Here is a 57671-nt window from a genome sequence, read left to right as displayed (position 1 = left end):
CGTCGGGCGCCTCGGCGAAGCGGCCGCCGACGCCGATGACGGCGACCGGGGCCGAGTGCACGGCGAGTTCCGACATGCCTGTCCTCCGTCAGCCGAAAGTGAGCGCGATCTTGACGACGTCGTCCTGCCGGGTGTGCGCGAGGTCGAAGGCGTCCGCGACGTTCTTGATGTCGAAGGTGTGGGTGATGTGGTCGTCGACCTTGATCGAGCCGTCCCCGATCAGTTCCAGGGCGGTCCGGAAGGACGGGAGCCCCGGTTCCAGCTGGGCGCCGCCGACCGCGGTGATCAACTGCGCCTGGCGGACGAAGAGATGGGCGTACGGGATGCGCATGTCGTAGTCCTCGGGCATGCCGAAGAAGCCCAGCCGGCCGTGCTGGCCGACCATCCGCATGGCGTGCGCGCGCGCCCCGTCGGTGCCGGCCGCTTCGACGACCAGGTCGGCGCCCTTGCCGCCGGTCGCCTCCATGACGACCTCCTCGGCGCTCTGCCCGGGCACGTGCACGGTGGCGTCCGCGCCCAGGGAACGGGCCACCGCCAGCCGTCCCGGCTCCAGGTCGACGGCGACGACCTTCTCGAACCCGCGGTGCTTGAGCAGCTGCTGGAAGAGCAGGCCCGCCGAACCGACGCCGACGACGGCGGCCGTGGACCCCTCCGGCACCGGCTCCGGCCAGAACCGATTCAGCGCGAAGACGACCGTCCCCAGCTGCTGCGCCATCAGCTGGACGGTCGGCGCCCCGGTGCCCGTCACCGGCAGCAGGAACCGGTCGGCGATGGTCTGGTAGCGGGCGAACGACGCCATGTAGGCGTGGTTGGGCACGGTGAGCACCAGGTCACCGGGCGAGAAACGGGCCGACCGGCTCTCCACGACCTCGCCGACCCCCTCGTGCCCCGGGTATCCGGCCGGGCAGGGGTAGGGGTGGTCGCGCATGTCCCGGAAGAAGGGGGACTCGGCGCGCACCCGGTGCACATCGCTGCCGCAGATGGCGGCCACGGTGTTGCGGACGAGGACCTCGCCCTCGGCCGGCTCCCGGAAGGCGACCTCCGCCACCTCCAGACGCCCGGGTTCGACGAGAACGGCGGCTTCGCCACGTACGTGCGGCATGCGGACCTTCCTTCAGGACTGTGCGGGGAGCGGGTACGCGGAGGGCGACGGGAGCGCCCAGGACAGGGGGTGGCCGGGCAGCCGCAGCCGGCGGGCCGGGCCCGGCGGTGTCAGCCGGACCTCGGCGCCTTGGCACCACAGGCCGGCGACGGCCGCCAGCAGGGCCCGTTCGTCGGGGTCCGCGGCCGAGATGCCGAGGACGGCCACCTCGCCGAGCCGGTCACCGGCCGCCCGGAGCAGCTTGGCGGGCTCGGCCTCGGCCGACAGATGCTGTTCCTGCGGGGCCGGTCCGTCGGGGAGCAGCGGACCCAGTGCGGTGGACCACAGCAGGGTGGGGCGGCGGGGGACGGGGACCCGCGCGGCGGCTCCGTCGGCCGCCAGCCGTTCGCCCTCCTCGGCCGTGAGCGCGCCGCTCACCACCGCGGCCGCGAACCGTCCCGTCCCCACGCCGTACACCGCCGCCGGGGTCACGCCCCGTTCGGCGAACCGGGCGGTCGAGCGCAGTTGGCGGGTGAGCGGTCCGGTGTCCCGGTCGGCGCCGTCCGGCGGGGCGTCCGCGAAGGCGAACACCACGGCCGGGGGCGAACCGGGGGCGGCGGGCGTCGTGGTGTGCGGGGCCCGCAGGGCGCGTACCGCCTCGGCCGGGTCGGACGCCACGACGGCGCATCGGTGGCCGAAGTGCCGGCGGCCCGTCGCCAGCGTGTGGGCCACGTCGGCCAGGGCCAGGTGCGGGTTCGCCTCCAGATGGGCGGCCAGCCGTTCGCGGGCGACGGCGAGTGCTTCGGCGGTGGCGGCGGACAGGGCGACGATCCGCGGCCCGGGAGCCGGCACCGGCGCCGTGCCGGCCGCCACCGGCGGTGTGCGGTCGAGCGGCTTTCGGGGCACGACACCGGCCGGGGCCGCCGTCCCGTCCGCGGGCCGGTGAGCCGTGGCGATCAGGCGGGCCTGGTCGCGCACCGTGACATGGCGCAGCAGGTCGATGACCGGTACGTCGGCGCCGGTGGTCAGCCGCAGATGCTCCCGCAACGCGACCAGCAGCAGTGAATGGCCGCCGGCGTCGAAGAAGTTGCGGTCGGGCCCGAATCCGTCGTGCTCGAGCACCGCCCGCCAGGCCGCCCGCACCCCTTCCGTCACGGAGGGCACGGACACGTCGGAGGGCGCGGACGCCGCGGAAGGCGGTTGTGGTGCGCGGGCCGGGGCGGCGACCGCAGCGGGGTCGGGCCGAGCGGCCGGGGGCGTTCCCTCCGGGTCCGGCAGCCGGCGCCGGTCGATCTTGCCGGTCGGGGTGAGCGGCAGCTCTCCGACCAGCAGAAGATGGCTGGGCACGGCGAACGCGGGCAGCCGCATCCGGGCGTGCCGGACGAGCTCGTCGGCGTCCGTGCCGGGCGCGGCCACCGCGTAGGCCACGATCTCCTTCTCGTCGCGCCGGTTGACACGCGTCGTGACGAAGACCGACTCGACGGCCGGATGCGCGTCCAGCACCGCCTCCACCTCGCCGAGTTCGACGCGCTGGCTGCGGATCTTCACCTGGTTGTCGTTGCGGCCGATGAACTCCAGCAGGCCGTCCGGGCGCCAGCGCACCCGGTCGCCGGTCCGGTAGAGGCGCGTCGTGCCGTCGGTGACGAACCGGTCCGCCGTCATCCCGGGCGCGTTCAGATAGCCGTCGGCCAACCCCGCGCCACCGAGCAGGAGTTCACCCGGAACCCCGCGCGGCACCGGGCGGGTGCCGCCCTCCTGCACCACCCGTACCTCGGTGCCGGGCACCGGTCGGCCGATCGGGACCGTCCTGGCGTCCGGCGCGAGGTCGGTGATCGGGAACCAGGTGGAGGTGAAGGAGTTCTCGGTGGGGCCGTAGCTGTGCAGCAGCACGCCCGGCCGGGACCAGCGCAGCGCACGGCGCATGTGCCGTACGGAGATGAGTTCGCCGCCGAAGTACACCCGCCGCAGCGACTGGAGCAGGTCCGGGGCGTCCTCGATGATCCGGTTGAGCAGCGGTGTCGTCACCAGCAGTGTGGTCACCCCGCGCTGACGGACCACCGTGCGCATCTCGCGGGGGCTGAGCACCAGGTGCTTGTCGAGGACGACCAGCTGCGCGCCGTGCGTGAGGGCGCCCCAGATCTCGTAGCTGGCGCCGTCGAAGTTGAGCGGGCACAGCTGCGCGACGACGTCCGTCTCGTCCAGCGGGAGGAAATCGGGCCGGACGAAGAGCCGGGCCAGCCCGCGGTGCGGCAGGACGACCCCCTTGGGCCGGCCGGTGGTGCCGGAGGTGTAGAGGACGCAGAGGGTCGCGGTGTCGTCGTACGCGATCTCGGGCGCGGACCGGCCGCGGGCCCGCGCGAGCGCCTCGCCCACCGGTACGGCGGTGCCCTCCGGCACGTCGAGGGCCTGTCCGCAGTCCGGGTCGGCGACGAGGACCGCGGGACGGGCGTCGTCCACGATCAGCTGGAGCTGGGCCCGCGGATAGGCGGGGTCCAGGGGGAGATAGGCGGCGCCGGCCAGGGCGGACGCCAGCCAGAACACCGGCGTCTCGAGGCCGGGGGCGAGCAGCAGCGCCACGGTGTCGCCGGGCCCGACGCCCCGGTCGCGCAGCCATCCGGCCACCTCGCCCGCGCGGGCGGCCAGTTCGCCGTAGCCGAGGGTGCGCTCGCCATGGCGTACGGCGACGGCGTCCGGGCGGGCGGCGGCGTGCCGCAGGACCAGCTCCGGGATGCCCGGAGCCGGCGACGCGACGGGCGCGCCGTGCGCGGCGACCTCCGACAGGCCCGGGTCGCAGGCCGCGAGGAGGTCCCCGCAGGTGCTGTCGGGGGCGGCCACGGCGCGGGCCAGCAACTCGCGCAGCTCCTCGGCGAACAGCTGCGCGGTGGCGGGCAGGTAGCGGGCGGTGTCGTAGTAGACGCACAGCCGGGTACCGGAGGAGCCCTCCAGCACGTTGACCGAGAACTCGTACTTCGTCGTCTCGTCGGGGTGGTCGAAGCGGCGGACGGTCACCTCGCCGGCCCGCCACTCGTCCTCGTAGGCGGGGGTGTACATGAAGACCGTCCGCTCGACGCCCGGCCCGTCCGCCTGCTCGCTGCGGATCGCCCGCAGCCGCCGCACGGGCAGGTGGGCGTGTTCCATGGCGTCGAGCATCTGCTCGCGCAGGCGGCCCGCCACCTCCACGAAGCGGTCGTCGGGGGAGGTCCGGTCGCGCATCGGCAGCGCACGGCTGAACAGGTCGACGCGCTCGGCGTCGGCGTACCGGCGGCCGGCGAAGACCATGCCGAAGGTGCCCTCCGGCTCCCCGGCCCACGCGTGCAGCAGCACGGACCAGGCGGCGAGCAGGACGACGGCGGGGGAGCCGCGTTCGGCGGCGGCCAGCGCCTGGACCCCCGCGTGCAGCTCGGCGGGCAGAGGCACCTCGACGCGGCCGGAGGGACCGGGGAAGCCGTCCTGCGGCACCAGGTCGTGCGGGGGCGCGAGCGAGGCGGGAGCGTCGCGCAGGACGGAGGTCCAGTACGCCTCGGCCTCGGCGTCCGCGTCCGGATCGGTGTCCGCGTCCGCGGCGGCACCGGAATCCCCGGTGGCATCGATGTCGCGGCGGCCGGCACGGGTGCCGGTGCCGAGGCCGTCAGCGGTGCCGGCACCGGACGATGTGGCCGGGGCCGGGTCGCTCGACGTCCGGGTGCGGTACGCCGCCACCAGGTCCTCGGCGAGGATCCGGCTGGACCAGCCGTCGGAGACGATGTGATGCATGGTCACGGCGAGCAGCCCGCCACCCTCCCCGGCCACCAGCGTCGCCCGCAGCAGCGGCGCCGTGGCCAGGTCGAAGGGCGCGCGGCCGGCCACGACCGCGCGGGCGAGGGCCTGCGCGCGGTCGTAGTGGCCGGGAAGCCGGTCGGTGACGAACGCCATCGGCGGGTCGGCCTCGGCGGTGCGCCACAGCTCGCCGCCCTCGGTGACGAAGGCACAGCGCAGCGCCGGATGGGCGGCCAGCACGTCGGCCAGCGCGGCACGCAGCGCCGGTACGTCGACGGCCGGGGTGAACTCCAGGTCGACGGTGACGTTGTAGCGGTCGGACTCCGGTTCGCGCTGGCAGGCGAGCCAGACGTCCAACTGCTCGGAGGAGGCCCGTTCTCTCACTGCGGGACCGCCAGGTGCTCGCCGGAGGCGCCCGTACGCAGGGTGCGCACGAGATCGGCGACCGTGCGCACCGAGTGGAAGTGCAGCGGGGTGAACTCGGCGTCCGTGATGGCGACGCCGAAGCGCTGCTCGCACTGGGCGCGCAGCTCCACGAAGCCGAGGGAGTCCAGTCCCAGCACGTCCTGGAGGCCGTCGTCGTCCCCGATGCGTTCGGTGGGCACGTCCAGGAAGAGGTCCTCGACGAGGATCTCCTTGAGGATCGCTTCGAGGGTGTCGTCCCGTGTCTCGCCCGAACCGGCTGTCATGACGTTTCTCCCTTGCGATGGATGGATCGGTGCGGTGCGGGAGGCTCCACCCGCCGCTCCTGTTCGGCGGCCCTGCGCGCCAGTTCGGCCAGCGCGGGTACGGACACGCTGTGGTCACGGGCGCGGCGCAGCACCGGTTCGGTGAGCGCGGCGAGTTCGGTCGGCCTGACCCCGGCGGTGACGTCCCGGTGCAGGGAGGTGTCGGTCCGGCCGGGCAGGGTGTCCAGGGTGTGCAGCAGGTTCCGGTCGTCGACGACGACGGTGTCCGCCGCGGCGACGGCGCAGGCCTCCCGGGCGGCGTCGCGCAGCAGGGCGGCCAGTTCGGGACGTCGGCGGACGATGCCGAGGGGGCCGTCGGCCGCGGTGGTGGCCAGCGCCAGCGGCAGCAGGAGGACCAGCTTGTGCCACAGGACGCTCGCCGGATCCCGCCGCGGGGTGCAGCCGAGGCCGGCGCCGGCGAGAAGCCCGGCAAGCCGGGCAAGCCGCCGTTCACCGTCCCTTGCCTCGGTTGCCTCTCCGGAACCCGCGACGGTCCGGGCGTCCGTGCCCGTGCCCGCCGCTGTGGTCGCGAGGCTGATGTCGGCGTACAGGGAGTTCCAGGTGACCCGGCCGGGCGCGGTGCGTTCCGCCTCGATGAGGATCGCACCGACGAGCTGGCGGGCCCCGAACCTTTCCCGCAGCGCCCGCGGATGGTCGAGCCCGTTGAGCAGGGGGACGACCGAGTCCGGGGTCAGTCGCGGGGCGACCCGGGCCAGGGCGGCGGGCAGCGCGGGTGCCTTCACCGTGACCCACAGGACGTCGACCGGCTCGTCGAGCCGCTCCACCGCCCGTGCCTCGGCGGAGAGGTCGCCGTGCAGTGCGCTGTGGACGTCGATCACGCCGCGGTAGCGGGTCCGTGAGGACTCCCGCATCACCAGCACGACCTCGTGGCCCGCGCGGGCCAGCGCCGCTCCGAGGGCGAGACCGACTCCCCCGGCACCCAGAATCGCATGCCTCAACGCGCTTCCCTGATGCATCTCGTGACGGACACCGCTGCCCCGTGCGCCGCTCCGCGCACAGGTGTGCGCCGTGCGGCGGGCAGCGGAAAGACAACGCCGTGTGAATGATGGAAAGGCCGGCCTGGGCCTTTTGAAAGATCGGGCGGCCACACAACAGGTGGTCGCCGATCCGAGATTCGTCAGAGATCGAAAAAGGCTCTGACGCAATAAGGAACCGGTTGGTCGACCGGTTCTTCCTTCCCCGTTGCGGCGTACATCATTCCCCCTGTCACGCCGGTTGACGTCCGACTCGAACGCAACCCTTGAAATACTGCGTTCACAATCGACTCATCGACGGTAGAGGTGCCAAGTTTCGGCCGTCAACCCGCTTTTCGGCCAACCGGATGGCCGATGCATGCGAATCTCGGGGCGGAATCGCCGCGCGGAGCCGAAGCGCTGGCCAGGGGTTATCCGGCGCAGGGTGGCCGACATTCGCCCCTTGACTGGCTCGATGGCCGCTGCCTACTCTCCGATATCGGCAATCTGCCGCCAGGGTGAGCAATCACCTCAGGGACCGGACCGGTTTGACTTACCGGTGGAGCGTCCGTTTCTACGGGGGAAACAATTGAAGCTTCACTCAGCCACGCCCATGGGCGTGGCCCTTCCACTGCTGCCCCGCATCCGGGGCGATCGGCCGTGATCCGCCATGACACGGGGGAATTCTCTTGAGCGACGACGGCGTGAAAACACCTCCGGATCCGTATGCCGGACCGTCTTCCGGACTGCCTTCCCGGCCGGCTGCCGGGACGGCTTCGAGACGGGCTTCCGGGCCGCTTCGCGGACCGGCTTCCGGGCCACCCGTGACGACGCCGGTGCCGGCCATGGAGGATCAGGTCAGAGCCGCATGGGTCGAGGTGCTCGGGCATGACGACTTCGACGACGACACCCCCTTTCTCGAGGCGGGCGGCCACTCCCTGAAGGCCACACAGGTACTGATGCGGCTGCGTCGGCGGTACGGCGTCCGGCTGCCCAACCGGCTGTTCTTCGACCACCCCACCGTGCGCGAACTGGCGGTGGCGGTGGAACGGATCGCCGCCACCTCGCCCCGCCTGTAACCGGTCGCCGCCGCGTCGAACGCCGGCATCGGACCGGCTTCGGCCCGACGGCGGCCGGACTCGACTCCGTGCCGCTCCATGTCCTGCCCACGCCCGTCACCGTGCCCGGATGCCCGCCCGGATCCATGCCGAGTCCATGCCGAGTCCAAGGGGCGTCCGCGTGGACTCCGGGCCGGCTCGATTTCCGCTCGGGGCGGCTCGGCAATGCGGGCGCGGTGTCGGCCCGGCGTGGGCCCGCCCGGACCGGATCCCGGCATTCGACCGAAACAAGGAAGGCACTTCCCGTGACAGCTCCCCTTTCCCGCGACGGCCTGCGAGCGTTGGATGAAAGCGTTTTCCGTCCCGCCGAATGGCAGGGCGCCGCGCGCACCCCGCTCGATGCCGACACCGCGTTCAACGGATTCATCTCCACGCATGTCGTTTTCGCCCTGGAGCAATTGGGGCTGTTCGCCTGGTTCGACGAGACCGACCGGCTCGATGTACCCCAGTACTGTTGGCGCCGGAAGCTGGACGAAAGGGTTTTCCGCCAGTTGGTGTCCGCGGCGGAGGCCTTCGGATACCTCGACATCGACGACGACCGGGTGACACCCACGCCGGCCTGGGGTGAACTCCGCCGGAAAATAGGGTTCTTCACCTGGGGCGTGGGCGGATACCACAATGTCTTCGCCAACGCCGCGTCCATCGCGCGAGGGGAACGCGCTTTCGGCGAGGACGTGTTGCGGGACGAGGCCATGGTGGCGCTCGGTTCGGCCCAGGCCGACATGGCGCTGATGCGGAATCTGCTCGACGAACAGATCGCCGAGCTCGACTTCTCCGTCATCGCCGACCTCGGCAGCGGGATCAGTGAGCGCGTGTCCCGCCTCGTCAAGTCCCGTCCCGGCGCCCGCGGACTGGGCCTGGACATCAGCGCCTCGGCCACCGCACTCGCGGCCGGGACCGTCGAGCGCCACGGGCTGACCGACCGGGTCCGGCCGATCTGCGCCGACGTCCTCGACATCCTCTTCCACGGCCGCCGCATCGAGGGCGCCGACCAGGTGGACGTCGCGATGAGCTTCATGTTCCTGCACGACCTGCTCGTCGACCCCACCACCCGCACGGACGTCATCCCGGCGCTGCGCAAGGCGTTCCCGCGCGCGCACACCTTCCTGCTCGCCGACACCACCGTCCGGCCGCGCGACGAGAAGGACACGCTGCCCGTCTTCTCCAGCGGCTTCGAGCTCGCCCACGCGCTGATGGGCGTCCCGATCTACACGCGCGAGGAGTACGAGAACCTCTTCCACGAGGGCGGTCTCCACCTGCGCCGCACGGTCCCCTTCGGCGCCCCGCACACCTACCTGTTCGTCCTGGAGGCCCAGTGACGACCGAGCGATGTCCCGCCGACCCCGAGATCGTGGAGGGTCTGCCCATCCCCCTGGCCGTGGCCGGACACCACCAGCCCGCGCCCTTCTACCTCACCGCGGACATGTTCGGCGGCCTGCCCGTGCAGCTCGCCGGCGGTGAACTCAGCACCCTGGTCGGCAAACCGGTCGCCGCGCCGCACACCCACCCGGTCGACGAGCTCTACCTGCTGGTCTCCCCGAACAAGGGCGGCGCCCGCATCGAGGTCCAACTCGACGGCAGACGCCATGAACTGCTCTCACCGGCCGTCATGCGGATCCCGGCCGGCAGCGAACACTGCTTCCTCACCCTCGAGGCCGAGGTCGGCAGCTACTGCTTCGGCATCCTCCTGGGGGACCGGCTGTGACCCCGGCCGCGGGCAGTGCGTTCAACACGAGTGTCGCCGGGGCCGACGACCTGATCCGGCTGCATCTGAGCGAGAGTCCGCACGGGGCCAGCAAGGCCGCGCTCCAGGCGGCCGAGCGGGAACTGGCGCGGGTCAACGTCTACCCGGACCCCGAACGGCAGGAACTGGTGCGGGCGCTGGCCACGCACTGGGGTGTCGGCCCCGAGCACATCGCCGTCGCCAACGGCAGTGACGAACTCGTCCTGGCCACCGCCCTGACCCTCGGCGACCGGAACCTTCCCGGCCTCGTCACCGACGGTACGTTCCCCGGCTACCGGGCCTGCCTGGAACTGCTCGGGCGCGGCTGCGCCGCCGTACCGGCGGCCGGCACGGCCGTCGACGTCGCCGGGTTCGCCGCGCGGCTGCCCGGACACGGGATCGGCTATCTGTGCAACCCGCACAACCCCAGCGGGGCGGCCCTCACCCGGCAGGAGCTCGGCGCGCTGGTCGACGTCTGCGGCCGCAGCGGGGTCCCGCTGGTGTTCGACGAGGCGTACATGGAGTTCGCCGGCCCGGACGTCCCGCAGACCCGCGACCTGACGGCCGCCGGGGACGCGCCGGTCGTCGCGCTGCGCACCTTCTCCAAGGCCTACGGCCTGGCCGCGCTGCGCGTCGGCTACGCCGTCGGCCGGCCCGATCTGATCGCCGGGCTGCGGGGGACCCTGCGCGCCCTGCCCTTCAGTGTGAACCGGCTCGCGCAGGCGGCCGCGATCGCCGCCCTCGGCGACCCGGACTTCGTCGACGGGGTGCGCCGCTCCACCGCCGAGCGGCGGCGCTGGTTCGTCGGCGAGCTGGACCGCCGGGGCCGCGCCCATCTGCCCTCCGTGACCAACTTCGTCGCCGTCGCGGCCCGGGACTGCGCCCGTGCTCAGGATCGTCTCGCCGCCGATTTCGGCATTCTCGTTCGCAATGCAGGGCTGTTCGGATTCCCCGGATATCTGCGTACGTCGCTCGGCGAGAAAGAGGACCTGGAGCGGTTCCTCGACGCCCTCGACGAGATCGAACAGAACCCCTGAATTCGCACCGGAACCCCCGGCGAACGACCGACCGAACGAGACGACTGGAGGCTTTTGGTGTTCCGCCAAGACCCGTTGAACACGATCCTCGCCCTGGGCTCCGGGTTCACCCCCACCGCCGTGCGGGTGACCGCGACCCTCCGCCTGCCCGACCTGGTCGAGCAGGGGCACCGGACCGCGGCCGCCCTGGCCGCCGAGACCGGCACCGACGAGCAGTCCCTGGGCCGCGTCCTGCACTACGTCAGCCTCCTCGGCCTCTTCGAGGAGACGATGGACACCGCGTCGCGGCAGCGGACGTACGAGCTCACCGACGTGGGCCGGGTACTGCTCGGCGACCACCCGAGCAACCTGCGCCGCTGGCTGGACTACGAGGACCCCAGCCGGCCCATGGAGGCCCGCTTCGAACCGGCCGTCGGCCGGCTCATGGACGCCGTACGCACCGGTCTGCCGGTGTACGAGCAGGCGCACGGGCGGCCCTTCTGGAAAGACCTCGAGGCGCACCCCGACATCGAGAAGTCCTTCAACACGGGCATCGCCCGCATCGCGGACCGGCTGGTGCCCGAACTGGCGCGGATCTACGACTGGGCGTCGGTGGGGCATGTCGTGGACGTCGGCGGCGGCAACGGCTCCCTGCTGCTGAAGCTGCTCACCGAGCACCCCGCGCTGCGCGGCACCCTGCTGGAGCTGCCGAGCGTCATCGACGAGGCCGCCGGGATCACCGCCCCGGTCGCCGACCGCTGCGAGCTGGTCGCGGGCAGCTTCTTCGAGCCGGTTCCCACCGGCGGCGACGTCTACCTGATCGCCAACACCCTGCACAACTGGAGCGACCGGGACGCGGCCCGCATCCTCGGCCGCTGCTCGGCGGCGCTCGCGCCCGGCGGGCGGGTCGTGGTCGTCGAGCGGCTGCTGGACAGCGGCAAGGACCCTGTGATGGCGAGCTACGCCGACCTGCTGATGCTGGTGCTGCTCGGCGGCCGTGAGCGCAGCATGGACGACCTGCGCGACATCGGCGCCGGTGTCGGGCTCACCCTCACGGACGCCAGGAAGTTCGAGCTGCCCGGCCACTGGCTGGTCGAGTACACCAAAGAGGAGACCCGGTGAAGCGCTCGCTGAACCCGGACGAACCCAACGCCCTGCTCTCCTACGACTTCGACCGGGGCAGCAACTACGAGAACGTCCTGCATCTCACCGACGCCCTCGGCGCGCTGGTCCCGGAGAGCGAGACGGAACACCCCGACCAGCGGTTCTTCCAGGTCACCCACCTCATCACCGAGTACGCCTGGGTACAGGTCCACTACGAGCTGCGCCGGGCGATCGGCCATCTCGACGAGGACCGGTACCACCAGGCGGTCCGCATGTTCGACCGGGCCACCGGGCTCAGCGAGGTCACCGTCCAGGCGGTGCGGCTGCTCACCGATCACCTGCCGCAGCACAGCCTGCTGATGATGCGCAACGCGCTGCCCGAGGACGCCACCGGCCTGGACTCGCCCGGCTACCGCAATCTGCGGCGGGTGGCCCGCCCGGTCTGGAAAGCCTACGAGCAGGCGGTGGAGCGTGCCGGGCTGTCCCTCCAGGACGTGATCGCCCAGCAGGACGACGGCTACGACGGCCCGCGCTCGGCCGGGTCCCAGTCGCTGGCCCTGGTGCGCGAGGCGATGCTGCGGCTGGACGGCAGTGTCCTCGGCTGGAAACAGCACCACCTGATCATGGTCTGGTCGCAGCTGGGCGGCCAGCCCGGGCTGCGCAAGGCCAACGAGGAGAGCGACGACGGGCTCGAGCTGCCGCAGAGCCTGGGCGGCCGGTCCCTCGCGACGCTGGAGGCCCGTTCGCAGCTGGCGCTCTTCCCGGAGCTGTGGCGGGCGGCGGAGGACGCGTACTGGCTGCTCGGCACCCGGCACGACACCGACGCCCCGGTGCGCGGCGGCGGGAACGGCTGCCCGGTGCAGCACTGACACCGCCACCGCCGTCCCTGCGGCTTCACCCCTTCAGGCACCGCCCTGCGGCGAGCGGGCCGCCGACCGGTCCCGGTCAGCGGCCCGCTCGCCGCTGTGCGGCCAGTTCCAGCAGGCGGCCCGTGACCTCCCCGAGGCGTTCGTGGAGGAAGAAGTGGCCGCCGGCGAAGGCCTCGGGGCCTTGGGCGCGCCGGGCGTAGTGCCGCCAGCCGGACATCACCCCGGGAGGGGTGTCCGCGTCACCGTCGCCGTACCAGGTGACGAGATCGCTCGGGAGGGGCCGCGGCTCGGGATCGGGGCGGTGGCCGGCGAGCAGCGCGAGGTCGCCGCGGACGACCGGCACGAACTGGTGCCGCATCGGTGACCGGCGTACCTGCGCCGGGATCCGGCCGTTCTCCGCGAGTGCGTCCAGCAGGGCGTCGTCGCCCAGGCCGAGCAGGGGGCCGTAGGAGGAGCTGCCGAGCAGATGGGGCGGCCGGGCGGCGGCGACCACCACGAACTCGGGTGCGGGACGGCCCAGGTCGTGCAGGGCGAGCGCCGTCTCGTAGGCGAGCAGCGCGCCCATGCTGTGCCCGAGGAGTGCGTACCGGCCGGGCGGGTCCAGCCGGACGGCGAGGTCCGTGGCGGCCGCCCGCAGGGTCGCCGCCCGCGGCTCACGGGAACGCAGGCCCTTGCCCGCGATCTCCAGCGGCCTGACGCACAGCTCCGCCGGCTGCTCCCGCCGCCAGCGCACGAAGCTGCGCGCGGAGCCACCGGCGTGCGGGACGCAGAACAGGGTGAGCGGTTCCGGGCCCGTCACTTGTGGTGCTCGCCCGCGCGCAGCGGCTGGATCCGGACCGTCACCGGCAGCTCGTTACGGGTCAGCAGCGACCGCAGATGCCGGCGCATCTCCGCTTCGGAGGGCGGTACGGCGTCGTCGACGAAGACGTCGAGCTCCAGGACGGCGGAGTCGTCGTCGACGACGGCGATCCTGGTCGCGGCACGGACCACACCGGGCAGTGACTCGGCGGCCCGGCGCACCGTCGCCGTCGACACCTTCTCGCCGCGCACCGTCGCGAAGTCCGACGAACGGCCGTGCACGTACACGTACCCGTCGTCGTCGACGTGCCCGATGTCGCCGGTGGCCAGCAGGCCGGGCTCGATCAGGTCGCCGCGCTTGGACGGCGCGGGTTCGCCGACCCGCCTGCGGTAGACGGTGTCGGAGCGCACGAGCAGTTCGCGCTCGCCGGTGTCGGTGGACCGGGTGAGCACTTCGACGCCGTCCAGCGGGACCCCCACCGAACCGTGCCGGTGCGGGGGCTCCCGGTGGGCGGCGAGGGTGGACACCCGCGGGCCGGCCTCGGTCAGCCCGTAGGTGATGTACAGCCCGAGCTCGGGGTTGAGTTTCAGCAGGCGGGAGACGTACGACGGGTCGAGCGCCTGTCCGCCCACGGTCAGTGTGCGCAGTGGCGCGGGCAGTTCGCCGCCCGCGGTGACGACGGACTTGACCAGGCTCGGCGTGAGCGAGGAGAGGGTGACGCCCCGGCCGGCGACCGTGGCCAGGTAGTCGGACACCGAGAACGGCGGGCCGGCCATGACCAGCCGCGAGCCGTGCACGAGGCCGCCGAGGACCTGGGCGACCAGCGCGTAGGAGTAGTAGACGGGCAGGCTGACCAGGGTGGTGTCGGTGGGGCCCTGGCCGAGGGAACGGCCGTGGCGGCGGGCGTTGCGCAGCAGGGCGTCGAGGCCGTGCAGGCAGCCGGTGGCCATGCCGGAGGTGCCCGAACTCATCAGGATCACGTGGCCGGGCCCGTGGTGCAGATACGGTCGGCCGGTGAAGAGGCCGAGGTCGGCGCCGCCGGTGCGGCTGACGTCGGTGACGCCGTACGCGTCGGCCCGGATCGCCGCCCGGACCAGTGCGCAGGCGCCCAGCTCGCGGGCCACCTCGCGGACCCGGGACACCGGGGTGGACGGGGAGAGGAGCACCGGGGTGTGCCCGGCCAGCGCGACGGCGAAGAAGAACCGCAGCGCCCGGATGCCGTTCGGCAGCGCGATGACGACGACGGCTCCGGGCGGGGCCGGCAGCGCCGCGAACCGGTCGACCAGGGCGGGCAGCCCGGCCGGGCTGCCCGGATCCTCGGTGGGGGACAGATCCTCGACGCGGCCCAGGAAGTCGCCGACGACGCCGGGGTCGAGAAGCGGATCGTCCAGTTCCGCGGACGGCGGGCGCGCTGACGCCGTGCTCGCTGACGTCGTGTTCCTCTGGGTGGTGTTCCTCGGAGTGGTGTTCTGCGGGGTGGTGTTCTGCGAGGTCATGTTCTCCGGGGCCTCCGCGTGGGCGTCGGCCCACTGACGACCAGGCAGTGCGCCCGGTGCTTGCCTTCGTCGTCCACTTCGTGGGTGACGACCAGGACGTGTGCGGCGCTCGGCGGGTCGCCGAGCAGCCAGTCCCCGCACAGGGCTCTGGTGAGCGGTGCGGCCGGGGCGAGGGGCATGGGCAGCATCGACACCGGCCCGTGGAAGCCGAACGCCGAGCAGACGACGCCGACGAGCGAGCCCGCTCCGGCGCCCGCGAACCGCATGGGGGAGACCCGGCCGCGCGGGACGGACGCGGCGACCGCGCGCAGGGTGTGGCGCGTGGCCCGTTCGCTCACCCCGACCACCCCGACCTCCGCGGGGCGGCCCGGCGCGGCTTCGCCGCAGTTCTCGAGGGCGTCCGCCACGGCCGCGGCCATCAGCCAGGCCACCGGATCGGCGTACACCCCGGGGATCCGGCGCCCGACCGTGCCCGGGTCGTCGGCCTCGACCAGGGCGGAGCCGGTGATCACGGCTCCCGCGGGGCACCACTGGGCCGGGTTCACGCGGCGCCCCCGACCGCGCTCCGCGGTTCGTCGGCGGTCAGCAGCAGACAGGTGTTGAAGCCGCCGAAGCCGAGGGTGAGGCTGATGCCCAGGGAGCCGGTGAACTCCCGGGGGCGGTCCGTGGCCAGGGCCAGGGCCAGTTCCGGCATGACGCTGCGGGTGTGCGGGAGCGGGGGCACGGTGCCGTGCCGCAGCGCGAGGAGCAGGGCGATGGCTTCCAGGGCGCCGGTGGCGCCGAGGGTGTGGCCGAGGGCCGGCTTGGTGGCGAACACGAGGGCCCGCGACTGCGGGCCGAAGACGGTGCCGTAACAGGCCGCCTCCGCGGTGTCGTTGGCGCGGGTGCCGGTCCCGTGGGCGTTGATCACCGCGATGTCCTGGGTGTCGGCCCCGCCCCTGGCCAGGGCGCGCCGGACGGCGAGGACCGCTCCGGCGCCGGTCTCGTCGGGGGCGGTCGGGCCGGTGCCGTCGTTGGACGCGCCCCAGCCGCGCAACTCGCCCAGGATCCGGGCGCCGCGGGCCGTGGCCGCCGCCCGGGTCTCCAGCAGCAGGAAGCCGGCGCCCTCGCCGAAGAGGGTGCCGTCGCGGTCGGTGTCGAAGGGGCGGACGGTGCCGGACGCCGCGAGGGTGCCGAGCGCCCGGTGCCCGAGGAGCTTGCTTTCGGTGAGCAGGTCGATGCCGCCGCACAGACAGCGCTGCGCCTCGCCGCCGGTGAGCAGGGCCGCGCCGGCCGCGAGGGCGTCGGCGCCGGACGAGCAGGCGGTGCTCACCGAGACGGCGCCGGGGACGCCCAGCTGTGCGGCGACGGCGGACGTCAGGTCGTGCGGCGAGATCTCGGCGGCGTCGTCCAGGTGCGGGCCGAGGCTGCTGCCGAGCACCAGGGTGTCCACGTCCCCGGCCGGGCAGCCGGCGTCGCGCAGGGCGGCGGTCGCGGTGGTCACGGCGAGGGCGATCTGCCGCTCGGACGGAGGCCCGGCCGGGCCGTCGTCGGTCAGGAGGGCGGCGGGCGGACGCCCGTCACCCGTCGACTCCCGGATGCCGACGCGGCCGTCCGTCAGCCGCTGCCACACCTCGTCGAGGCCGTCACCCAGTGCTGTGGTCCAGCCCATTCCGGTGATGCACACGGCTCGATCACGGTCGGCCCTGCGGAAACCCCCCAATTGAATCCCCCCGGTGTTCCGATAAACGTTCTGGGCGAAGCTCTGTGTGGCCCGCTCGACCCGGATTTGCCGATCGAAATTCTATTTGCATACAGCAATCGTATTTTAACGAAGGAGTTCTGGAGTGGCAAGGGACGCAGGCTTCGCGCATTTCGAGCCCGGGGCCGGCGCCCGCGGCGGTGTGCGGGGGAGGGGCGGCAGGCCGCTCGCGGGGGCCGGGGGCCGGGCTCAGGCGCCCAGGGGGTCCAGGGTCAGCGGCTCGATCTTGCCCTCCAGCATGGCGCCCAGGCCCTGGGCGGCGCAGATGTCGGGGCGTTCGGCGATGTGCACCGGCATGCCGGTCGCCTGACGCAGCATCTGGTCGAAGCCCGGCAGCAGGGCGGAGCCGCCCACCATCATGATCCCGCGGTCGGCGAGGTCGGCGACCAGGTCGGGCGGGCACTCGCGCAGCACCCTGCCGATGCCGTCGAGCACGGCGGTCAGCGGGGTCTCGATGGCGTCCCGCACGGCCGCGGTGTCGACCTGCACGGAGCGGGCGAGGCCGGTGGCGACGTCGCGTCCGTGGATCTCCGTGGAGGCGGGGCCCTGCGGGGTGAGGCCGTTGCCGGAGAGGGCCACCTGCAAGGGGCGCACGGACTGGCTCGGCAGCATCAGCTCGTGCTCGTGACGCAGGTGCTGGACGATCGCGTGGTCCACGGCCTCGCCGCCCACGGGGATGCGCTCGGCGGTCACGATCGAGCCGAGGGAGAGGACGGCGACCTGGGTGGCGGCCGCCCCGCACACCATGATCATGGTCGCCTCGGGGCGTTCGACGGGCAGCCCGCAGCCGACGGCGGCCGCGATCAGGGTGTCGACGAGTTCCACCCGGCGGGCGCCGAGCCCCACCAGCGTCTCGATCGCGGCGCGCTGGGCGAGCGGGTCGGCGTCGTGCGGTGTGCAGGCGGCAGCCCGCAGGAACGGCTTGCGGCGCAGCTGGCGGCGGATCTTGTCGCCGAGGAGATGGCGCAGCATGCGTTGCGCCATCTCGATGTCGACGACCGTGCCGCCGGAGACCGGGCGCACGACACGGATGTAGTGCGGAGTGCGCCCGGTCATCTTCTCGGCGAACTCGCCGACCGCGATCAGCGCGCCCGTGCGGGTGTTCACGGCGGCGGCGGACGGCTGGTCGACGACGAGCCCGGCCCCCTTGACGTAGACCCGCGTCCGCGCCGCCCCCAGGTCGACGGCGAAGTGGCAGCGGCGCAGCTGCTCCAGACTGGCGGTCATGGCAGGTCCTCCCGAGAGCACAGACCGTGGGGGCGCGCCGGGCCGGCGGGCCTCTCGTGTGGGGCCGCCGGGCGGTCGGCCTCCCTCGCATCCTGCGGGGACGCGGAGCGGGCCGCCTTCTCAAGGGGGCCGGGCGGGGCGCCGCCGAATGGGGGTTTTATCCCAGATCCCGGAACCGGGCAACAGCTGGGAGCCGCCGCACGGTCGGCGGCGCCGCGCGACGCGATGGCCCCCGCTCACCGACCCCACCTGGGCCGCACCGACCCCACCTGGGCCGCACCGACCCCACCTGGGCCGCACCGACCCCACCTGGGCCGCACCGACCCCACCTGGGCCGCGCCCGGCCACCGAGGCTGCCCCGCGCCACCGCGGCGGGGTCCGTGTGGTCGGGGTGGGTCAGTGGAGGGTGCGGGTTGCTTCCAGCAGGGGGGTCAGTGAGGGGATCACCGCGTCGCTGCCCGCGTCCAGGAGGGCCTGTTCGACGGTGGGGTTGCGGGCGAGGCCGACGAAACGCAGGCCCGCGGCCCGGGCGGCGGCCAGCTCGGCGGGCGTGGAGCCGATCAGGACGGCGCCTGCGGCGGGCGTGCCGAGCGGCCGCAGGGCCCGCAGCAGCCGCCGGGGGTCCGGGGTGAGGCGGCCGAGATCGTCGTCGCGGCCGTGGACACCCGCCGTGAGCGGAAGCCGGTAGGACTCCAGACAGCGGTCGACGGCCGCGGCGCAGACGTCCGTCACGACGCCGACCCGGCGCCCGGTCTCGTGGAGGGTGCGCACGACGACGATCGAGTGGTGCGTCCGGGGTGCGTCCGGTACGGCGTCCAGCTCCAGCCGGTCGAGCCGGTCCCGCAGCACGGGGCCCAGCCGGTCGCGCGCGAACGCCCGCAGCACGTCCAGCGGGTGCACGAACAGCTCCCGCCCCGTCGGCCCCGGGTCGCCGGCCGGGCGCCCGGCCAGGGCGTCCTCGGGACGGCGGTGCTCGGCGACGATCGCGAGCAGGTCGAGAGCGGCCTTGCGGGCGGTCGTCGCGGTGAACAGGCGGACCAGCGGGCCGTCGAACCCGAAGAGCACGGTGTCGGCGGCGGCGATCAGTTCAGGGAGCGGACGGGCGGAGGGGCCTGTCGGCCGCGGCACCTCGGGGGGCGGGGCGTACTCCGGCGCGAGCGTGACCGTGCAGCTCACCGCGAGACCCGGTACCGGCCACCGGCCGAGCTGGGCGTTGACGGCCCGCTGGGCGCCCGCCGCACGGCGGACGGAGTGGTGGACGGTGACCCGCGGTGCCGCCTCGCCCAGGTGGGCGAGGAGCCGCTCGCGGACACCGGCGGCCTCCGCCCGGACGAACGCCACCGGGTCGGCCACCCGCCAGGTCAGCTCCACGGCGGCGGTGAAGGTGCCCTTGCCCGAACTCGGCAGGGACATCCGGTGGACGGCGTGCCGGGGGGTGAGGTCGACCTCGTAGCAGGTCGCCGGACGCGGCGGGCCGCCGTCGTAGGGCGAGACCGGGTCGAGGAGGGTCAGGGGGCGGTCGGGGCCGGTGTGCACGATCGCGGTGCGGCCGGGCGCCGGTATGCCCAGCTGGCGCAGGTCGCGGGTGAGGAACGGGCCGCGTACCAGGTCACGGGCGTCCGCCGGGTCGTCCGGCCGGCCCGTCCCGGCGCCCTCGTACGGCGGCAGCGGGCAGTACCAGGCGAGCGGCGGGGCGTCCGGGTCGTCGCCGAACAGGGGCCGGAAGCGGTGCGGGCCCGCCGCGGCGGAACTGCCGGCGAAGGACGCGTAGAGAGCCGGGGGGACGGTCAGCACGACGGTGGCGGAGTCCGGTGCGGGGGGCGGGGGCGGTGCGGGGGCGCCGGGTCCGTCCTGGAAGGTCACGCGCAGGAGCGGCTGTCCGGGCAGCTCGGCGAGCGGGCCGGGGAGCCCCCGCAGGGCGGCGGCGAGCACCGGCAGCAGGTACGCCCCGGGCCGCAGCCGTACGGCGTATCCGTTCGGGCGGACCCGGACCTCGTACTGCTGGGGGGAGAGGGCGCCTCGGGAGAGGACCTCGTGGACGACGTATTCGAGGGTGATGCGGCTCTCGGGCCGGGCGGAGAGATCGGCGCCGGTCTCGAACAGGAGGACGGGCTCCGTCCCGGCGTCGGGGCCGGGGGACTCCGGCGCCGGCGGTGCGGCCGCCGCCCGCTCGGGCGAAAGCCCTCGGGCCGGGGCAGTCGGGCCGGTCGGGGCGGCGGTGGACTGCGGGGGCGAGGGCGGTCGCACCGGGGTCCCGCCCAGCCGGAGTACCGTCTCCTCGCTCACCGTCGCGAAGACCGGAGCGGCGCCGTCCGTCCGGTCCGGGTCGTCGCCGGCCCGTGCGCGGAAGTCGCCGGAAGCGAGGCCCGCCCGTTCGTCGATCGATCCGCCGATCCTGTCCAGGAGTTCACGGGTGCGGCCGCGCGCCGTGCGGGGCAGGGTGCGCAGCAGCAGATCGCGCACGCCCGGGCGGAACGCGTAGGAGCCGGGCGGGCCGGGAGCGGTGATCAGCAGGCCGCTGAGGATCACCTCTGCCAGATGCTGGGGGCGCGGGTCGCGGTCTACGGCGCGCTGCACGAGACGCATCACCGGGACCGAGGGGACGGCCAGCGCCAGATGCCCGGCCAGCCGGAAGGCTTCCCGGGAGGCGGTGGCCCGGAAGCGCAGCACCAGATCCTGGGGGGACGGCGTGCCCGGCCCGTGCACCGGCGGGTCGTCGGACGGGACGGGAACGGGCACGGACGACAGCCAGGCCGCAGCGCCGGGGATGCGGGCGCCGCCCGGATCCGCCACCAGCGCCGCCCAGTTGGCCAGCCAGGGGGCTCCCGGTTCCAGGACGGGAAGCGGCACGGCTCCGTCGGGCCGGGGCGCGGCCGCGGGGTCGTAGGGGGTGAAGGAGAGGGCGCGGAGCGGGCCCGCGCGGGTGGCGCTGGAGAGCAGACCCGGCTCGGCGGGAAGGGCGGTCGTGGGCCAGAGGTGCTCCGGGAGCGGTTGTACGACGGCCAGCGGCATCCGGGCCGCCCAGTGCCCCAGGGTCCGGTACCAGCGCTCGCCCGCGCCGCCCGGCCGCCACTGCGGGCCCGTGCAGTCGCTCAGGACGAGGGCGACCGTGCGGCCGTCCGCCCCGTCGGGGACCTGCCGTGCCTCGCCGTCGGGCGTGGCCGCGTGCAGGGTGACGGTGCGGAAGACGCCCGACTGCGCCAGCACGGTGTGCAGTTCCCGCACGAGCGGCCGCCACACCGGCATCGTCGGGCCGGTGTCGTGGACCAGGGCGAGCCGCAGCCAGCGGTCGCGCGCGGGACGCAGCACCGGGAGCCAGACGTCGGGGTGGGCGCCCAGCCGGGCGATGCGGTCGGCGGTCGCCCGTTCGTCGAGGAGACGGGCGCGCACCGAGGGGACGGTGCGCTTCAGCGGGCGCAGGCTCCGCTGGAGGGCGAGCGGCCGGGGCAGCATCGGCGGCGCGGGCGCGAGGACGTGCCCCGGCCCGCCGGAGCCGGATCCGGAGCCGTCCCCGGACGCGGACGCGGGCACGGGCGCCGGGAGGCGGAGCGGGACGCGGGCGGCGGCGACGCCGGGCGCCGGTCCCGGCGATCCGCCGCCGTCGGCGCCCTCTGCCGCCTTCGCGTCCGTGCGGTCCGGTGTGCCGCCGTCCGTACCGGCCGCCGCGGTGCCGGTGTCACTTCCGGGCGGCTCGGTGCGCCCGTCCGCCGGGAGCGCCGCGCCCGGGTCCGGCGCGGGGCTCGACAGCCGGGCCAGCCAGAGCAGTTCGGCCAGCTCGCGGGGGGTGGGCGAGGTGTCCGCCGCCGCCGTCAGGACCGCGGTCAGCCGCTCCAGGGCGGTCCCGTGGTCCCTCGCCGGGGCGGATTCCCCCGCCGGGCCGTCGTCCCGGCCGTTCCTTCCCTCAGAAGCCATCGCCGTCCGCCGTGGCGCTGAGGTACGGCATCAGCCGTTCCGCGAGTCCGTCGCGGGAGTCGGCGTCCAGGCCGGCCACTCCGGTGAGGTAGAGGGCGTTCAGCAGCTGGTCGGTGGCGAGTTCGCCGTCGGCGGCACGGGTCAGGAAGCGGTCGATGAGGTGTTCCGCCTCGCCCGGCGGGGTGTCGAGGTGGGCCCGGACGATCTCGGTGAGCTGTTCGCGGCCCGGGCGGCGCAGCTTCAGCCGGACGCAGCGCCGCAGGAACGCGGGCGGGAACTCGCGCTCGCCGTTGCTGGTCAGGACGACGAACGGGAAGGCGCGGCAGCGGATCCGGCCGCGGGTGACCCGCACGGGGGCGTCGGAGCCGTCGGCGAGGACCTCGGCGGTGACGTCCCCGGCGGAGTGCCGGGCCGCGGGCATCAGTTCGGGGATCTCGAACTGGCCCTCCTCCAGGACGTTCAGCAGGTCGTTGGGCAGGTCGAGGTCGCTCTTGTCGATCTCGTCGACGAGCAGCACCCGCGGACGTCCGTAGGGCAGCAGGGCCGTGCCGAGAGGGCCGAGACGCAGATGGTCCTCCACCCCGCCGCCCGGGTCGCCGCCCCCGGGCCCGCCGCCCCGCTCGCGCCAGGCCGCATGCCGGGCCGCGTACAGCCGGGACAGCGGGTCGTACTGGTAGAGGCCGTCGGCCAGCGTGGAGCGGCTCGTGATGTTCCAGCGCAGTACCGGGCCGAGCCGCAGCTCCCGTGCCACCGCGTACGCCAGGGAGGACTTGCCGGTGCCGGGCGGACCGGCGACGAGCAGGGGGCGGCGCAGCACGAGCGCCGCGTTGACGAGTTCGACGCTCTCCGGGGTGGCGACGTAGGAGCGGGCGCGGTGGACCCGGTCGGGGGAGACGGCCGCCTCGTCGTCGGCGTCCCGGGGCGGCGGCACGAGGGGCTCGCCGTCGAAGGCCCGCCAGGGCGGTGGCGCGGGCAGCCGGGAGATGCCGTCGTGGGGTTCGCTGTTCCCGGTGTAGACGGACCAGTGCGGCATGGTTCTCCGAAACTCGGGGTGACCCGGTGCGGCGTGTACGGTTCGCGCGGCCGGGTCGTGGGGCGGTCGGGGCTCAGGTCACGGGGGAGTGGGGGTGGGGGGCCGGGTCGCCGTGCGGGTCGGCGAAGAGGCGAGGGTCGTCCCACAGCAGCTGGATGTCGTGCGCCCAGTGGCCCTCCTCCGCGTCGGCCTCCTCGCGCAACGCCAGTACACGGCGCGGGAGTTCGGCGGGCGGTACGCCGGAGACGCAGCTGTCGAGCTCGTCGAGGAACGTCTTGCCCGCACAGCCGTCCCCGCCCGCGCAGGCCTCGTCCGGCCCGTCGTGACAGCCCTCGCGCGACCAGACGACCATCGGGGCGGGCGCGTTGAGCGAGGTGTCGAAGTGCGGGCGGGTGCGGGACGCGGCCGGGGCGGTCGCGAAGCCGGCCAGGCAGGCGTCGTCCCGGCGCAGCCGCATCCGCAGCCTGCGGGGCTCCTCGGGGCTGCCGCACTCGACCCGGTGCACCCGGGCGCCGGGAGCCGCGTCGAGCCGGTTCCACACCCGGGTCAGCTGGTGCCGGACACCGGCCCTGCGGCGCGCCTGATCGGTGACGACGAGGGGGTACACGCAGCCGAGCGGGGTGTCGTCGTCGGGGGTGCTCGCCCAGCGGTCCACGGGCAGGTCGATCCAGTCGCGGGGCAGCGCGAACGCGAGCAACTCGTCGCAGCCGGGCGTCAGATACCGGAAGGCCGCCTCGATCCGGTCCTGCACGTAGGCGCGCAGCCCGGCCTGCGGGACCGTGTCCGAGCCGACCGGGTGCCGGCGGCCCCCGCTGTACGCCGACACCTCCACGCGCACGTGCCCGTCGCCCGCGCCGCTGTGCTGGAGGTCGACGAGGATGGGCGACCAGTCGGGTGCGGCGCCCGGCTCGGCGGCCCCGTCCGCGGGGGCCCGGAAGAGGGCCTCCACCTGGGCGGTGAAGCGGGCGACGCTGGCCGCCGCGTCGTCGCCGTCGACCTCGCACAGCACGAACAGGGCCGCCGCCCACAGCGAGTCGAACCCCTCCTCGGGCGCGTCCGGGTCCAGCGGGCCCCTGGCGGACTCGTAGAGCCGTACCCGGCGCCCGGGATCGCCGTCCAGGCCCTCGCGCACGGCGCGCTCGACGAGTTCGCGCAACCGGGCCCGGTCGGCGGTGCGGTGGTCCGAGGTGGGCACCAGGCCCTCCAGGTCGGGCCAGTAGCGGGCCATGACCTCGGTGGGCATCATCCGCCCGTTGTGCACGCCCCGGTCGCCGGCCGCCGCGGTGACCATGCCGACGACCTCGCCGGTGTCGGCCAGGGTGACCGCCGCGCCGCTGAACCCGGGCGCCAGGGGCTGGCCGCCGGGCTGCCACGCCTCCAGCTGGATCCACTCGCGGTTGAGCAACTGCGTGGCGGTGATGCGGTATTCGGCGAGGGTGCCCTCGTCGAAGCCGAGCGGGAAGCCGTAGACGACGAGTTTGCGGGGCCGTCCGGGCCGCCGGTCGTGGGCGGCGTCCACGGGCGCCAGCGCGGCGGGTGCGATCGGGGCGTCGTACGCCAGCTCCAGCACCGCCAGGTCGCCGGGGTCGGCGGTGCCGCCGCCCCAGCCGCCGTCGGCGATCACCCTGGCCGGCACGGCGGGCAGTCCGGGGCGCTCGGTGAACGTCACCGTCAGGGCCTGCGGGTCGGCCTCGTGCACGACGTGCGCGCAGGTCAGCACCCTGCGCGGGGTGACGAGGAAGCCCGCTCCCGCCACCCGGCCGGCGCTCTCGACCCGGGCGTGCCAGTCGGCGCTGTTCATGAGGCGGGGGTGGGCGACCAGGTCAGCCGTACGACGAGATGGCCCTCGGCCGTGCCCTTGGCGATGATCGCGCCGGTCTCCGCCGCCAGCTTCACCCCGAACTCGATCTCCACCCCGTCGGGCCGTAACGTCCCGTCGCGGAAGACCCGCAGCGCGGACTCGGCGGCCGCCCGCACGCCCTCCAGGGCGCCCTCGAAGGTGCGGGTGGCCTGGACCGTCCCGTCCCCCCGGGCCACGAGCCGCGAACCCGGCCTCGCCTCCGTGACCGCCTCGACGGCGACCACGGCACCGTCGTCGGTCCTGAACTCCACCAGTCCGTCCACGAAGCCCCCGTAACCCCTTCCCGGCACTCCCGCGGCCGCGTGCACCCGCGCACTCCTGCGGCTCTGCGCTCATCCATTGTCACGGACGGTGCCGGAGATTGTCCCGCGTTCAGGGAGCCCGCGTGATCCGGATCACCCCCAGCTCGGCCAAGTCCTGTGGGCGGACGCGCAGTTGCTCCGCCGTCGCCTCGACCTCCCCGGCCGGCCGCTTGAGGATCGCCGCCGCCGACTCGGGCGCGATCACCGAGAAGTAGCTGTCCGGGGTGGCCCAGGTGCGGCCGGGCGCGGCCAGCGCGAGCGCGCCTCCCGAGCCGCCCTCGCCGATGACCAGCGTGGTGAGCGGGGTGCGGGCGGTGGCGACGACCCCGAACAGCTCCGCGACGGCCGCGCCCACGCCCTGCCGTTCCGCCTCGGCGTCGTTGGCCGCGCCGGGCGTGTCCACCAGGGTCAGCACCGGGATGCCGAGCCGGTCCGCGAGGCGGATCAGCCGGGCCGCCGTCCGGTACCCGGCGGGCCGGGTCGCCGTCCCGGTCTGGGCCGCGTAGGCGACCGTGCGGCCCTCGTGGACGCCGAACCCGCACAGCATCCCCTCGGGGTCGACGCCGCCGCACCGGTCGCCGAAGATCGCGAGCCGCCGGGCGAAGTAGGCGTCCAGGTAGGCGCCGGCCCGCGGCCGTCCGGCCGCCCTCGCGCGCCGCACCGCCTCCCACCCGGTGCGGGGCGGCTCCGTGCGGCCGAGGGCGGCGGGCACGGGCGCGGGTGCGCACGGTGCGTCCGGCGTCCCGCCGGTCAGCAGGCGCAGCCAGAGGCCCAGGACGTCCGCGAGCTCCGCCGGGGGCACCACCGCGTCCGCCGCTCCCGCCGCGACCTGGGCCGCGGCCGTGTAGGCGGCCGGGTCGGCGCCGGGCGGGCGGACCCGGGAGCCTGCGAAGCCGATCTGGGCGTCCGGCAGTGCCAGCGCGACGTCGGCGCCCGCGCCCAGGGTGGCCCAGCCGCCGCCGGTCGTCGGGTCGCGCAGGACCGCCACCTGGGGCAGTCCGGCCTCCCGGGTGAGCGCGGACTGCCTCGCCACTCGCTGGAGCTGGGTCAGGGCGAGCATGCCCTCCTGCATCCGGCTGCCGCCCGTGGCGACCAACGGCACGACCGGGAGCCGGTGTTCACGGGCGTACGTGTAGGCCGCCTCCAGCCGGTCACCGGTGCGTTCGCCCAGCGAACCGCCCAGGAAGCCGAACTCGAAGGCGATCAGCACGGCCCGGGTGCCCCGCACGCTCGCCGTACCGCAGACGACGGACTCGGACTCACCGGTGCGCCGGGCGGCCCGCTCGCGTGCGGCGCCGTAGCCGGGCCAGCCGAGGGGGCCGTCGGCGGCGGACCTCCCGGCGCCGGGGGAGCCGGACGCGGCGCTCCGGCCTGCCGGGGGCGGGTCGGGGAAGGGGACGAAGTCGTCGGCGACGAGGGCGACGGCCTCCCGTGCGCTCGTGCGCCCCGCCGTCATGACGGCAGCGCCCGCTTCATGATCTTCCCCATGTCGTTGCGGGGCAGCGCGTCGAGGTGGCGCACCACCCGGGGCCGCTTGTGCGGCGCGAGCCGGCGGGCCACGTGGTCGGCCAGTTCGCCCTCGGCGGGCGGCGACGCGGGGTCCACCGGGACGATCCAGGCGACGATCCGCTCCCCGAGGTCCGCGTCCGGCTCCCCGGTCACCGCCGCCTCGCGCACCCCCGGATGCTCCAGGAGCGCGTTCTCGATCTCACCGGCCCCGATCTTGTAGCCGCCGCTCTTGATGAGATCGGTCGCCTTGCGCCCCACGATGCGGACCCAGCCGTCGGGGTCGCGCACGGCCACGTCCCCCGTCCGGAACCAGCCGTCGGGGGTGAAGGCGGCGGCCGTCGCGTCGGGGCGGTTGAGGTACTCCGTGAACAGGTTCGGCCCGCGCACCTGGATCTCGCCGACGCTCTCCCCGTCGTACGCCTCGACGGCCGACCCGTCCTCGTCGACGAGCCGCAGCTCCACGCCGGGCAGCGGGACGCCGACGGTGCCGGGCCGCGGTTCCGCGTCCGCGCGGACGCTGGTGTTCATCAGCGTCTCCGTCATCCCGTACCGCTCGATCACCCGCCGCCCGGTCGCGGCCGCGATCCGCTCGTGGTCGTGCACGGGCAGCGCCGCCGACCCGGACACCAGCAGCCGCGCCCCGGCGAGCGCCCCGGCCAGCGCGGGGTCGCCGGGCAGCGCCTCGGCGATGCGGTGGTACATCGTCGGCACCCCGAACAGCATGCTCGCGCCGCCGCCCAGTTCCCGCGTCACCCCCTGCGTGTCGAACCGCCCGAGGTGCACCACGGCCCCGCCCCGCCGCAGCGGCCCGAGGATCCCCAGCACCAGCCCGTGCACATGGAACAGCGGCAGCCCGTGCACGAGGACGTCGTCCGCGGTCCACTGCCAGGCGTCGGCGAGCGCGTCCAGGGTGGTGGCGATCGCGCGGCGCGGGACGACCGCGCCCTTGGGCGGCCCGGTCGTCCCCGAGGTGTAGACGACGAGGGCGGGATCCTCCTCGCCCGGCCGCGCACCGGCGACCGGCGCCGCGGCACCAGGCCCCCCACGGCCCGCCCCGGTCCCGACGTCGATCCGGGACAACCCGTCGAGCGCGCCGGGCAGTTCGTCGCCGGGGGCCGCCAGCACCGCGCCCGGCGCGCTGTCGCCCAGGATGTGCGCCAGCTCCTTGTCGCCCGACTTCGGGTTCAGCGGCACGGCGGCCACCCCGGCGAGCAGGACGCCCACCACCGCGACGGCGGTCTCCAGCGAGGGGGTCGCCCACACGGCGACCCGTTCCTCGCCCCGCACCCGCGCGCCGACGTCACCGGCGGCCGAGGCGAGCTCCGCGTAGGTCAGGGAACGCTCGCCGAACCGCAGGGCGGGGCGGCCGGACGGATCGTCCGTGAGGGCCGGGAAGAGAGAGGACACGGGACGGACTCCTTGGACGACGGCGCGACACGACGACATCGTCCTACCCCACTCGCCCCGCCCCCACCTGTCGGGCGGCCCCTCCCACCCCCCCTGCCCGGCCCTAGGGGGGAGGGCCGAACCCGTTGCCCTGCTCACCGGGGCGGCGGATAGCCTGCCCCGGTACGAAACGGAAAATGCAGCAGACGTACGACGCACGGACGTGCGGACGCCCGGACGGACAGCGGACGTCGGGGACGCCCCGCCGGACGCGGCACGTACGAGAACGGAGTCCCGCCGTGCCCCGCGTCGCCCTCGTCACCTACGACCCCCGCCCCCGGCCGAGCAAGGACCGCGACCTCCCCGTGCTGCACACGGCGCTGGAGGCGGCCGGCGCCGAGGCGGACGTCGTGTGCTGGGACGACGCCGGCATCGACTGGGCCTCCTACGACCTCGCCGTCATCCGCTCGACCTGGGACTACAGCTGGCGCGCCGCCGAGTTCACGGCGTGGGCGCAGCGCTGCGGCAAGCTGACCCGGCTGGCGAACCCGGCCGCCGTCGTGCGCTGGAACACCGACAAGCGCTACCTCGGCGAGCTCGCGGCGGCCGGGGTGCCCACGGTCCCCACCCGCTATCTCGCCCCGGGCGACGCCGACGCCGCCGCCGGTCTGCCCGGCGACCACGAGTACGTCGTCAAGCCCACCTCGGGTGCCGGGGCGCGCTACGCCGCCCGCTACACCCCCGACCGGCGCGAGGAGGCCGCGGCGCACCTCGCGCGGATGCACGCCGAGGGCCTGACGGCGATGGTGCAGCCGTACATGCGGAGCATCGACGAAGGCGGTGAACGGGCCCTCCAGTTCTTCGGCGGACGGCTGCTGCACGCCAGCCGCAAGCGGGCCGTACTGGCCCCGGGTACCGCGTTCGACGCGGACAAGGTCGCCCATCCCGGCCTGGAGGTCTGGACCCCGACCCCGGCCGAACTCGCCGTCGCGCGCCGCGCCCTGGCCGCCGTCCCGGAGGCGCCGGAGCTGCTCTACGCCCGCGTCGACCTGGTGGACGGCGACGACGGGGAGCCGCGCGTGATGGAACTGGAGCTCGTCGAGCCGAACCTCTTCCTGTTCCTGCACCCGGACTCGGTGGCGGCCGTCGTGACCGCGATCCTGACGGCGGCCACCACCCCCTGACGTCGGCCGGGGCCCCTACCGGACGACCGCGGTCCGTTGCAGCAGGCCCCAGGTGAACTCGGCGACGACCTCCCGCCGCACGCCCAGCGCGTCGGGCGCGGTGAAGGCCAGCCCCCAGCGTGTCGGGGCGGTGCCCTCCAGGGGGCGGGCCGGGGCGAAGGCGCGGGCGGCCTCGTCGACCGTGCAGGACCAGGGCGTGAGGTCCTCCAGCGTGGTCAGGCGCGGCGGTTCGGCGCCCGGGGCGCGCACCAGCCACTCGTTCCAGACGCCGCCCTCGGGGGAGACCAGCACCTCGAAGCGCAGGGCGGGCCAGTAGGGCATCGGCCAGAGCCAGGCCTCGCAGTCGAGGTCCCCGACGCGGCGGGGGATCCGGGACTCCGGTTCGCCGAGGACGGAGCGGTACCGCGACAGCGCGCCGCGGGCGTGCGGTGAGTGGAGCATCGCCTGCCAGCGCTTGTTGGCCTCCCGCATCTGCGCGAGGGAGAGGCCCATGCCATGGCGGGCGTCCTCCACCAGATCCGGGTTGTGGTCGGCCATGCGACGCAGCAGGACCTGTTGGAAATCGAGCGCCGTGAACGAGCCGGCGAGGCGTTTCTGGGTCGGCATGCCTACCATCCTGGCCCACCGGGCGCCCCTCTTCGGGCCACTGTGCGTTTCCCGACCATTGCCCGGCGCAACGCCGTATGACAGCCTGTGTTCGTCATGCCGATCGCCTGTTGAAATCTCGAACGCAGGCACTGAGACGATCAACTAAGGGAGGGGGCCGGTTGTGGGACGCCTCGTACCTGCTGTGACCCGAGCACTCGACATCCTCGAGCTCTTCCTCGACGGGGACGGTTCGCTCTCCGCCCCCGACATCGTGCGCAAGCTGCAGCTTCCGCGTACCACCGTGCACGAGCTGGTGACCACGCTCTCGGCGCGGTCGTACATCGTCGGCGTTCCGGGACAACCCGGACGGTACCGCCTCGGTGTGCGTCCGTACCAGCTCGGGAGCCGCTACGCCGAGCAGCTCGACCTCGCCGCCGAGGGTCAGCAGGTCGCGCGCTCCGTCGCCGAGACGTGTGACGAGACGGTCCACGTGGCGATCCTCGAGGGCACCGACGTCATCTACATCGCCAAGGTCGACTCCACGCACGCCGTCCGGATGGTCTCGGCCGCCGGCCGCCGGCTGCCGGCCCACTGCACCTCCGTCGGCAAGATGCTGCTGGCCTCGCTCTCCGAGCCGGAGCTCGACGCGCGCATCCCCGACGACGCGGACCTGGTCCGGATGACCCCGAACAGCATCACCGAGCCCGGCGCCCTGCGCGAGGCGCTGGCGGAGATCCGGGAGCGGGGCGTCGCGGTCGAGAGCCGTGAGTCCAACCCGGACGTCAGCTGTGTCGCGGCTCCGGTGCGCGACCGCACGGGACAGGTCGTCGCCGCGCTGTCCATCTCCGTGCCGATGATCCGGTGGAGCGACGAGCGCCGCGCCGAACTGGAGCAGCTCGCCGCGAAGGGCGCCGCCGAGCTGTCCGAACTCCTGGGCTACCGGAGCGTGTCGTGACGGCGCCCGGCACGGTCCACGAGGTGGCGGTGCGGGCCGAGGCGGTCCTCGGCGAGGGACCGACCTGGGACCCGGCCGCCGGCCGCCTGCTCTGGCTCGACATCCTCGGCTCCCGCCTGCACGGCTACGAGCCGTCGACCGGCCGCCGTACGGTGCGCACGACCCACCAGCACGTCGGCGCGGCCAAGCCCCGCGCCGGGGGCGGTCTGGTGCTCAATCTGCGGGACGGCGTCGGACTGCTCGACCCGGACGGCGGCTTCCGCTGGCTGCGCCACGAGCCGGTGCCCGGCCGCCGCGCCAACGACGCAGCCGTCGCCCCCGACGGCTCCCTGTGGGCCGGCACCATGCGCTACGACGAGGCGCCGGGCGGCGGCACCCTCTCCCGTCTCACCGCCGACGGCGGCTGCGAGGTGGTCCTCGACGACGTCGCGGTCAGCAACGGGACGGGCTGGAGCCCGGACGGCACGCTGATGTACTACATCGACTCGCCGACCCGCCGGATCGACGTCCTCGACCACGCGCCCGACGGGCGGGTGAGCGGCCGCCGCCCCTTCGTCACGATCGAGGACGGCGCCGGCTTCCCCGACGGCCTCACCGTCGACGCGGACGGCTGTGTGTGGGTGGCGCTCTGGGACGGGGGAGCGGTACGCCGCTACACCCCGGCCGGTGAACTGGACCTGGTCGTGCGGCTGCCCGTCCCCAGGGTCACGGCCTGCGCGTTCGGCGGCGCCGACCTGACCGACCTGTACATCACCACCGCCCGGGTGGGCCTGGCCTCGCCGCACCCGCTGGCGGGCTCACTGCTGGTGATACCGGGAGCGGGCAAGGGCCTGCCCCAGCCGGCCTTCGAAGGCTGACCGCGCCGGACACGCCGGTCACGCCGGTCCCACTCCACCTGCCCGGCGCCACGCGGCCCGGGCGGCCCGCGTGACCGGCCGACCTGCGTGACCGGCCGACCTGCGTGACCGGGCGGCCTGTGCGACCGGGCCGGAGGGGCCGCCGGGCGCCCGGGCCCGGGACTACTCCAGTCCGGCGCGCTTCAGCTCGTCCCCGGTCAGGGGCGGCCCGGTCAGCGCCGGTCGCAGCGGCCCCCGCAGCGCGGCGAGCAGCACCGCAGGAGTCAGCAGCACCCCGGGGCCGCGCTCCAGCGACGTCACGTCCGTCACGCGCCGGGCGATCCGTCCGTTGCCGGTCGCCGTCAGCATCAGGCGTCCCACGTAGGCGGCCACCAGCCGGTCGCGGAGCGTGGGCCCGTCCTCCGTCGCGCCCTCGCAGAACACGTCCTGGCCGACGGCCAGGTCCCACGCGGTGCCGACCGGCCGGGCCACCGCCTTCTGGACCCGGCGGGCCAGCCCGGCGGTGCCCCATCCCCGGCGGCGCACCGTGTCCCGCAGGATCACGGCGCTCTGCGCGGCGACGGCGAGACCGTGCCCGTAGAGCGGGTTGTACGCGGCGAGGGCGTCACCGAGGACGACGAAGTTCTCCGGCCAGGCCGGCATCCGCTCGTAGAAGTGACGGCGGTTGACGGTGGCACGGGTGTACGACACACCGGACACCGGCTCGGCCCGCTCCAGCAGCTCCCCGATGACGGGGTGCCGCAGCTCCTCGCGGGCGAAGCGGACGAAGTCGTCGTCGGAAGGGGAGGGCTCGCCGCCCCGGGTGCCGTTGAGGGTGACGATCCAGTGGCCGTCCTCGATGGGCAGCAGGAACCCGGCCCGGCCCGGCGTGCCGTCGCCCGGGTCGGGCTGCACGTTGACGATCGGGTACCCGGAGCGGGCCTGCTCGGGCGCCCGGTACAGGCGGCTCGCGTACGCCAGCCCGGAGTCGACCTCCCGCCGTTCCACCGCGGGCAGCCCGAGATCCTCCAGCCACCGACCGGCCCGGGACCCCCGGCCGGTCGCGTCGACCACCAGCCCGGCCGGAATCACCCACTCGGTGCCCGGCTCCGGTGCCGCCGCGTCGTCCCGTGCCACCCCGCCGCGGGCCCGCACCCGTACGCCCGTGACCGCGCCCGCGTCGCCCTGCGGGCCCAGTACCTCGACACCGCCGAGGAGTTCGATCCGCTCGTCGCGGAGGACCTGCTCGCGGATCGTCGCGTCCAGCAGGTCACGGCCGGCCAGGATCACGTGGTGGGACTCGGGCCAGCGGCGGAACCAGCCCCGCGCGCCCATGACGACCATGTCCGTGGTGACCGGCGTCCGGCGGGCACCGGCGGCGCGCAGGGCCCCGGTCACGCCCGGGATCAGTTCCTCCACCGCCTGTACCCCGCCGGACCACAGCATGTGGGCGTGCCGTGCCTGCGGCAGGCCCTTGCGGGGCGCGGGGCCGTCGGGCAGGACGTCCCGTTCGACGACGACGACCCGGTCGGCGAGGCCGGCCAGCGCCCGGGCCGCGAGCATGCCCGTATGGGATCCCCCCAGGACTACGGCGGTTCTGGCGGGGTTGGAGGGCTCACTCATGCGTGGACATGCTCTCTGCCGGGGCGACCGCGTGGGCGCGGACCGCCTGTATGTCGTCGGGACGTCGCAGGACCCGGGACACGGCCCGGATCTCCCGCAGAAGGTAGGTCGTATCGCCCCGCCCCACCCCACCCCCGGAACCGGAAGCCCCGCCGGCCGGGGCGGCGTCGCCCCCACCCGGGGCCTGCCCGGCCCCGCGGCCGCCCGCGCCGACCGCCCCGCTCGTGGGGCCCGTGAGGGGGCGGGGGGAACCTGTGGTGCGGGGGGAGACGGTGGTGCGGGCCGCCCGGGCGGCGCCCGGGGCGCCGATCGCGCCCGCCGCGCCGATCGCGCCCGCGTCCGCCGCGGGGGCCGGGTCGCCGAGGGTCCGCCGGCGGGTCTCGACCGCGTCGAGGAGGGTCACGGCGGCGGCGAGGGCCTGGGCCCGGCCGCGCTCGAAGCCGAGGGTCACCCCGGCCTCGTAGGAGCGCGCCCGCAGGTCGTCGTCGAGGTGCCGGGCGAGCTGGAGCAGCGCGTCGCGGATGAACGTCTCACGGCGGATCAGGCGCAGTTCGGGCGTGGCCCGCAGGTCGAACGGCTCGCGGGCGCCGGTGACCCCGCGCATCAGCCGGGCGAGGGGCTTCAGGCTCCGGTACCGGCGGCGGATCCGCCACCGCTCCTGGAGGTACTGGCCGGCGTGCGGCACGATGAAGCCGATCGCGACCAGCGTGGCGGCGATGCAGGCCGCCGACGGGGCGATGCCGGTGTTGAGCCAGTCCAGGTCGTGCCCGGTCCAGCGTGCCCCGACCGCGGTCAGCTTGGCCGCGCTGAACAGCAGGTTCGTCACGTAACCGGCCCCGAGGAAGCGCAGTCCCCAGCGCAGCCACGCGTCGAGGCCCTCGGTGCGGCTCCAGTTCCACACGAGCCGCGCCGTGACCGAACAGGCCACCGTGTGCGCGAGCAGGTAGAGCAGGATCTCCTCGCGCATGAAGGGCGTGTTGGCGTAGTACGTGTCCAGGTCCCGGATCTGCTCCACGGGCACGTCGGCGAGGGCGAAGAGGACCCACAGCGCGACGACGACCCCGGCGTAGACGGAGACCACCCAGCGGGTCGCGCGCCGGGTCTGCGCGGAGCGCTCGCTGCGGCCGTTGCGCCAGGCGATGATCAGCAGCAGCCACGACGCGGAGAGCGCGGTGAGCAGCGAGTACACCCAGGGCGCCGCGATGTTGGGCACGCCGGTGACCCGGTTGGTCCAGGCGATGGTCTTCGGGGCGGCGAAGACGAACACCGCGCAGGCGAAGATCAGCAGGCCACCGACGGCGCGCAGCAGCGGATCGCGCCACAGCTTGAGGATGCTGGGAAGTTTGATGGCGAGGGCCGCGCCGAGCACCACGGTGGGCAGCCAGAAGGAGACGTACATCCCGTGGCTCACCGCGCGGTGCCCCCGCGTCCGCGGTAGCCCAGCGTCCGCTGCACCGCGGCCGTCTCCGCGCCGGCGCCGGGGGCGGCCGGTCCGGGGTCGGCGAGATAGCGCCGGAACCGGGCGGCCAGCCGGTGGCCGAAGTCGTCCGCCTCGGCCTCGTCGTCCGCGCGGGAGCCGTTGCGGGCGGCCACGGTCAGCGCGAGGGAGTCCCAGCCGGACCGTGCGGCGAGGACCCCGGCCGCCACCGTGCCGACGCCGTGGTGGTGCCGGTGCCCGGCGTGCAGGTGCCACAACTCGTGCCCGAGTATGACCAGTTGCTGCACGGCCTCGGCCCGTTCCTCGACGATGACCAGGTCGAAGTCATGGAACTCCACCCACAGTCCGGTCACCTCGATCTCGTCGGGGAACCGCTCGAACCGCACCTCGACGGGCCGCCCGCCGCGCCGCGCGGACATCTCCTCGCACAGCACCCGGCACACGTCCCGCACACCGGCCGGCCGGCCGGGACGCGCCCGCACGGCGGCGGAGAGATCGCCGGTCAGCTCGCGCATGGCCGGTCCGGTCCTCGTGCGCCGCAGCGCCGAGCCGATCCGGGCCGCGCCGCGCAGCGCGCCCGCGATGTCCATCGACTCCCCCTTCTCGACCGCCCTGCGGCAGCCCGTTCGAGCCTACGCGGCCGGTTGTGCTCACGTCACGAGAAGTTTTCACGGGGCGGCGAGGGCGGTCGGGGACCCGCGGTAGAAAGCGCTGTCATGGATCTCGTCGAAACCATTGACGGGCGGGCACATCGATTTTACGGTCCCGTTCGAAGTTACGAGCGCAATTCGAAATGTCGAACCCCGTGACGACAGTGCACGGACGACCCGCCGGCCCCGTGCCTCCCCGCCCCCCACTCCCGACTCCCGCCCCCCGACGGACAGGTTCCCCCTCCTCGAAAGGCGTTCATGCGCACCGCACGTCTCACCCTCGACCCCGCCTTCACCATCGGCGAAGTCAACCCCCGTCTCTTCGGCAGCTTCGTGGAGCATCTGGGCCGGTGCGTCTACACCGGTCTGTACGAGCCCGGCCACCCGTCCGCCGACGAGGCGGGGCTGCGGACCGACGTCCTGGACCTGGTCCGCGAACTCGGCGTCACCGCCGTCCGCTACCCGGGCGGCAACTTCGTCTCGGGTTACAAGTGGGAGGACTCGGTCGGCCCCGCCGAGGACCGTCCGCGCCGCCTGGACCTGGCCTGGCGCTCGACGGAGACCAACCGTTTCGGTCTCTCCGAGTACATCGCCTTCCTGCGCAAGATCGGCCCGCAGGCCGAGCCGATGATGGCGATCAACCTCGGCACCCGGGGCGTCGCCGAGGCCCTGGAGCTCCAGGAGTACGCCAACCACCCGTCCGGCACGGCCCTTTCGGACCTGCGGGCCGACCACGGGGACAAGGACCCCTTCGGCATCAGGGTCTGGTGCCTGGGCAACGAGATGGACGGCCCCTGGCAGACCGGCCACAAGACCGCCGGGGAGTACGGCCGGCTCGCCGCCGAGACCGCTCGCGCCATGCGCCAGATGGACCCGTCCGTGGAACTGGTCGCCTGCGGCTCGTCCAGCCAGTCCATGCCGACCTTCGCCGAGTGGGAGGCGACGGTCCTCGCGGAGACGTACGAACTGGTCGACTACATCTCCCTGCACGCCTACTACGAGCCGCAGGACGGCGACGTCGACTCCTTCCTGGCCTCGGCCGTGGACATGGAGTCGTTCATCGAGAACGTCGTCGCCACCTGCGACCACGTCGGCGCGAAGCTCAAGTCGAAGAAGAAGATCAACCTCTCCTTCGACGAGTGGAACGTCTGGTACATGTCGGGGTGGCACGCGATCGAGGACTCCGCCACGCGGGACTGGGCCGAGGCCCCCCGCCTGCTGGAGGACAACTACAGCGTCATGGACGCCGTCGTCTTCGGCTCGCTCCTCATCGCGCTGCTGCGGCACGCGGACCGGGTGACGGTCGCCTGTCTCGCCCAGCTCGTCAACGTCATCGCGCCCATCCTCACCGAGCCGGGCGGTCCGGCCTGGCGGCAGACGACGTTCTTCCCGTTCGCGCAGGCGTCGAAGCACGGGCGCGGCACGGTCCTCGACGTGCGCGTGGACTCACCGACGTACGAGACGGCCCGGTACGGCGAGGCGGACCTGCTGCACGCCACCGCGGTGCGCGCCGACGACGGCTCGGTCACCGTGTTCGCCGTCAACCGCAGCCGTACCGGGGCGCTGCCCCTGCACGTCGCCCTGACCGGCCTCGGCCTGACCTCGGTCGTCGAACACAGCGTGCTGGCGGACGCCGACCCGGACGCCCGCAACACCCTGGCCGAGCCCGAGCGGGTCACCCCGCACGCGGCGCGGGGCACGGCACTGACGGACGGCGGGCTGACGGCGACGCTGGAGCCGCTGTCGTGGAACGTGATCAGGCTGGCGTAGCCCGGCCCCGCCCGGTCCCGCCCCGCGGGGGCGCGACCGGGTCCGCTCACTGCCCGGACGGCTGCTCCCCGCCGCCGTCCGGGACGGCGCCCTCGGTCTTCGTGTGGAGCACCGCGCGGGCCTGCTCCGCGGCGCGCAGGGTGCTCTCGCTGACGAAGTCGACGAAGCGGGCGATGTTCTCCAGGCGGGTGCCCGCCGGGGTGTCGGCGCCGAGGATGCGGACGCCCTGCCGGGAGGTCTCGACGACCTGGGCGAGGGACCGGGCGCTGGCGACCGAGGCCTGGTACCAGACGTCGTCGTCGATGACGTAGCGCTCGCGGCGGCGGTCGTCGCGTTCGCGGCGGGCGAGCCCCTGGGCCTCGAGGAACGCGATCGCCTTCGAGACGGACGCCGGGCTGACCTGGAGGCGCTGGGTGAGTTCCGACGCGGTGAGGCTGCCCGAGTCGGTGGTGTAGAGGGAGACCAGCACCCGGGCCATCATCTTGGGCAGGCCCGACTGTATGAAGACGGTGGTGAGCGTCTCCTCGTACTCGCGCACGGCCTCGGCGTCGCGTCCGTGCGGCTGCGGGGGAGTCTGCGCGCCCCGGGGCGCCGCCCGTCTGCGCTGGTGGGTGCGGCGCTCGGTCGCGCGGTGGGCCAGGTCGGCCCGGTAGGCGGTGGGGCCGCCGTTGCGCATCACCTCGCGCGTGATCGTCGAGGTGGGGCGGTCGAGCCCTCTGGCGATCTCCGCGTAGGCCAGGCCGTCGGCCAGCCCCGACGCGATCTGCTGACGTTCCTGCTGGGTGAGTCTGCCTCCCGGCATCGCGATCTCCTTCGTGTCGCCCGGCCTCGCCAGCATAGCGTTCACTTCTCATCCATTGCAACGAATCCGGTGCGGGTTGTTGCGTTGATTTTCCATCCATTGCAATGAAATAACTGCTCCTACCTGCTCTTATAGCGTTTGCATGCAACGGAGCTGTTGTCGGATCGGTGAATGCAACGTAGCGTTTTCCTCATCAGAAACAACGAACCGAGGAGCGCACGATGCAGAAGTTCGACACCCCCGCCGCCGTTTCCGCCGTCCTGTCCATCCCCGCCGGACGCATCCGGGTCATCGCCGCCGACCGGGCCGACACCACGGTCGAGGTCCGGCCCGCGGACGCCTCGAAGGGCCGCGACGTGAAGGCGGCGGAGCAGATCACGGTCGAGTACGGCGACGGCGTCCTGCGGGTCGCGGCCGCCCCGGCGAAGAACCGGATCCTCGGCGCCACCGGGTCGGTCGAGGTCACCGTCCAGCTGCCCGCCGGCTCCCGGGTCGAGGCCAGGGCGGACGCCGCCGAGTTCCGGGGCGTCGGACGGCTCGGCGACGTCGTCGTCGAGGGCGGCTCCGGCTCGGTGAAGCTCGACGAGGCCGACAGCGCCCGCCTCACCGGCCTGGACGCCGACATCACCGTCGGCCGCCTCAACGGGGCGGGCGAGATCAGCACCCAGAAGGGCAGCGTCGACATCACCGAGGCCGTGCGCGGCGCGCTCACGCTGACCACCCTGCTGGGCGACATCACCGTCGGCGCGTCCCGCGGGGTCTCCGCCTCCCTGGACGCCGGCACCGGCCTGGGCCGCATCGACAACGCGCTCAGGAACGCCGACGCGACCCCCGGCCTGACGATCCGCGCGACCACCACCCAGGGCGACATCACCGCCCGCAGCCTCTGACCGGCCACCGCGGTCCACGAAGGAGCCCTCTCATGACCAGCTTGGCGATCGCGGCGAACGGGCTGCGCAAGTCCTACGGCGACAAGGTCGTCCTGGACGGCATCGATCTGGCGGTGCCGGCCGGCACGGTCTTCGCCCTGCTCGGCCCGAACGGCGCGGGCAAGACCACCGCCGTGAAGATCCTCTCCACCCTCGTCACCGCCGACGCCGGGGACGTGCGCGTCGGCGGCCACGACCTCACCACCGACCCCCAGGCCGTACGCGCCGCCATCGGAGTCACCGGCCAGTTCTCCGCCGTCGACGGCCTGATCACCGGCGAGGAGAACATGCTCCTCATGGCCGACCTGCACCACCTCACCCGCAGCGAAGGCCGCCGCGTCACCACCGAACTCCTCCACCGCTTCGACCTCGCCGACGCCGCCGCGAAACCGGCCTCCACCTACTCCGGCGGCATGAAACGCCGCCTCGACCTCGCCATGACCCTCGTCGGCGACCCCCGCATCATCTTCCTCGACGAACCCACCACCGGCCTCGACCCCCGCTCCCGCCACACCACCTGGCAGATCGTCCGCGACCTCGTCCGCGACGGCGTCACCGTCTTCCTCACCACCCAGTACCTCGAAGAAGCCGACCAGCTCGCCGACCGCATCGCCGTGCTCCACGACGGCCGCATCGCCGCCGAAGGCACCGCGGCCCACCTCAAACGCCTCGTCCCCGGCGGCCACGTCCGCCTGCGCTTCACCGACCCCACCGCCTACCGCACCGCCCTCACCACCCTGCCCGACAGCACCCACGACGACGACGCCCTCACCCTCCACGTCCCCGGCACCACGAGCCAGAACGACCTGCGCACCCTCCTCGACCACCTCCACACCACCGGCATCCACGCCGACGAACTCACCGTCCACACCCCCGACCTCGACGACGTCTTCTTCGCCCTCACCGACCCCACCACCCACCCCGACCAGCCCGACCGGCCCAAGGAGAACGCCCGATGAGCACCCCCACCACCACCGCCGGGCCCCACCCCTTCTCCCTGGCCCTGCGTGACTCCACCACCATGCTCCGCCGCAACCTCCTGCACACGCGCCGCTATCCGTCGCTCACCCTGAACCTGCTGCTCACGCCGGTGATGCTGCTCCTGCTCTTCGTCTACATCTTCGGCGACGTGATGAGCGCCGGCATCGGCGGCGAGGGCGCGGACCGCGCCGACTACATCGCCTACATCGTCCCCGGCATCCTGATGATGACCGTCGGGGGCACGGTGATCGGCACCGCGGTGTCCGTCGCCACCGACATGAACGAGGGCATCATCGCCCGCTTCCGCACCATGGCGATCCACCGCGGCTCCGTGCTCGTCGGGCACGTCGTGGGCAGTGTGCTCCAGTGCGTCGCCAGTGTGGTCCTCGTCGGCGGGGTCGCCGTCGCGATCGGCTTCCGGTCCGCCGACGCGACGGCCCTGGAGTGGCTGGCCGCGTTCGGACTGCTCGTCCTCTTCGCCCTCGCCCTCACCTGGATCGCCGTCGGCATGGGTCTGGCCAGCCCCAACGCCGAGGCCGCCGCGAACAGCGCCCAGCCGCTGATCCTGCTGCCGCTCGTCTCCAGCGCCTTCATCCCCGCCGACACGATGCCCGCCTGGTTCCGTCCCGTCGCCGAGTACCAGCCCTTCACCCCCGCCATCGAGACCCTGCGCGGACTCCTCCTCGGCACCGGCATCGGCAACAACGGCTGGATCGCCCTCGCCTGGTGCCTCGGGCTCGCGGTGCTCGGCTACCGCTGGTCGGCCGCCAGGTTCGCCGCCGACCAGAAGTAGGCGTCATGACAGCGCGGGCCGCGCCCGCGGCCCGTACCGCCCCGGGCGGCGTACCCGACAGCGTGTCGGAGTGCGCCGCCCTTTTCGCGCGCACTCGGCCGCGTGCCGGGCCGCCCGGTCCCTGACGGCACAATGGATCCATGAGGATCTCGGCACGGGCGGACTACGCGGTGCGGGCGGTACTGGAGCTCGCGGTACGGCAGGGCGGTGACCCGGTCAAGGCCGAGTCGATCGCCACCGTGCAGGACATCCCGCACAAGTTCCTCGAGGGGATCCTCGGCGACCTGCGACGCGGCGGGGTCGTGGACAGCCGGCGCGGCGGGGGCGGCGGCTACCGGCTGGCGCGCGACCCGGCGGCGATCACGGTCGCGGACGTGATCAGGGCGGTGGACGGCCCGATCGTCTCCGTACGCGGCGAACGCCCCACCGGTCTGACCTACACCGGCTCGGCGCAGCCCCTGCTCCCGCTGTGGATCGCGCTGCGGGCCAACGTACGGCGGATCCTGGAGGGCGTCACGATCGCCGACATCGCGGCGGACGCCCTGCCGGACCCGGTGCGCGAGCTCGCCGCGGAACCCGCGGCGTGGGAGAACCCCTAGCTCCCCTCCCGGTCCCGGGCCGGTACGTACGGCGACGGGGTGTGAACGGGCCGTGGTGAATGGCCGGAGTTGCCTCTGGGCGTGTCCCAGCGCTCTCCCTACGATGCCATCGCCCCGGTTCTTCACAGCAACTCCATTGATCCTGCACAGAGTTGGCGGGCGGAACCGGAGGCGCTCCACCCCCCACCGATTCGAACGAAGGACAGAGACCATGGCCAGTGGGCTGCTCCTGGGCGGTGCGGTCGCCGCGCTCGTCACCGCCGCGATACCCGCGCACAACTCGTCCCCCGTGTTCGACAACCCGCCCCCGGACAAGATCGTCATCGATGTCGCCACGGTGAACGGGTCCGGCTGTCCCGCGGGTACGGCGGCCGTCGCCGTCTCCGAGGACAACACCGCCTTCACCGTGACCTACAGCGACTACCTCGCCCAGGTCGGCGGCAGCTCCAACCCCACGGCGTTCCGCAAGAACTGCCAGCTCAACCTCGTCGTCCACGTCCCCTCGGGCTTCACGTACGCCATCGCGAAGGCGGACTACCGCGGTTACGCCTCGCTCCAGTCCGGCGCGAGCGCCGTGCAGCGGGCCTCGTACTACTTCCAGGGCTCGTCGCAGACGGTCTTCAAGAACCACAACTTCAGCGGCTCCTACAACGACAACTGGCAGGCGACCGACAGCACCGACTGGGCCCAACTGGTCTGGGCGCCCTGCGGAGTCCAGCGCAACTTCAACATCAACACGGAGCTCCGGGTCAACGCGGGCTCGTCCTCGCCGAGCAAGGTCAGCTTCATGACGATGGACTCGACCGACGGCGACCTCAGCACGGTCTACCACATGGCCTGGCAGCACTGCCCGGCGAAGTAGGCGGCTCCACCTCGCGGGGCCGCGGGCCCCGCGAGGTGCCGGCCGGGCGTCACCGCGCACCAGGTGACGCCCGGCCGGCTCAGCCGCCGCCGGTCAGCGCTCGACGCCGAGGGTCAGCGTTCCGGTGTAGCCGGCGGAGGTCGTGCTGCCCAGCGCCGTCAGGGTGAGCAGGCCGGAGGCGGCGCCCCCGTCGTCGTAGATGGAGTCCTGGGCGAGGGTGGTGCGGGGGACCGCGTTGGTCGAGTACGGGGAGACTTTCGCGACGGCCGTCGTGATGGTCTCGTTGATGAAGAGCTGGCCGGTGTGCAGTTCCTGGCCGCCGGTGAAGGAGCCGTTCGAGGTCAGCGTGACGTTGGTGTGCACCTTGACGTGGATGTGGATGCACCGGCCCCGGTACCAGCCGGGGTAGACGGTGGTGATGTTGGCGACACCGCTGGCGTTGGTGAGGACACCGCCGCGCAGGAAGGTGCCGTCGTCCGGTTCGCTGTGGCCGTTGTTGCCGACGAAGCCGGAGTACTCGCCGAGGGCGTCGCAGTGCCAGATCTCCACGAGCGCGTTGGAGAGGGGCACGCAGGTGTCGTCGTCGACGACGGTGAGCGTCAGCTTGAGCGGGACGCCCGCCTTGCCCTCGGTGACGTCGGCGCGGACGTACTGTCCGTCGAGGTAGTAGGGCCCTTCGGTCATTTCCTTCGTGAGGGTGCAGACGGCCGCGGCGGCGACGGGAGCGGCGTCGGCCGTGTCGGTCGTGGGGGCCTCGGGCGTGGCAGCGGCGCCTACGGCCAGGGCCGCTGCGGTCGCGCCGGAGGCGACGAGTACGGTACGGCGCGCGACGGAAGGGCGCGCATCTGAGGTGTCTGTCATGGGCACGACACCGTAGGAACGGTTCCTGTCGGCACACTGTCAGTTCGGCAAAGTGGCACTCCGTCAAGGTGCTTGCCAGGCAAATGCCGGGCCTGCGGGCCGGTGCCGCGGGCCGCACCCCCGTCGGCGCGGGGTGTTTTCGAAGACTTTCGGGTGGGTGCGCGGGTCATTGACGCGCAAGGGGTTCGATCCTACGGTCCCGTCCGACGACGCGACTGCCGTTCGGAATCACGAACGGGCGGCTGAACCCCCACCGAAGGAGCGTCCGCATGAGCCGCACCCCACCCGTCCCCCGCACCCCACCCGTCCCCCGCACGCCCCGCCGGTCCCGCGGGGCCGCCCTGCTCTCGATCCCGGCGGCGGTCCTGCTCGCCCTGGTCCCCTCCACCGCCTCCGCGTATCCCGACCCCGGCAGGGTCACCGGCGCCACGGTCGTGCACGACCCGACGATGATCCGCACGCCGGCCGGCCGCTACCTCCTCTACGCCACCGGCGGCGGTCTCTCCTACCGCACCTCCACCGACCGCGTCGCGTTCGGCGCGGGCGCGGACGCCTTCTCCACCCGGCCGGCCTGGTGGTCCGCCTACGGCGCCACGGAGGCCTGGGCGCCCGACATCTCGTACCAGGGCGGCAAGTACCTGATGTACTACGCCGTCTCCACCTTCGGGTCCAACAAGTCCGCCATAGGACTGGCCGGTTCGAGCACCGGCCTGCCCGGCTCCTGGACCGACTACGGCACCGTCTACACCTCGTCCACGTCCAGCGACTACAACGCCATCGACCCGAACCTCTTCGTGGACGGCGACGGCAAGTGGTGGCTGTCGTTCGGGAGTTGGTGGACGGGGATCAAGATGATCCGGCTCGACCCGTCGACCGGCAAACAGCTCGCCTCCGACACCGCCCGGCGCTCGCTCGCCGCCCGCCCCACCGGGACCAAGGCCGTCGAGGCGCCCTACGTGGTCAGGCACGGCAGCTACTACTACCTCTTCGCCTCCTACGACACCTGCTGTGCGGGCACCGGCTCCACCTACAAGGTCAAGGTCGGCCGGGCGGCCTCCGTCACCGGGCCGTACTACGACAGGAGCGGTGTCGCCCTGACGAACAACGGCGGCACCCCGGTGCTGGAGTCGCACGGCAGCGTCATCGGGCCCGGCGGGCAGTCGATCCTGCACGACACCGACGGGGACCTGATCGTCTACCACTACTACGACGGCAACGACAACGGCACCCCCAAGCTGGGGATCAACCTCCTGGACTGGAGCAGCGGCTGGCCGGTCGCCCACTGATCCCGCGCCGACGCCCCGGACGGTCGGCGGCCGTCCGGGGCGTCACGCCGTGCGTGGCGGGTGTCAGCCCGCCTGGCCCATTCCCGCGGCGTTCGGCCAGCTCTGGGCGTTCGGCCAGCCCGTCGCGGCGGCGGGGGACAGGCCGTTGGTGCCCCTGACCTGGGCGGCCGTGAGACCACCGCGGGCCGGGACACCGGGCGGTGTCGGGCCCATCGGCGGGGCGGGTGCGGGGGCCGGTGCGGGTGCGGGGGCCATGGCGGGTGCCATCGCGGCCGGGGACATGGCGGCCGGGGACATCGCCGCCGGGGACATGGGGGGTGCCATCGCGGCCGGGGCCATCGCGGCCGCCGGAGCCATCGGCGGGGCGGGCGCGGGCGCGGGCGCGGGCGCGGGGGCAGGGGCCGGGACGGGGGCCATCGCCGGCGCCGGGACCGACTGGGGGAAGACCTGGGCCGCGGCCGGGAGCGGCATCCCGGCGCCGTCGGACGGGGTGGCCTGCGCCGGTGCCGCCGACTGCACCGCCATCGGGACAGGAGCCGGGGCGGCCGCGACCGGACCCGGCATCGCCATGCCCATGGCCTGAGCGGCGAGGCCGTGCATGCCCGACCCGTTGGTGACCAGGCGGTCCACGGCCGCCGTGCCCGAGCTGTAGCCGGCGCCGGCGCTCAGCTCGGGCACCGCGGCTCCCCTCCTGGTCCCGTAGAGCACCTGTTCCAGGCCGGACACCAGGCGACGGACGTCCACCTGGGGGCGCACCACGAGTCTCAGGAAGCGGCTGGACGAACCGATCTTGTTGCCGCACTCGCGGACCAGGATGCGGTGCTCGTTGAGCAGCCGGTCGCGGACCACGGTGCCCTCGGCGCCGACGGGAAGGCGCACGAAGAGGAAGTTCCCCTGCGAGGGGTAGACGGTCAGCCCGGGCAGCGCGCTGAGCTGGCTCGCCATGTCGAGACGGTCCCGGCGCACCTGCATCAGGCTCTGCGCGTACTCGGGGCCGTGCTCCTTCAGCATGAAGACCACGTACTCGGCGAAGGCGTTGAGGTTCCACTTCGGCAGCATCGAGCGGACCCGGCCGGCCAGCGAGGGGTTGGCGACCATGTAGCCGAAACGGATGCCGTGCAGACCGAAGTTCTTGCCGAGGCTGCGCAGCACGATGACGTTCGGCCGGATCATCGCCTCCTGCACGACGCTCGGTTCCTGCTCCGCGTCCGCGAACTCCAGGAACGACTCGTCGATGACGATCAGGTCCAGGTCGGCCATCGCGTCCATGAACTGCACGAGCGCGTGCTTGTGCAGGAAGCCGCCGTCGGGGTTGTTCGGGTTGCAGATGACGGCGACCTTGGTGCCCCGGGTGCGGATGAACTCGGCGTACTGCGCCAGGTCCAGGGCGAAGCCGCTGGACTCCTGGAGCGGGAACATGTCGACCCGCTTGCCGGTCTCCATGGGCTGGTCGGTCCAGCGGCCGAAGGTGGGAACGGGGACGGCGAGGGACTCACGGACCAGCAGATGGTCGATCCAGGTGATCAGTTCGGTCGATCCGTTGCCCATCGCCACTGCCTGCGGCGGCAGTTGGAGCAGGTTGCACAGCTCGGCCGTGATCGTGTCGGCGCCGCTCGGGTAGTACGTGATGATGTCCCGCAGCCGCGCGGCCATGGTGTCCATCATGGCGGGCGTGGGGAAGTAGGGGTTGCAGGGTATGCAGAAGTCCACCGGGCCGACCCCCTCGCCGCCCTCCCGTGTCAGCGCCGCCATCGACGGGCTGTGCGCCGCGGTGTTGCGGAACAACGAGGAGACGTTGTCGGCCATGGAACCTCCGTATGGGGCGGGCCCGGCGGGGACGACCGGGCCCGTCGTCATGGGTGGCCCGCGCGGGGGAGCGCGGGCCGCTCTTACATACGAAGGTCGGAGGACGGCTGTTCAACCGCTGAGGAATCGGTAAGAAACTGTGGTCCTGCTGTGAAGAAGGCCCGCCGGCCGCGCAGGCGGTCAGGTGCCGAACGAGTGGACCGTCGTCGACCGGTACGTCCGCCCCGGTCGCAGCAGCGTCGGGGGGAACTCGGGGCGGTTCGGCGAGTCGGGGAAGTGCTGGGTCTCCAGGCACAGGGCGTCGCCCTGGCGGTAGGCGCGGCCGGACCGGCCGGTGAGGGTGCCGTCGAGGAAGTTGCCGGAGTAGAACTGGAGCCCCGGCTGGTCGGTGGCGATCTCCAGGCTGCGGCCGGAGACCGGGTCGCGCAGCGTGGCCACGGGTTCCGGCCCGGCGGTGACGCCCTTGTCGAGGACCCAGTTGTGGTCGTAGCCCTGGGCCCGGGTCTGCTGGAGGTGACCGGCCCGCAGGCCCTGGCCGATCCTCGTGGCGCGCCGGAAGTCGAAGGGTGTGCCGGCGACCGGGGCGAGTTCGCCGGTGGGGATCAGGTCCGGGCCGACGGGTGTGTAGCGCGACGCGGCGATCGTCAGCTCGTGGTCGTCGACCGGGCCGGTGCCCTCGCCCGCGAGGTTCCAGTAGACGTGGCTGGTGAGATTGACGACCGTGGGCCGGTCGGTGACGGCCTCGTAGTCGATGCGCCAGTCCCCGTGCCGGGTGAGGGTGTACGTGACCTGCACCTCCAGCGTGCCCGGGTACCCCATCTCCCCGTCGGGGCTCGTGCGGGACAGGCGCAGGCCGGTGTCGGGGCCCTCGGTGAACGGCTCGACCTCCCACACCCGCCGGTCGAAGCCGGCGGCGCCGCCGTGCAGGCTGTTCCCGCCGTCGTTGACGTCGACCTGGTGGGCGACGCCGTCGAGGGTGAACCGGCCTCCGGCGATGCGGTTGCCGTAGCGGCCGATCAGCGCGCCGAAGTACGGCGTCTTCGTGATGTAGTCGTCCAGCTCGTCGAAGCCGAGGCAGACGTCGGCGTACCGGCCCCGCCGGTCCGGGATCTCCAGGGACCGCACGATCGCGCCCCAGGAGAGGACCTCCATCCGGGTGCCGCCGTTCTCCAGCGCCCAGCTGTGGATCTCGGTGCCGTCGGCGAGCTTGCCGAAGAGCGTCTTCACCGCGCCCCGCCTTTCTTGTCCGGCCTTCGGTCCGCTGCTCCGGGCCTCCGGTGGCGCACTCCCCGGCTCCGGGTGGCGCACCGGAAACAGAGCGGGCCCCGCCTTCCGGCGGGGCCCGCTCCGTCTCAGGAACCTGACTTGCGCTTGTTCCACACGTCGAACCCGACCGCGATCAGCAGGGCGAGGCCCTTGATGACCTGCTGCCAGTCGGTGCCGACGCTCAGCAGGTTCATGCCGTTGTTCAGCACACCGAGGACGAGACCACCGATGATGGCGCCGAGCACGGTGCCGACACCGCCGCTCATGGACGCGCCGCCGATGAACGACGAGGCGATCGCCTCCAGTTCGAAGCTGAGGCCCGCCTTCGGCGAGGCCGCGTTCAGCCGGGCCGCGACCACCAGACCCGCCAGGGCCGCGAGCGCGCCCATGTTCAGGAAGACGAGGAAGGTGACCTTCTTGTCCTTCACGCCGGACAGCTTCGCCGCCGGCAGGTTGCCGCCGATGGCGTAGATGTGACGGCCGAAGACGGCGTTGCGCATGATGTAGCCGTAGCCGACGACCAGCGCGCCGAGGATGATCAGGATGATCGGCGCGCCCTTGTAGCTGGCGAGGAGCATCGTGACCGTGAGCACCGCGGCGGCGATGGCGACGAGCTTGAGCAGGAAGAGGTTCGTCGGCACCACGTCGAGCGAGAACTCCTGCTGACGCTTGCGGTCGCGGACCTCCTGGAGGACGACGAACGCGAGCAGGGCGAAGCCCAGCAGCAGCGTGATGTTGTGGTAGTTCGTGTGCGGGCCGACCTCCGGCAGGAAGCCGTTGCCCATCTTCTGGAGACCGTCGGGGAACGGGCCGAGGGTCTGGCCCTCCAGGAGGATCTCCGTCAGACCGCGGAAGAGCAGCATGCCCGCGAGGGTGACGATGAAGGAGGGTATGCCGAGATAGGCGATCAGGAAGCCCTGTACCGCGCCGGCCACCGCGCCCACGACCAGGCACAGCACCAGCGCGACGGGCCACGCCACGTCGTGCTGCACCGTGAGGACGGCCGCGAAGGCGCCCGTGAACGCCGTCACCGAACCGACCGACAGGTCGATGTGACCCGCGATGATCACCAGCATCATGCCGATCGCGAGGATCAGGATGTAGCTGTTCTGAAGGACCAGGTTGGAGACGTTGCGGGGGAGCAGCAGGTCACCGCCGGTCCACACCTGGAACAGGACCACGAGCAGGCCGAGCGCGATCAGCATGCCGTACTGGCGCATGTTGCGCCGCAGTCCGTCCAGCACCAGGCGCAGCAGCCCGCCGCCGGTGGCAGAGCCCCCGCTCTTCCCGGGCGGTGCCGCCGCCGGGCTCTTGTCGGTCACGTCCGTGCTCATCGCGATACCTCTTTGTCCTTCGTCATCTGACGCATCAGCACTTCCTGCGTGGCCTCGGCCCGCGGGAACTCGCCCGTGAGCCGTCCGGCGGCCATCGTGTAGATGCGGTCGCACATGCCGAGCAGTTCGGGCAGTTCGGAGGAGATGAAGACGACCGCCTTGCCCTGGGCGGCCAGCTGGTCGATGACCGTGTAGATCTCGAACTTGGCGCCGACGTCGATACCGCGCGTGGGCTCGTCCAGGATCAGCACGTCGGGACCCGCGAAGATCCACTTGCTGAGGACGACCTTCTGCTGGTTGCCGCCGGACAGCTTGCCCACGGGCTCGAAGACGGTGGGCGCCTTGATGTTCATGGACTTGCGGTAGCCCTCGGAGACCTGCCGCTCCTCGTGCTCGTCGACCACACCCCGCTTGGCGACCTTGGCGAGGGCCGTCAGCGAGATGTTGCGGTTGATCGTGTCGATGAGGTTGAGGCCGTAGTGCTTGCGGTCCTCGGTGACGTAGGCGATCCCGTGCCCGATGGCCTCGGCGACCGTCTTCGTGCGGATCTCCTTGCCGTCCTTGAGGACCGTGCCGCCCGCGTGCCGGCCGTAGCTGCGCCCGAAGACGCTCATGGCCAGTTCGGTGCGGCCCGCGCCCATGAGGCCCGCGATGCCGACGATCTCCCCGCGGCGCACCTGGATCGACACGTCGTCGACCACCTTGCGCTGCTGGTCGATCGGGTGGTGCACCGTCCAGTCGCGGATCTCCAGGGCCGGGGCCGCGCCCTCCTGCGCCTCGTGCGGGGTGCGCTCGGGGAAGCGGTGGTCGAGGTCGCGCCCGACCATGCCGCTGATGATCCGGTCCTCGGTCGTCTCCGCGGCCTTCACGTCGAGCGTCTCGATGGAGTGCCCGTCGCGGATGATCGTCACCGAGTCCGCGACCTTGCGGATCTCGTTGAGCTTGTGGGAGATGATGATCGAGGTGATGCCCTGCTTCTTCAACTCCAGGATCAGATCCAGGAGTTTGCCGCTGTCCTCGTCGTTCAGGGCCGCCGTCGGCTCATCCAGGATGAGCAGCTTCACCTTCTTCGACAGTGCCTTCGCGATCTCCACGAGCTGCTGCTTGCCCACGCCGATGTCGGCGACGCGGGTCTCCGGGTGGTCGTCGAGACCGACCCGGCGCAGCAGTTCCGTCGCGTGCCGCAGGGTCTCCCGCCAGTCGATGAACCCGCCCTTGGCGTGTTCGTTGCCGAGGAAGATGTTCTCCGCGAGGGAGAGGTACGGCGACAGCGCCAGTTCCTGGTGGATGATGACGATGCCGTGCTGCTCGCTCGCCCGGATGTCCTTGAACTGGACGACCTCTTCCTCGAAGAGGATGTCGCCGCCGTAGGTTCCGTGCGGATGGACGCCGGAGAGCACCTTCATCAAGGTGGACTTCCCGGCGCCGTTCTCACCGCAGATGGCATGGACCTCGCCCTGACGGACAGTCAGCGTGACGTCCGACAGCGCTTTTACGCCGGGAAAGGTCTTGACGATCGAGCGCATTTCCAGGACGGGTCCCGCCATGGTCGTGCCTTCCAATCCGTGTGGGTCGACGCTTACTTGAGCTGGTCAGCCGTGTAGTAGCCGCCCTGGACCAGTTCCTTCTCGTAGTTCGTCTTGTCGACGCTCACCGGCTGGAGCAGGTAGGCGGGGACGACCTTGGTGCCGTTGTCGTACGACTTGGTGTCGTTGATCTCGGGCTTCTTGCCGTTCAGGGTGGCGTCGACCATGTCCGTGGCGACCTGGGCGAGCTTGCGCAGGTCCTTGTAGACGGTCATCGACTGCTGGCCGGCGATGATCGACTTCACGGAGGCCAGCTCGGCGTCCTGGCCGCTGATGACCGGCAGGGGCTTGGCGGCGGAGCCGTAGCCGTCGGACTTCAGCGCGGCGATGATGCCGATGGAGATGCCGTCGTAGGGCGAGAGGACCGCGTCGACCCGGCCGCTCTTGTACGACGAGGTGAGGATGTCCTCCATGCGCTTCTGGGCGGTGGCGCCGTCCCAGCGCAGGGTGGTGACCTGGGTCATCTTGGTCTGGCCGGACTTGACCACGAGCTTCTTGCTGTCGATGTACGGCTGGAGCACGCTCATCGCGCCGTTGAAGAAGTACTTGGTGTTGTTGTCGTCGTTGGAGCCGGCGAACAGCTCGATGTTGAAGGGGCCCTTGCCGGACGCCAGGCCCAGCTTTTCGACGAGGTAGCCGGCCTGGAGCTTGCCGACCTTCTCGTTGTCGAAGGACGCGTAGTAGTCGACGTTCTTCGTGCCGAGGATCAGGCGGTCGTAGGAGATGACCGGGATCTTGGCGTCGGCGGCCTGCTGGAGGACGTTGTTCAGCGACTTGTTGTCGATGGCCGCGATGATCAGGGCCTTGACGCCCTGGGTGATCAGGTTCTCGATCTGCGAGACCTGCTGGTCGGGGTCGTCCTCGCCGAAGACCAGCTTGGTCTTGTAGCCCTTGGCCTTGAGGTCCTTCTCGACGTTGGCACCGTCGGTGATCCAACGCTCGGAGGACTTCGTCGGCATCGCGATGCCGATCGTCCCGCCCTTGGAGTCGCCCGAGTCGTCCTTGCTGCCGCCCTCACCGGACTGCCCGCAGGCGCTCAGGGTCAGGGCGAGGGAAGCGGCTCCGGCTATGGCGGCGAGGGCGGCTCTGCGGTTACGCATGTTCATCATCCTTGATGTGGTGTGCAGGGATCGGTCTCGCGGTGCGAAGGGCGTTCCCGGACGTGGTGCCGGGATGACCGAGAGAAGATGTGTGGGATTCTGCGCGCCTGTGTCGGCTTCTGTGAAGCAAGTTTCCGGAACGTTATGACTGAATGCCGAATCGGTTCAGTTCACCCGGCAGACGCGAGCCCAGGGGGGCCATGTCCCCGTCGGCCCCGTGCCGCGCGAGGAGGTCGAGGGCGAGCCGTCCGCGGCGCACCCGCTCCCGTGCGGTGGAGAGCGTCAGGTCCCGCATGTGGTGGCCGTAGGGGTAGATCCCCGGGGCCTTGGACAGGCCGAACTTCAGATAGAGCGGTGAACCGCGCCGGATCAGCTCGGCCACCTCGTACATCCGGATGTAGCCGCCGAGATCGTCGGGGGCCTCGATGTACATGTCCATGGGAGCGCCCGACACCCGCCGGATCTCCGTGAGGTGATCGAGCGTCAGGTCGCTGGGCACGTTGACGGAGTCGGCGCCGAGCCGCTCGTACACCGCGTACGCGGCCGGGTTGACCGGGCCGATGAGCGCCGACACCTTCAGCGTCGTGTCGGCCGGGATGATGCCGGCCAGCCGGGCCCGGTGCAGCGTCCACAGCACGCCCTCGTCGGCGACGAGCAGGCACTTGACGCCCAGCTCCGTCGCCCGGACCGCGTCCTCGACACATCCGGCCACGGCGTCGTGCCCCCGGGCGCGCAGCCCGCCGCCCTTGGAGTCGGTACGGGTCGAGCCGCCGATGTCCCAGGTGCCGCGCGGCCCCGTGAAGAGGCAGAGCTCGATGTCCCGTTCCCCGGTGGCGTCGACCATCTCGGTGATCTCGGCGTCGGTCAGCATCCACACGCCGCTGCCCTGGCTGATCCGGTGGATCGGCACGTCGAGGCGCGAGGCCTCCTTGAGGATGACGGCCAGCGCTTCGGGGCCCTCGCACGAAGGGACCTCGGTGCGCCAGCGGCCGCCACCCGGGAAGGAGTGGGAGGAGGTGTCGGCGGGGTCGAGCGCGGGCGCGCCCAGTCCGAGCGCGGTGAGCGCCTGCTCAGCGGGTCGACGGGCTGCCGTGGCGGAAGCGTCGGTGGTCACATGCCGTCCTTCGTGTTCGATATGTCGGTCAAGGTTCGCGGCTCAGGTCGTGCGGGGCTGGGTGTACGCCGGTGCGGGGCGGTCAGGTGGCCCCGCACCGGCGTACGGCTTGTCGGGACCTACGGCTTGAGCAGCACCTTGCCCACCTTCGGGTCGCCGGACCCCACCAGCTCGATCGCCTCGGAGAACTCGGCGAGCGGCAGCTCGTGCGTGACCAGCGGCAGCGGGTCCAGCAGTCCGGCGCCGAACACCCGGACGGTGTGCGACCAGGCGTCCGGGGGAGCGCCGAAGACGGTGTGCACCTCCAGCTGCCGTACGACCAGGTCCGTCGGGTCGAGCCCGTCGGCGCCGGCCGCCGGGATCCCCGTCAGCACCAGCCGTCCGCCGCGCCTGAGCAGCGACGCCGCGGTACGCGCGGCGGACGCCGATCCCGCGGTCTCGATGACGACGTCGAAGTCGTCCGGCAGTTCCTCGTCCCGGGTCCGGAAGTCCGAGGCGCCGAACTGCCGGGAGAGGCCCTCCCGGTCCCGGCGCGTCCCGACGACCAGCAGTTCGGCCGGGGAACCCGCCTTGAGGAACTGGACGGCGAACATCCCCAGCGTGCCGGTGCCGACGACGGCCACCTTCTCGCCGGGCAGCGCCCGCCCCTTGATCGCGGCGGCCGCGATGCAGGCGGCGGGTTCGAGCAGGGCCGCCGCCGTGAGGTCGGCGTCGTCCGCCAGGACGTGCAGCAGCCGGGCCGGCAGGGTGAGGGTGGACGCCATGGCCCCCGGCTGGGTGAAGCCGGTCTCCTCGTACCCGTCCGTGCACAGGGTCGTCTCGCCCGCGTGGCAGCGGTCGCAGACCTGGCAGTTGCGGAACCCCTCCCCGACGACCTTGCGGCCGACGAGCGACGAGGGGACCCCGGCGCCGACCGCCTCGACCGTCCCGGACCACTCGTGGCCCGGGGTCAGCGGGTAACGGACGTACCCCTCGGGCCGGTTGCCCTGGTACACCTCGCGGTCGCTGCCGCAGATGCCGGTGGCGTGGACGCGTACCAGCGCCTCGCCGGGCTCCGGGCGCCGCGGCTCGTGCGCGACGAGCCGGTGCTCCCCGGGCGCCTCGACGACGACGGCTGTGCTCACTTGGTGCTGCCCTTCGGCTTGCGCTGCTCCCAGCCCTCGGCCCACAGGTCGAAGCGCGCCTGCTGCTGCGGGAACTCGGCCGCGGCGTCGACATCGAGCTCGACACCCAGACCGGGCTTGTCGGAGAGGTGGAAGTAGCCGTCGATCACCTCGGGCGCGCCCTTGACGACCTTCTTGATCTCCGCGTCGGCGAAGTCGTTGAAGTGCTCGAGGATCTTGAAGTTCGGGGAGGTGAACCCTACCTGGAGCGAGGCCGCGGTGAGGACCGGGCCGCCGACGTTGTGCGGGGCGACGAGCACGTAGTGCGTCTCGGCGGTCGCGGCCAGCTTGCGCGTCTCCCAGATGCCGCCGATGTGACCGACGTCCGGCTGGATGATGTCCACGGCCTGGCTCTCGAAGAGCTCGCGGAACTCGATGCGGTCGTGGATGCGCTCACCCGTGGCGACCGGGATGTCCACCTTGGCGGCGACCTTCTCCAGCGCCTTCAGGTTCTCCGGCGGGCAGGGCTCCTCGAGCCAGGCGGGCTTGAAGGGCGCGAGCTCGTTGGCCAGTCGCACGGCGGTGGCGGGGGAGAAGCGGCCGTGCATCTCCAGCATCAGTTCGGCGTCCGGCCCGATGGCGTCGCGCACCGCCTCGATGAGGGAGACGGCGTAGAGGGTCTGCTGGTGGTCCAGCTCGAAGTGCCCGGTGCCGAAGGGGTCGATCTTGAGCGCCTTGTAGCCGCGCTCCATGACGCCCTGGGCGGCCTTGTGGTACGCCTCCGGGGTGCGCTCGGTGGTGTACCAGCCGTTGGCGTAGGCCTTGACCTTGTCGGTGACCTTGCCGCCGAGGAGCTGCCAGACGGGCACGCCGAGGGCCTTGCCCTTGATGTCCCAGCAGGCCATCTCGACGACGGCGATGCCCGACATCACGATCTCGCCGGCCCGCCCGTAGTCGCCGTACTTCATCCGCTTGACCAGATCCTCGACAGCGAACGGGTCGGAGCCGAGAATGTGGTTGGCCTCCGCCTCCTTCAGATAGCCGATCAGCGCGTCGGTGTGACCCAGCATGCGGGTCTCTCCGACACCCGTGATGCCCTCGTCGGTGTGCACCAGGACGTAGGTCAGGTTGCGCCACGGCGTCCCGACCACGTGCGTGCTGATTCCGGTGATGCGCACGGAAGTTACCCTTCGGCTGTTCGAGATTTCGTCACATGTTCGAAATGCTGGGCAGACAGTAAGGACCGTGCGAGCCGAGTGTCAATGGGTCTTGCAGGTAACGGTTTCGACGGTTTCGGTGCTTCTTTCGAAACTTCGGGTCGCGCGATGTGTGCCAGCTCACTCAAGTTACCGCGCCGGTATGGCCGGTTTCCCACACAACTTTCACAGGCGCGCCCCGGTATGTGACCGTCCGGGAACCTAGTCTTCCCGCGTCATGGACTACTGCCTCCCGTGCCGAAGGCACCTCAACGGCGCCCTCGCCTGCCCGGGGTGCGGCGCACCGGCCCCGCAGCCAGGCGCGTATCCGCCCGCCGCGTACGAGCCCGAACCCGGCCCGCCGCAGCCCCACGCGCCGCAGTCCTACCCACCGGATCTCCCCACGGCCCAGGACGTCCACGGCGGTACCGGTGCGCACGGCGACACCGGTGGTCACGGCGACCATGGCGCCTACGGCGGCCAGGGTGACCGTGATGATCAGGGAGGTCGGGACGACCGCGGCGGTCGCGGTGACCGCGATGGCGACGGCGGATCCGCCGACCCCGACGGTGACGGTGATCCCGAGGGCGACGGGGCCGACGCCGGCGAGGCGCGGGGCGGTCGTGCCGCGCGGCGCCGGGAGCCGGGCCGGGGCGGCCGGCGCGGCCCCAAGGGCGCGGCCGCCGCGCCCGACGCGAGCCGCCGCGACCGCAAGGCCTCGGCGCATCGCCGGCGCCGTAAGCGCGTGGTGCTGATCGGCGTCGGCTTCGCGCTGGCCGCGGCCGGTCTGAGTCTGGCCGAACTCGGCGTGGACGCACCGGGGTTCACGTCTCCCGGCAACCAGTCGGCGGCCGGGGGCGAGTCGGCCGAGGCCGACGGTTCGGCCACGGAGCCCAGCGCGTCCGAGCGGGCTCCGGGCGGCCGGACGGACCCGGCCGACGGCACCGCCTCCCCCTCGGCGAGCGTCTCCGCCTCCGCGTCGGTCTCGGCGTCCCCGACGGGCGCGTCGGCCTCGCCGGGTCCGGACAAGGAGGCCCAGTCGGCCCCCCTGCCGGGTTCCTCCGGGGAGGCCTCCGCGACCACGTCCCCCGAGGATCCGGGCTCCGGCGCGGGCTCCACCCCGACCGCCGACCCCTCGCCGTCCGCGACGGCCCCCGCCCCTTCGCCGTCCCAGACCTGCACGCGCTTCCTGTGGTGGTGCTCGTAGCGCAGACGCGGGCGGCCGGCCGGATGCGCCGGCGAGTGGGCGCCGGCCCGGCTGGACGTCCGTCCAGGGCGGTGTGTCGAACGTCCGTCGATCGCGCATGTCCGGCGCCGTGGACGCGAGTTCGCCGGATCCGGGCCGCGCGGGCCTCCGTGGGGCCGTCGCGGCCGGGTTCCTGCCCCGCACCCTTGTCAGGGCCCTGACCAGGGACGATGTGCCGTCGGGGGAAATCGCGTTATGGAACCGTGACGACCTTCCCGTGCAGCCCTCTTGACCGCCGTGAATTGTTAGCGCTCACAATGACCTCCGCGTTCACCGGTCGGTGACCGCTCCGAAACGGGGGAGGTACGAGAGTCGTGTCCGTTGCGTCCCAACTGGGGCCTTGGGTCCGTGAGTTCGGCGCCCCCGGGACTTCGGGGTGAAGCCGGCGGAGCGGGACCGCCCGCCCGCGTCCGACGACTTACCGGCAGCCGAGCGCCAAGGAGGTGCGGCCGTGACACACATTCAGCTCCGACCGCCCACCATGGCCGACGTGGCCCGCCAGGCCGGCGTCTCGCACCAGACGGTCTCCCGGGTGCTGGGCGACCACCCCAACGTGCGCGACGCGACCCGGGACAGGGTCCTGCGCGCCATCGAGGAGATGGGCTACCGCCGCAACTCCTCCGCACGGGCCCTGGCGACCCGGCGCACCCGGACGCTGGGCGTGGTCGCCTCCGACACGACCCTCTACGGACCGGCCAGCACGTTGTTCGCGCTGGAGGAGGCCGCCCGCGCCGAGGGGTACCTGGTCTCGACGGTCAGTCTGCGCGAACTGACCATGGAGAAGCTCTCGCAGGCGCTGGACCACCTCAGTGACGGCGGGGTGGAGGGGGTCGTCGCCATCGCCCCGCAGCGGTCGGCGGTGGACGCCCTGGCCGAACTGCGCCATCCCTTCCCGGTGGTGGTCGTGGGCGGCGGATCCACCATGGACACTCCCGGTGTCGGTGTGGACCAGCACCTCGGAGCACGGCTGGCGACCGGTCATCTGCTGGCCGCCGGCCACCGCAACGTCTGGCACCTCGCAGGGCCCGAGGACTGGCAGGAGGCGGTCGACCGGACCGCCGGCTGGCGGGCGGCCCTGGAGGCGGCGGGCATCGAACCGCCCCTGCTGCTGCGGGGGGACTGGAGTCCGCTGTCGGGCTACCGCGCGGGCCAGGAACTGGCCGGCTGGGTGGGCCGGGGGCTGACCGCGGTCTTCGTCGCCAACGACCAGATGGCGCTGGGGGTGTTGCGGGCCCTGCGGGAGGCGGGGGTCCGCACCCCGCAGGACGTCGCGGTGGTCGGCTTCGACGACATCCCGGAGGCGGAGTTCTTCGCGCCTCCCCTCACCACCGTGCGGCAGGACTTCTCGGCGGTGGGCAAGCGGGGCATCGCCCTGCTCCTGGAGCAGATCGAGGGCCGCCCGCCCACCGCCTCGTCCCGGACCGCCATCGAGCCCCAACTCGTCGTCCGCGCAAGCACCTTCCCCCACGCCGCTCAGCCGGAGGGCGTGCCCCTCTGACGGACCGGTCGGACGCCCTGACCGGCGTATGACCGAAATTCCGAACAGTGATCGACAGGCTGGACGCAGTGCGGCCGGTCCCCCGAGTACCAGCAGGTCCGTCCCCGGGCCGGCTCTTCAAAGGAGAAGAACATGCTCAGCAGAAGAAACTTCCTCACCGCGGCGGTCGGCGTGGCGGCGGCGGGCGGCCTGGCGGCCTGTGCCAAGGAGGACGACAGCACCGGCGGCGGCTCCTCCGGGGACGGCGGCAAGGCGATCACCCTCGGCTTCTCCCAGGTCGGCTCGGAGAGCGGCTGGCGCAGCGCCAACACCACCTCGGTCAAGGACGCGGCCAAGGCGGCGGGCTACAACCTCAAGTTCTCCGACGCGCAGCAGAAGCAGGAGAACCAGATCTCGGCGATCCGCAGCTACATCACCCAGGGCGTGGACGTCATCGCCTTCTCGCCGGTGGTCGTCACGGGCTGGGACGCGGTGCTGAAGGAGGCCAAGGCCAAGAAGATCCCGGTGGTCCTCACCGACCGCTCCGTCGAGACCTCCGACGACTCCCTGTACGTCACGCTGGTCGGCTCCGACTTCACCGACGAGGGCCGCCGCGCCGCCAAGATCCTCGAGAAGGTCATCGCGAAGGCC

At 73.0% G+C, this 57671-nt stretch carries 49 protein-coding genes (2 of these 49 only partly in view); 19 read left to right on the top strand and 30 right to left on the bottom strand.

The annotated features are described in order from the left end of the window. The 5 genes in view from Saso_RS02275 to Saso_RS02255 are tightly spaced (at most 12 nt apart) and all read right to left on the bottom strand, a layout consistent with a single transcriptional unit that may run on beyond the window. A protein-coding gene (locus tag Saso_RS02275) for a beta-ketoacyl [acyl carrier protein] synthase domain-containing protein (protein ID WP_189917460.1) crosses the window boundary here: on the bottom strand, positions 1–76 show its 5' end (the start). Its footprint begins 1166 nt before the window's first position; the window shows 76 of its 1242 coding nt (coding positions 1–76); its start codon is at positions 74–76; its stop codon lies beyond the left edge, outside the window. 12 nt (positions 77–88) lie between these two features. Then, a complete protein-coding gene (locus Saso_RS02270) occupies positions 89–1102 on the bottom strand; it encodes a zinc-binding dehydrogenase (protein ID WP_189917459.1) in 1014 nt (337 codons plus the stop codon). Between the two features lie 12 nt (positions 1103–1114). Then, positions 1115–5221, bottom strand: coding sequence for a non-ribosomal peptide synthetase (locus Saso_RS02265; protein ID WP_189917457.1), 4107 nt, complete (start codon positions 5219–5221; stop codon positions 1115–1117). Further along, the gene (locus Saso_RS02260; protein WP_189917455.1) at positions 5218–5526 is read right to left on the bottom strand and encodes an acyl carrier protein; all 309 of its coding nucleotides are present in this window, start codon (positions 5524–5526) and stop codon (positions 5218–5220) included. Before Saso_RS02260 ends, Saso_RS02265 begins: the two co-directional genes overlap by 4 nt. After that, positions 5523–6524: a ketopantoate reductase family protein gene (locus Saso_RS02255; protein ID WP_189917453.1), complete on the bottom strand. Its 1002-nt coding sequence runs from the start codon at positions 6522–6524 to the stop codon at positions 5523–5525. The genes Saso_RS02260 and Saso_RS02255 overlap by 4 nt, the downstream gene beginning before the upstream one ends. An 860-nt stretch (positions 6525–7384) precedes the next feature. Here Saso_RS02255 and Saso_RS02250 point away from each other — a divergent pair. The 6 genes from Saso_RS02250 to Saso_RS02225 all read left to right on the top strand — a co-directional run bounded on the left by Saso_RS02250 (position 7385) and on the right by Saso_RS02225 (position 12369). Continuing rightward, positions 7385–7618 (top strand): acyl carrier protein, encoded by a 234-nt coding sequence (locus Saso_RS02250; protein WP_189917451.1) that lies wholly within the window; start codon positions 7385–7387, stop codon positions 7616–7618. Positions 7619–7938: 320 nt separating this feature from the next. Beyond that, positions 7939–8976 (top strand): class I SAM-dependent methyltransferase, encoded by a 1038-nt coding sequence (locus Saso_RS02245; protein WP_189917449.1) that lies wholly within the window; start codon positions 7939–7941, stop codon positions 8974–8976. After that, positions 8973–9362 carry a cupin domain-containing protein gene (locus Saso_RS02240; RefSeq protein ID WP_189917447.1) on the top strand — a complete coding sequence of 130 codons (390 nt, stop codon included), beginning with the start codon at positions 8973–8975 and terminating at the stop codon, positions 9360–9362. The genes Saso_RS02245 and Saso_RS02240 overlap by 4 nt, the downstream gene beginning before the upstream one ends. Then, positions 9359–10417: a pyridoxal phosphate-dependent aminotransferase gene (locus Saso_RS02235; RefSeq protein ID WP_189917445.1), complete on the top strand. Its 1059-nt coding sequence runs from the start codon at positions 9359–9361 to the stop codon at positions 10415–10417. The genes Saso_RS02240 and Saso_RS02235 overlap by 4 nt, the downstream gene beginning before the upstream one ends. 57 nt (positions 10418–10474) lie before the next feature. Next, the gene (locus tag Saso_RS02230; protein ID WP_189917443.1) at positions 10475–11518 is read left to right on the top strand and encodes a methyltransferase; all 1044 of its coding nucleotides are present in this window, start codon (positions 10475–10477) and stop codon (positions 11516–11518) included. Further along, positions 11515–12369: a hypothetical protein gene (locus Saso_RS02225; protein ID WP_189917442.1), complete on the top strand. Its 855-nt coding sequence runs from the start codon at positions 11515–11517 to the stop codon at positions 12367–12369. The genes Saso_RS02230 and Saso_RS02225 overlap by 4 nt, the downstream gene beginning before the upstream one ends. A gap of 76 nt (positions 12370–12445) precedes the next feature. On the opposite strand, the gene Saso_RS02220 is transcribed toward Saso_RS02225, so the two are convergent. The 11 genes from Saso_RS02220 to Saso_RS02170 form a co-directional block, all read right to left on the bottom strand. Continuing rightward, complete coding sequence (locus Saso_RS02220; RefSeq protein ID WP_189917440.1) at positions 12446–13168, bottom strand: thioesterase II family protein; 723 nt, start codon at positions 13166–13168, stop codon at positions 12446–12448. Continuing rightward, complete coding sequence (locus Saso_RS02215; protein ID WP_189917438.1) at positions 13165–14664, bottom strand: class I adenylate-forming enzyme family protein; 1500 nt, start codon at positions 14662–14664, stop codon at positions 13165–13167. Before Saso_RS02215 ends, Saso_RS02220 begins: the two co-directional genes overlap by 4 nt. Further along, the gene (locus Saso_RS02210; RefSeq protein ID WP_189917436.1) at positions 14661–15209 is read right to left on the bottom strand and encodes a hypothetical protein; all 549 of its coding nucleotides are present in this window, start codon (positions 15207–15209) and stop codon (positions 14661–14663) included. The genes Saso_RS02215 and Saso_RS02210 overlap by 4 nt, the downstream gene beginning before the upstream one ends. Then, entirely contained in the window at positions 15206–16330 is a 1125-nt protein-coding gene (locus Saso_RS02205; protein WP_203833499.1) for a beta-ketoacyl synthase N-terminal-like domain-containing protein, read from the bottom strand. Before Saso_RS02205 ends, Saso_RS02210 begins: the two co-directional genes overlap by 4 nt. A gap of 264 nt (positions 16331–16594) precedes the next feature. Beyond that, on the bottom strand, positions 16595–17632 hold the full coding sequence (locus Saso_RS02200) for a rod shape-determining protein (RefSeq protein ID WP_054238174.1): 1038 nt from the start codon (positions 17630–17632) through the stop codon (positions 16595–16597). A gap of 396 nt (positions 17633–18028) precedes the next feature. Beyond that, complete coding sequence (locus Saso_RS02195; protein ID WP_229900986.1) at positions 18029–21544, bottom strand: SAV_2336 N-terminal domain-related protein; 3516 nt, start codon at positions 21542–21544, stop codon at positions 18029–18031. Next, positions 21534–22577: an AAA family ATPase gene (locus Saso_RS02190; protein WP_189917434.1), complete on the bottom strand. Its 1044-nt coding sequence runs from the start codon at positions 22575–22577 to the stop codon at positions 21534–21536. Before Saso_RS02190 ends, Saso_RS02195 begins: the two co-directional genes overlap by 11 nt. Before the next feature lie 73 nt (positions 22578–22650). Continuing rightward, positions 22651–24378: a VMAP-C domain-containing protein gene (locus Saso_RS02185; RefSeq protein WP_189917432.1), complete on the bottom strand. Its 1728-nt coding sequence runs from the start codon at positions 24376–24378 to the stop codon at positions 22651–22653. Further along, positions 24375–24701 (bottom strand): CU044_2847 family protein, encoded by a 327-nt coding sequence (locus tag Saso_RS02180; protein ID WP_189917430.1) that lies wholly within the window; start codon positions 24699–24701, stop codon positions 24375–24377. The genes Saso_RS02185 and Saso_RS02180 overlap by 4 nt, the downstream gene beginning before the upstream one ends. Positions 24702–24810: 109 nt before the next feature. Next, the gene (locus tag Saso_RS02175) at positions 24811–26196 is read right to left on the bottom strand and encodes a carboxyl transferase domain-containing protein (protein ID WP_189917428.1); all 1386 of its coding nucleotides are present in this window, start codon (positions 26194–26196) and stop codon (positions 24811–24813) included. After that, positions 26193–27656: an acyl-CoA synthetase gene (locus tag Saso_RS02170; protein ID WP_189917426.1), complete on the bottom strand. Its 1464-nt coding sequence runs from the start codon at positions 27654–27656 to the stop codon at positions 26193–26195. Before Saso_RS02170 ends, Saso_RS02175 begins: the two co-directional genes overlap by 4 nt. Before the next feature lie 278 nt (positions 27657–27934). Here Saso_RS02170 and Saso_RS02165 point away from each other — a divergent pair, with 278 nt between their 5' ends. Continuing rightward, positions 27935–28819 carry an ATP-grasp domain-containing protein gene (locus tag Saso_RS02165; RefSeq protein WP_189917424.1) on the top strand — a complete coding sequence of 295 codons (885 nt, stop codon included), beginning with the start codon at positions 27935–27937 and terminating at the stop codon, positions 28817–28819. A 15-nt stretch (positions 28820–28834) separates the two neighbouring features. Here Saso_RS02165 and Saso_RS02160 read toward each other — a convergent pair whose 3' ends face one another. After that, entirely contained in the window at positions 28835–29434 is a 600-nt protein-coding gene (locus tag Saso_RS02160) for a hypothetical protein (protein ID WP_189917422.1), read from the bottom strand. A gap of 154 nt (positions 29435–29588) precedes the next feature. On the opposite strand from Saso_RS02160, the gene Saso_RS02155 reads away from it, so the two are divergent. Next, positions 29589–30362, top strand: a complete 774-nt coding sequence (locus tag Saso_RS02155) for an IclR family transcriptional regulator (protein WP_189917420.1) — start codon at positions 29589–29591, stop codon at positions 30360–30362. Then, positions 30359–31219 carry an SMP-30/gluconolactonase/LRE family protein gene (locus Saso_RS02150; protein WP_189917418.1) on the top strand — a complete coding sequence of 287 codons (861 nt, stop codon included), beginning with the start codon at positions 30359–30361 and terminating at the stop codon, positions 31217–31219. Before Saso_RS02155 ends, Saso_RS02150 begins: the two co-directional genes overlap by 4 nt. Before the next feature lie 162 nt (positions 31220–31381). Here the strand turns inward: Saso_RS02150 and Saso_RS02145 are convergent, their stop codons facing one another. Genes Saso_RS02145 through Saso_RS02135 form a run of 3 tightly spaced genes read right to left on the bottom strand, consistent with a single transcriptional unit; the run spans position 31382 to position 34849 of the window. Next, positions 31382–32761, bottom strand: coding sequence for an NAD(P)/FAD-dependent oxidoreductase (locus Saso_RS02145; protein ID WP_229900984.1), 1380 nt, complete (start codon positions 32759–32761; stop codon positions 31382–31384). 52 nt (positions 32762–32813) lie between these two features. Further along, positions 32814–34220, bottom strand: a complete 1407-nt coding sequence (locus tag Saso_RS02140; protein WP_189918494.1) for an MAB_1171c family putative transporter — start codon at positions 34218–34220, stop codon at positions 32814–32816. Between the two features lie 8 nt (positions 34221–34228). Next, positions 34229–34849, bottom strand: coding sequence for a toxin-antitoxin system, toxin component family protein (locus Saso_RS02135; protein ID WP_189917414.1), 621 nt, complete (start codon positions 34847–34849; stop codon positions 34229–34231). A gap of 318 nt (positions 34850–35167) precedes the next feature. On the opposite strand from Saso_RS02135, the gene arfA reads away from it, so the two are divergent. Further along, positions 35168–36679, top strand: coding sequence for an arabinosylfuranosidase ArfA (gene arfA, locus Saso_RS02130; protein ID WP_189917413.1), 1512 nt, complete (start codon positions 35168–35170; stop codon positions 36677–36679). A 46-nt stretch (positions 36680–36725) separates the two neighbouring features. On the opposite strand, the gene Saso_RS02125 is transcribed toward arfA, so the two are convergent. Further along, a complete protein-coding gene (locus tag Saso_RS02125; RefSeq protein ID WP_189917411.1) occupies positions 36726–37481 on the bottom strand; it encodes a GbsR/MarR family transcriptional regulator in 756 nt (251 codons plus the stop codon). A 221-nt stretch (positions 37482–37702) separates the two neighbouring features. On the opposite strand from Saso_RS02125, the gene Saso_RS02120 reads away from it, so the two are divergent. From Saso_RS02120 to Saso_RS02100, 5 genes are all read left to right on the top strand, one after another. Continuing rightward, entirely contained in the window at positions 37703–38371 is a 669-nt protein-coding gene (locus Saso_RS02120) for a DUF4097 family beta strand repeat-containing protein (protein WP_189917409.1), read from the top strand. Between the two features lie 32 nt (positions 38372–38403). After that, positions 38404–39369 carry an ATP-binding cassette domain-containing protein gene (locus Saso_RS02115; RefSeq protein ID WP_189917407.1) on the top strand — a complete coding sequence of 322 codons (966 nt, stop codon included), beginning with the start codon at positions 38404–38406 and terminating at the stop codon, positions 39367–39369. Continuing rightward, positions 39366–40184, top strand: a complete 819-nt coding sequence (locus Saso_RS02110; RefSeq protein ID WP_189917405.1) for an ABC transporter permease — start codon at positions 39366–39368, stop codon at positions 40182–40184. Before Saso_RS02115 ends, Saso_RS02110 begins: the two co-directional genes overlap by 4 nt. A 140-nt stretch (positions 40185–40324) precedes the next feature. Further along, the gene (locus Saso_RS02105; protein ID WP_189917402.1) at positions 40325–40783 is read left to right on the top strand and encodes an RrF2 family transcriptional regulator; all 459 of its coding nucleotides are present in this window, start codon (positions 40325–40327) and stop codon (positions 40781–40783) included. Between the two features lie 211 nt (positions 40784–40994). Continuing rightward, a complete protein-coding gene (locus Saso_RS02100) occupies positions 40995–41645 on the top strand; it encodes a DUF4360 domain-containing protein (protein WP_189917400.1) in 651 nt (216 codons plus the stop codon). A gap of 93 nt (positions 41646–41738) precedes the next feature. Here the strand turns inward: Saso_RS02100 and Saso_RS02095 are convergent, their stop codons facing one another. Beyond that, positions 41739–42506, bottom strand: coding sequence for an intradiol ring-cleavage dioxygenase (locus Saso_RS02095; protein ID WP_189917398.1), 768 nt, complete (start codon positions 42504–42506; stop codon positions 41739–41741). 269 nt (positions 42507–42775) lie between these two features. Between Saso_RS02095 and Saso_RS02090 the strand changes: the two genes are divergently transcribed. Beyond that, a complete protein-coding gene (locus Saso_RS02090; RefSeq protein WP_189917396.1) occupies positions 42776–43792 on the top strand; it encodes an arabinan endo-1,5-alpha-L-arabinosidase in 1017 nt (338 codons plus the stop codon). Between the two features lie 63 nt (positions 43793–43855). Here Saso_RS02090 and Saso_RS02085 read toward each other — a convergent pair whose 3' ends face one another. The 8 genes from Saso_RS02085 to Saso_RS02050 all read right to left on the bottom strand — a co-directional run bounded on the left by Saso_RS02085 (position 43856) and on the right by Saso_RS02050 (position 54279). After that, entirely contained in the window at positions 43856–45598 is a 1743-nt protein-coding gene (locus Saso_RS02085) for a pyridoxal phosphate-dependent aminotransferase (protein ID WP_189917394.1), read from the bottom strand. Positions 45599–45778: 180 nt separating this feature from the next. Continuing rightward, the gene (locus Saso_RS02080) at positions 45779–46915 is read right to left on the bottom strand and encodes an aldose epimerase family protein (protein ID WP_372442396.1); all 1137 of its coding nucleotides are present in this window, start codon (positions 46913–46915) and stop codon (positions 45779–45781) included. A gap of 35 nt (positions 46916–46950) precedes the next feature. Beyond that, positions 46951–48198, bottom strand: coding sequence for a multiple monosaccharide ABC transporter permease (gene mmsB, locus Saso_RS02075; protein ID WP_189917391.1), 1248 nt, complete (start codon positions 48196–48198; stop codon positions 46951–46953). Further along, the gene (mmsA, locus tag Saso_RS02070; protein WP_189917389.1) at positions 48195–49745 is read right to left on the bottom strand and encodes a multiple monosaccharide ABC transporter ATP-binding protein; all 1551 of its coding nucleotides are present in this window, start codon (positions 49743–49745) and stop codon (positions 48195–48197) included. The genes mmsB and mmsA overlap by 4 nt, the downstream gene beginning before the upstream one ends. Positions 49746–49777: 32 nt before the next feature. Beyond that, positions 49778–50884 (bottom strand): multiple monosaccharide ABC transporter substrate-binding protein, encoded by a 1107-nt coding sequence (gene chvE / locus Saso_RS02065; RefSeq protein ID WP_189917387.1) that lies wholly within the window; start codon positions 50882–50884, stop codon positions 49778–49780. A 142-nt stretch (positions 50885–51026) separates the two neighbouring features. Further along, positions 51027–51998 (bottom strand): hypothetical protein, encoded by a 972-nt coding sequence (locus Saso_RS02060; protein ID WP_189917385.1) that lies wholly within the window; start codon positions 51996–51998, stop codon positions 51027–51029. 119 nt (positions 51999–52117) lie between these two features. Continuing rightward, entirely contained in the window at positions 52118–53122 is a 1005-nt protein-coding gene (locus Saso_RS02055) for a zinc-dependent alcohol dehydrogenase (RefSeq protein WP_189917383.1), read from the bottom strand. Next, on the bottom strand, positions 53119–54279 hold the full coding sequence (locus Saso_RS02050) for a mandelate racemase/muconate lactonizing enzyme family protein (RefSeq protein WP_189917381.1): 1161 nt from the start codon (positions 54277–54279) through the stop codon (positions 53119–53121). Before Saso_RS02050 ends, Saso_RS02055 begins: the two co-directional genes overlap by 4 nt. Before the next feature lie 256 nt (positions 54280–54535). On the opposite strand from Saso_RS02050, the gene Saso_RS02045 reads away from it, so the two are divergent. From Saso_RS02045 to Saso_RS02035, 3 genes are all read left to right on the top strand, one after another. Continuing rightward, a complete protein-coding gene (locus Saso_RS02045) occupies positions 54536–55504 on the top strand; it encodes an SCO2400 family protein (protein WP_189917378.1) in 969 nt (322 codons plus the stop codon). A gap of 490 nt (positions 55505–55994) precedes the next feature. Then, entirely contained in the window at positions 55995–57041 is a 1047-nt protein-coding gene (locus Saso_RS02040) for a LacI family DNA-binding transcriptional regulator (protein WP_189917376.1), read from the top strand. Between the two features lie 132 nt (positions 57042–57173). Further along, on the top strand, positions 57174–57671 hold the 5' end (the start) of the coding sequence (locus Saso_RS02035; RefSeq protein ID WP_189917374.1) for an ABC transporter substrate-binding protein. 510 nt of this gene lie beyond the right edge of the window; only the first 498 of its 1008 coding nucleotides appear in the window; it begins with the start codon at positions 57174–57176; the stop codon falls past the right edge of the window.

Origin of the sequence: Streptomyces asoensis, assembly GCF_016860545.1 — a bacterium.
Classification (GTDB): Bacteria; Actinomycetota; Actinomycetes; order Streptomycetales; family Streptomycetaceae; genus Streptomyces; species Streptomyces asoensis.
This window is presented reverse-complemented; position numbering and strand designations above follow the sequence as displayed.

Excerpts from the sequence above, each read along its gene's own strand:
- Saso_RS02175 (WP_189917428.1), bottom strand. The coding sequence starts at position 26,196 with ATGACGGCGGGGCGCACGAGCGCACGGGAGGCCGTCGCCCTCGTCGCC.
- Saso_RS02200 (WP_054238174.1), bottom strand. The coding sequence starts at position 17,632 with ATGACCGCCAGTCTGGAGCAGCTGCGCCGCTGCCACTTCGCCGTCGAC.
- mmsA (WP_189917389.1), bottom strand. The coding sequence starts at position 49,745 with ATGGCGGGACCCGTCCTGGAAATGCGCTCGATCGTCAAGACCTTTCCC.
- Saso_RS02090 (WP_189917396.1), top strand. The coding sequence starts at position 42,776 with ATGAGCCGCACCCCACCCGTCCCCCGCACCCCACCCGTCCCCCGCACG.
- Saso_RS02145 (WP_229900984.1), bottom strand. The coding sequence starts at position 32,761 with ATGCTCGCGGCCCGGGCGCTGGCCGGCCTCGCCGACCGGGTCGTCGTC.
- Saso_RS02115 (WP_189917407.1), top strand. The coding sequence starts at position 38,404 with ATGACCAGCTTGGCGATCGCGGCGAACGGGCTGCGCAAGTCCTACGGC.
- Saso_RS02185 (WP_189917432.1), bottom strand. The coding sequence starts at position 24,378 with ATGAACAGCGCCGACTGGCACGCCCGGGTCGAGAGCGCCGGCCGGGTG.
- Saso_RS02160 (WP_189917422.1), bottom strand. The coding sequence starts at position 29,434 with ATGGTAGGCATGCCGACCCAGAAACGCCTCGCCGGCTCGTTCACGGCG.
- Saso_RS02190 (WP_189917434.1), bottom strand. The coding sequence starts at position 22,577 with ATGCCGCACTGGTCCGTCTACACCGGGAACAGCGAACCCCACGACGGC.
- Saso_RS02120 (WP_189917409.1), top strand. The coding sequence starts at position 37,703 with ATGCAGAAGTTCGACACCCCCGCCGCCGTTTCCGCCGTCCTGTCCATC.
- Saso_RS02260 (WP_189917455.1), bottom strand. The coding sequence starts at position 5,526 with ATGACAGCCGGTTCGGGCGAGACACGGGACGACACCCTCGAAGCGATC.
- arfA (WP_189917413.1), top strand. The coding sequence starts at position 35,168 with ATGCGCACCGCACGTCTCACCCTCGACCCCGCCTTCACCATCGGCGAA.
- Saso_RS02270 (WP_189917459.1), bottom strand. The coding sequence starts at position 1,102 with ATGCCGCACGTACGTGGCGAAGCCGCCGTTCTCGTCGAACCCGGGCGT.
- Saso_RS02140 (WP_189918494.1), bottom strand. The coding sequence starts at position 34,220 with ATGTACGTCTCCTTCTGGCTGCCCACCGTGGTGCTCGGCGCGGCCCTC.
- Saso_RS02045 (WP_189917378.1), top strand. The coding sequence starts at position 54,536 with ATGGACTACTGCCTCCCGTGCCGAAGGCACCTCAACGGCGCCCTCGCC.
- Saso_RS02125 (WP_189917411.1), bottom strand. The coding sequence starts at position 37,481 with ATGCCGGGAGGCAGACTCACCCAGCAGGAACGTCAGCAGATCGCGTCG.
- Saso_RS02085 (WP_189917394.1), bottom strand. The coding sequence starts at position 45,598 with ATGGCCGACAACGTCTCCTCGTTGTTCCGCAACACCGCGGCGCACAGC.
- Saso_RS02110 (WP_189917405.1), top strand. The coding sequence starts at position 39,366 with ATGAGCACCCCCACCACCACCGCCGGGCCCCACCCCTTCTCCCTGGCC.
- Saso_RS02195 (WP_229900986.1), bottom strand. The coding sequence starts at position 21,544 with ATGGCTTCTGAGGGAAGGAACGGCCGGGACGACGGCCCGGCGGGGGAA.
- Saso_RS02250 (WP_189917451.1), top strand. The coding sequence starts at position 7,385 with ATGGAGGATCAGGTCAGAGCCGCATGGGTCGAGGTGCTCGGGCATGAC.
- chvE (WP_189917387.1), bottom strand. The coding sequence starts at position 50,884 with ATGCGTAACCGCAGAGCCGCCCTCGCCGCCATAGCCGGAGCCGCTTCC.
- Saso_RS02215 (WP_189917438.1), bottom strand. The coding sequence starts at position 14,664 with ATGACCTCGCAGAACACCACCCCGCAGAACACCACTCCGAGGAACACC.
- Saso_RS02095 (WP_189917398.1), bottom strand. The coding sequence starts at position 42,506 with ATGACAGACACCTCAGATGCGCGCCCTTCCGTCGCGCGCCGTACCGTA.
- Saso_RS02105 (WP_189917402.1), top strand. The coding sequence starts at position 40,325 with ATGAGGATCTCGGCACGGGCGGACTACGCGGTGCGGGCGGTACTGGAG.
- Saso_RS02135 (WP_189917414.1), bottom strand. The coding sequence starts at position 34,849 with ATGGACATCGCGGGCGCGCTGCGCGGCGCGGCCCGGATCGGCTCGGCG.
- Saso_RS02100 (WP_189917400.1), top strand. The coding sequence starts at position 40,995 with ATGGCCAGTGGGCTGCTCCTGGGCGGTGCGGTCGCCGCGCTCGTCACC.
- mmsB (WP_189917391.1), bottom strand. The coding sequence starts at position 48,198 with ATGAGCACGGACGTGACCGACAAGAGCCCGGCGGCGGCACCGCCCGGG.